The sequence below is a fragment of the Enterococcus sp. UD-01 genome, assembly GCF_044909655.1.
In the GTDB taxonomy this organism is placed as follows: Bacteria; Bacillota; Bacilli; order Lactobacillales; family Enterococcaceae; genus Enterococcus_L.
In genome coordinates, this window is sequence record NZ_JBIYEU010000012.1 from 57,672 (window position 1) to 106,009 (window position 48,338).

At 38.6% G+C, this 48,338-nt stretch carries 39 protein-coding genes, 1 pseudogene and 1 other annotated feature (1 of these 41 only partly in view); of the genes and pseudogenes, 12 read left to right on the forward strand and 28 right to left on the reverse strand.

The window, feature by feature from the left end; genetic code table 11:
- On the forward strand, window positions 1-610 hold the 3' end of the coding sequence (locus ABH902_RS10860) for a YfhO family protein (protein ID WP_404590739.1). 1,991 nt of this gene lie to the left of the window's left edge; the window shows 610 of its 2,601 coding nt (coding positions 1,992-2,601); its start codon lies beyond the left edge, outside the window; its stop codon occupies window positions 608-610.
- A complete protein-coding gene (locus ABH902_RS10865; protein ID WP_404590740.1) occupies window positions 592-1,185 on the forward strand; it encodes a TVP38/TMEM64 family protein in 594 nt (197 codons plus the stop codon). The genes ABH902_RS10860 and ABH902_RS10865 overlap by 19 nt, the downstream gene beginning before the upstream one ends.
- A gap of 403 nt (window positions 1,186-1,588) precedes the next feature.
- On the opposite strand, the gene ABH902_RS10870 is transcribed toward ABH902_RS10865, so the two are convergent.
- On the reverse strand, window positions 1,589-2,134 hold the full coding sequence (locus tag ABH902_RS10870) for a hypothetical protein (RefSeq protein ID WP_404590741.1): 546 nt from the start codon (window positions 2,132-2,134) through the stop codon (window positions 1,589-1,591).
- Between the two features lie 119 nt (window positions 2,135-2,253).
- Here ABH902_RS10870 and ABH902_RS10875 point away from each other — a divergent pair, with 119 nt between their 5' ends.
- Window positions 2,254-3,390: an alpha/beta fold hydrolase gene (locus tag ABH902_RS10875; RefSeq protein ID WP_404590742.1), complete on the forward strand. Its 1,137-nt coding sequence runs from the start codon at window positions 2,254-2,256 to the stop codon at window positions 3,388-3,390.
- Between the two features lie 201 nt (window positions 3,391-3,591).
- Here ABH902_RS10875 and ABH902_RS10880 read toward each other — a convergent pair whose 3' ends face one another.
- The 8 genes from ABH902_RS10880 to ABH902_RS10915 all read right to left on the reverse strand — a co-directional run bounded on the left by ABH902_RS10880 (window position 3,592) and on the right by ABH902_RS10915 (window position 17,312).
- Window positions 3,592-6,237: a valine--tRNA ligase gene (locus ABH902_RS10880; protein ID WP_404590743.1), complete on the reverse strand. Its 2,646-nt coding sequence runs from the start codon at window positions 6,235-6,237 to the stop codon at window positions 3,592-3,594.
- 92 nt (window positions 6,238-6,329) lie between these two features.
- Window positions 6,330-6,546 (reverse strand) — a binding site (T-box leader).
- A 70-nt stretch (window positions 6,547-6,616) separates the two neighbouring features.
- Window positions 6,617-7,108 (reverse strand): thiol peroxidase, encoded by a 492-nt coding sequence (gene tpx, locus ABH902_RS10885; RefSeq protein WP_404590744.1) that lies wholly within the window; start codon window positions 7,106-7,108, stop codon window positions 6,617-6,619.
- Between the two features lie 83 nt (window positions 7,109-7,191).
- On the reverse strand, window positions 7,192-7,845 hold the full coding sequence (locus tag ABH902_RS10890) for a redox-sensing transcriptional repressor Rex (protein ID WP_404590745.1): 654 nt from the start codon (window positions 7,843-7,845) through the stop codon (window positions 7,192-7,194).
- A 288-nt stretch (window positions 7,846-8,133) separates the two neighbouring features.
- Window positions 8,134-11,958, reverse strand: coding sequence for a bacterial Ig-like domain-containing protein (locus ABH902_RS10895; protein WP_404590746.1), 3,825 nt, complete (start codon window positions 11,956-11,958; stop codon window positions 8,134-8,136).
- Between the two features lie 250 nt (window positions 11,959-12,208).
- Window positions 12,209-13,414 (reverse strand): tRNA uracil 4-sulfurtransferase ThiI, encoded by a 1,206-nt coding sequence (thiI, locus tag ABH902_RS10900; RefSeq protein WP_404590747.1) that lies wholly within the window; start codon window positions 13,412-13,414, stop codon window positions 12,209-12,211.
- Window positions 13,415-13,418: 4 nt separating this feature from the next.
- Window positions 13,419-14,567, reverse strand: coding sequence for a cysteine desulfurase family protein (locus ABH902_RS10905; protein ID WP_404590748.1), 1,149 nt, complete (start codon window positions 14,565-14,567; stop codon window positions 13,419-13,421).
- A gap of 136 nt (window positions 14,568-14,703) precedes the next feature.
- On the reverse strand, window positions 14,704-16,425 hold the full coding sequence (gene ezrA, locus ABH902_RS10910; RefSeq protein WP_404590749.1) for a septation ring formation regulator EzrA: 1,722 nt from the start codon (window positions 16,423-16,425) through the stop codon (window positions 14,704-14,706).
- Between the two features lie 221 nt (window positions 16,426-16,646).
- Window positions 16,647-17,312, reverse strand: a complete 666-nt coding sequence (locus ABH902_RS10915; protein ID WP_404590750.1) for an HAD family hydrolase — start codon at window positions 17,310-17,312, stop codon at window positions 16,647-16,649.
- A gap of 195 nt (window positions 17,313-17,507) precedes the next feature.
- Here ABH902_RS10915 and ABH902_RS10920 point away from each other — a divergent pair, with 195 nt between their 5' ends.
- Window positions 17,508-18,860, forward strand: coding sequence for an aspartate kinase (locus ABH902_RS10920; RefSeq protein WP_404590751.1), 1,353 nt, complete (start codon window positions 17,508-17,510; stop codon window positions 18,858-18,860).
- 69 nt (window positions 18,861-18,929) lie between these two features.
- Here the strand turns inward: ABH902_RS10920 and ABH902_RS10925 are convergent, their stop codons facing one another.
- The 4 genes from ABH902_RS10925 to ABH902_RS10940 all read right to left on the reverse strand — a co-directional run bounded on the left by ABH902_RS10925 (window position 18,930) and on the right by ABH902_RS10940 (window position 22,024).
- On the reverse strand, window positions 18,930-19,445 hold the full coding sequence (locus tag ABH902_RS10925; RefSeq protein ID WP_404590752.1) for an HAD family hydrolase: 516 nt from the start codon (window positions 19,443-19,445) through the stop codon (window positions 18,930-18,932).
- Window positions 19,432-20,292: a Cof-type HAD-IIB family hydrolase gene (locus ABH902_RS10930; protein ID WP_404590753.1), complete on the reverse strand. Its 861-nt coding sequence runs from the start codon at window positions 20,290-20,292 to the stop codon at window positions 19,432-19,434. Before ABH902_RS10930 ends, ABH902_RS10925 begins: the two co-directional genes overlap by 14 nt.
- Before the next feature lie 31 nt (window positions 20,293-20,323).
- Entirely contained in the window at window positions 20,324-21,157 is an 834-nt protein-coding gene (locus tag ABH902_RS10935; protein WP_404590754.1) for a DUF72 domain-containing protein, read from the reverse strand.
- 126 nt (window positions 21,158-21,283) lie between these two features.
- Window positions 21,284-22,024, reverse strand: coding sequence for an acyl-ACP thioesterase domain-containing protein (locus ABH902_RS10940; RefSeq protein ID WP_404590755.1), 741 nt, complete (start codon window positions 22,022-22,024; stop codon window positions 21,284-21,286).
- A gap of 618 nt (window positions 22,025-22,642) precedes the next feature.
- Between ABH902_RS10940 and ABH902_RS10945 the strand changes: the two genes are divergently transcribed.
- From ABH902_RS10945 to ABH902_RS10960, 4 genes and pseudogenes are all read left to right on the forward strand, one after another.
- The gene (locus ABH902_RS10945) at window positions 22,643-23,488 is read left to right on the forward strand and encodes a helix-turn-helix domain-containing protein (RefSeq protein WP_404590756.1); all 846 of its coding nucleotides are present in this window, start codon (window positions 22,643-22,645) and stop codon (window positions 23,486-23,488) included.
- Between the two features lie 211 nt (window positions 23,489-23,699).
- Entirely contained in the window at window positions 23,700-24,284 is a 585-nt protein-coding gene (locus ABH902_RS10950; protein ID WP_404590757.1) for a lytic polysaccharide monooxygenase, read from the forward strand.
- 27 nt (window positions 24,285-24,311) lie between these two features.
- Window positions 24,312-25,358, forward strand: coding sequence for a glycosyl hydrolase family 18 protein (locus ABH902_RS10955; protein ID WP_404590758.1), 1,047 nt, complete (start codon window positions 24,312-24,314; stop codon window positions 25,356-25,358).
- Window positions 25,339-25,518 (forward strand): annotated as a pseudogene (locus tag ABH902_RS10960) (hypothetical protein); the annotation flags it as partial. The gene ABH902_RS10955 and the pseudogene ABH902_RS10960, both read left to right, overlap by 20 nt.
- A 206-nt stretch (window positions 25,519-25,724) precedes the next feature.
- Here the strand turns inward: ABH902_RS10960 and ABH902_RS10965 are convergent.
- The 5 genes from ABH902_RS10965 to ABH902_RS10985 all read right to left on the reverse strand — a co-directional run bounded on the left by ABH902_RS10965 (window position 25,725) and on the right by ABH902_RS10985 (window position 34,543).
- Window positions 25,725-26,348 (reverse strand): recombinase family protein, encoded by a 624-nt coding sequence (locus tag ABH902_RS10965; protein WP_404590759.1) that lies wholly within the window; start codon window positions 26,346-26,348, stop codon window positions 25,725-25,727.
- Window positions 26,349-26,385: 37 nt separating this feature from the next.
- Entirely contained in the window at window positions 26,386-28,515 is a 2,130-nt protein-coding gene (locus ABH902_RS10970; protein ID WP_404590760.1) for a peptidase domain-containing ABC transporter, read from the reverse strand.
- A 12-nt stretch (window positions 28,516-28,527) separates the two neighbouring features.
- Window positions 28,528-31,641, reverse strand: coding sequence for a type 2 lanthipeptide synthetase LanM (lanM, locus tag ABH902_RS10975; RefSeq protein WP_404590761.1), 3,114 nt, complete (start codon window positions 31,639-31,641; stop codon window positions 28,528-28,530).
- Between the two features lie 122 nt (window positions 31,642-31,763).
- Window positions 31,764-31,952: a serine-rich class II lanthipeptide gene (locus ABH902_RS10980; RefSeq protein ID WP_404590762.1), complete on the reverse strand. Its 189-nt coding sequence runs from the start codon at window positions 31,950-31,952 to the stop codon at window positions 31,764-31,766.
- 110 nt (window positions 31,953-32,062) lie between these two features.
- Window positions 32,063-34,543, reverse strand: a complete 2,481-nt coding sequence (locus tag ABH902_RS10985; protein WP_404590763.1) for a SpaA isopeptide-forming pilin-related protein — start codon at window positions 34,541-34,543, stop codon at window positions 32,063-32,065.
- Between the two features lie 235 nt (window positions 34,544-34,778).
- On the opposite strand from ABH902_RS10985, the gene ABH902_RS10990 reads away from it, so the two are divergent.
- Complete coding sequence (locus ABH902_RS10990) at window positions 34,779-35,651, forward strand: helix-turn-helix domain-containing protein (protein WP_404590764.1); 873 nt, start codon at window positions 34,779-34,781, stop codon at window positions 35,649-35,651.
- A gap of 29 nt (window positions 35,652-35,680) precedes the next feature.
- Here ABH902_RS10990 and ABH902_RS10995 read toward each other — a convergent pair whose 3' ends face one another.
- The 6 genes from ABH902_RS10995 to ABH902_RS11020 all read right to left on the reverse strand — a co-directional run bounded on the left by ABH902_RS10995 (window position 35,681) and on the right by ABH902_RS11020 (window position 42,164).
- On the reverse strand, window positions 35,681-37,957 hold the full coding sequence (locus ABH902_RS10995; RefSeq protein ID WP_404590765.1) for a vWA domain-containing protein: 2,277 nt from the start codon (window positions 37,955-37,957) through the stop codon (window positions 35,681-35,683).
- On the reverse strand, window positions 37,958-38,608 hold the full coding sequence (locus ABH902_RS11000; RefSeq protein WP_404590777.1) for a hypothetical protein: 651 nt from the start codon (window positions 38,606-38,608) through the stop codon (window positions 37,958-37,960).
- A gap of 23 nt (window positions 38,609-38,631) precedes the next feature.
- A complete protein-coding gene (locus tag ABH902_RS11005) occupies window positions 38,632-39,483 on the reverse strand; it encodes a BsaA family SipW-dependent biofilm matrix protein (RefSeq protein WP_404590766.1) in 852 nt (283 codons plus the stop codon).
- 38 nt (window positions 39,484-39,521) lie between these two features.
- Window positions 39,522-40,277 carry a hypothetical protein gene (locus ABH902_RS11010; RefSeq protein WP_404590767.1) on the reverse strand — a complete coding sequence of 252 codons (756 nt, stop codon included), beginning with the start codon at window positions 40,275-40,277 and terminating at the stop codon, window positions 39,522-39,524.
- 31 nt (window positions 40,278-40,308) lie between these two features.
- Window positions 40,309-41,361 (reverse strand): BsaA family SipW-dependent biofilm matrix protein, encoded by a 1,053-nt coding sequence (locus tag ABH902_RS11015; RefSeq protein ID WP_404590768.1) that lies wholly within the window; start codon window positions 41,359-41,361, stop codon window positions 40,309-40,311.
- A gap of 65 nt (window positions 41,362-41,426) precedes the next feature.
- Window positions 41,427-42,164, reverse strand: coding sequence for a signal peptidase I (locus tag ABH902_RS11020; protein WP_404590769.1), 738 nt, complete (start codon window positions 42,162-42,164; stop codon window positions 41,427-41,429).
- 446 nt (window positions 42,165-42,610) lie between these two features.
- Between ABH902_RS11020 and ABH902_RS11025 the strand changes: the two genes are divergently transcribed.
- Complete coding sequence (locus tag ABH902_RS11025) at window positions 42,611-43,174, forward strand: recombinase family protein (protein WP_404590770.1); 564 nt, start codon at window positions 42,611-42,613, stop codon at window positions 43,172-43,174.
- 116 nt (window positions 43,175-43,290) lie between these two features.
- On the opposite strand, the gene ABH902_RS11030 is transcribed toward ABH902_RS11025, so the two are convergent.
- The 3 genes from ABH902_RS11030 to ABH902_RS11040 all read right to left on the reverse strand — a co-directional run bounded on the left by ABH902_RS11030 (window position 43,291) and on the right by ABH902_RS11040 (window position 46,004).
- Window positions 43,291-43,605, reverse strand: a complete 315-nt coding sequence (locus tag ABH902_RS11030) for a DMT family transporter (RefSeq protein ID WP_404590771.1) — start codon at window positions 43,603-43,605, stop codon at window positions 43,291-43,293.
- Complete coding sequence (locus tag ABH902_RS11035; protein WP_404590772.1) at window positions 43,602-43,931, reverse strand: DMT family transporter; 330 nt, start codon at window positions 43,929-43,931, stop codon at window positions 43,602-43,604. Before ABH902_RS11035 ends, ABH902_RS11030 begins: the two co-directional genes overlap by 4 nt.
- 744 nt (window positions 43,932-44,675) lie before the next feature.
- Window positions 44,676-46,004 (reverse strand): aminopeptidase C, encoded by a 1,329-nt coding sequence (locus ABH902_RS11040; protein WP_404590773.1) that lies wholly within the window; start codon window positions 46,002-46,004, stop codon window positions 44,676-44,678.
- 140 nt (window positions 46,005-46,144) lie between these two features.
- On the opposite strand from ABH902_RS11040, the gene ABH902_RS11045 reads away from it, so the two are divergent.
- Complete coding sequence (locus tag ABH902_RS11045) at window positions 46,145-46,519, forward strand: GntR family transcriptional regulator (protein ID WP_404590778.1); 375 nt, start codon at window positions 46,145-46,147, stop codon at window positions 46,517-46,519.
- 14 nt (window positions 46,520-46,533) lie between these two features.
- The gene (locus ABH902_RS11050) at window positions 46,534-47,916 is read left to right on the forward strand and encodes a hypothetical protein (RefSeq protein WP_404590774.1); all 1,383 of its coding nucleotides are present in this window, start codon (window positions 46,534-46,536) and stop codon (window positions 47,914-47,916) included.
- Between the two features lie 122 nt (window positions 47,917-48,038).
- Here the strand turns inward: ABH902_RS11050 and ABH902_RS11055 are convergent.
- Window positions 48,039-48,338: KDGP aldolase (locus ABH902_RS11055; protein WP_404590775.1), on the reverse strand; the 300-nt coding region annotated here is incomplete at its 5' end.

A 48,338-nucleotide genomic window follows, 5' to 3' on the forward strand; every position in this document is an offset into this window, starting at 1 on the left:
TGATGGTGAGCTGTATCTTTATGCTCCCAACATTAATTGGAAAAAAGTTCTTTCTTTTAAAGTGAACGGTAAAACAATCAATCCTTCTGTTTATATTGCCACGAATCAAGTATTTAATTTAGGTTATTTTAAAAAGGAGACTGTCGTTTCTTTAGAATTCAAGTCTAAAAAACAATTAACTGAAAAGAAAATTGCTTTAAAAACGTTGCAGAATGACCGCTTTGATTCTTTGATTTCCGATCAGCGAAAGCAGGCTTTACAGCTGAACAAGCAGGCTTCTGGACAGTTATCCGGCACTATTACAGTAAATGATCCGCAGCAGTCGTTTCTTTATCTGGCAATTCCTTATGATAAAAACTGGCAAATAACAGTAGACGGGCAAAAAGTACAGACTAAGTCTGTTGTGGGCAACTTTACCGGCCTAAAATTACCAGTAGGAACGCATCATATTACATTGACCTACTATCAAAAAGACTTCTTCATTGGAGCTTTGATTAGTATTGTTACTCTTTTCGGGTTATTCTTTTATCAAATTTATAAAAAAGTAAAACGTGTGCGCAGCCGTTCACACGAACGAGAGGGTTTTAAAACGTGGGGAAAAAGCTCCTGAAAAAATTTATTTATTTATTACCTATTTTAGGATTGATCAGTTTTACAGGTTTGATTATTTATGGCTATTCTAAAGGCATTTTTCATTCAGTTGCTACTTTGCAAACATTCATCAAACAATTTGGCGAATATGCCATTTTTATCTTTATCTTTTTGCAGTTTGTTCAAGTCATTATTCCGATCCTACCCGGCGGTATTTCCACTGTTGTCGGCATGCTGATGTTTGGCAGCTTTCTAGGGCTACTGTATAGCTACATTGGATTGATTTTAGGGGAGATTGTGGTTTATTGGCTGGCAAGATATTATGGACGTCCTTTTGTACGTCTGATTTTAACAAAGAAACGTTATTTACAATTTGAAAAAATGGTGGATCGACCCAAAGCTGGAATCAAAAAGCTGTTGTTATTTACTTTGCTGATTCCTTTTGCACCAGATGATCTTGTTTGTCTGGTAGCTGGATTGACCGATTTTCCCTTTAAAGAATATATGAACATTCTTTTGATTTTTAAATTTTGGTCAGTCGCTACATATGGCTACGCTATGTTATTTTTATTTAATCATTTGCTGATTCACTGATAAAAATGAAGACCCTGACTTTTATCAATAATTTATTTGAAAACAATGAGTGTGAGACAAAAGTAAAGAACACTTTTGCCACACACTCAAAATATGAATAAACGGCGGGAACAGAAAAACGAAAAAGTTCCATGTATTTTGCCTCGAGTAATCGCAGAGGCAGCAGCCCCTTCGGAAATAAGCCGAAATTGCTGACAACCACGAAGAACGTAGTGATTCGATGCTTGACAGTACCTAATTGGTGCTGACAACCACGAAGAGCAAAGCGATTCGATGCTTGACAGTACCTACTTGGTGCGGTTGCCTACGAAGAACGTAGTGATTCGATGATGAACGTACCTTCTCTTGGTTCCCGGGGCTTAGCACTTCTGTCCCGACCTTGTTTTTTTATTATCAACTATTTCTATATCGTTTCCCCTCTAAAAAGCATTTTTTGTGCTTTGTTTAGAAAAACTGTATTTTTTTCTACTTCTCCTTTTTTTAATGAATATTCAATAAATGTTAAAGCAATCCCCGCAAATAATTCCTTCGCAAATTCAAACGAAATATCCAGACTTTCACCAAGAGCCTCTTTGCTAAAAAAAGCAGCAAAATTTTGTTGAATGACTTTTTTTAAGTCTTGCCTTAGATTGATCTGGTCTTCTTGAATCTCAATTAAAATTGAAAAAGCTTCGTGATCAAATTCAACAATTAATGCTGTTAAAATCGTTTCAATATCCTCCAGTAAAAATCGCTCTTGTAAAAATCCATCTAATTTTTCTGTGAAGTTCTTATTTATTTCTTCCAATACTTCATACTTATCCTGATAATGATTATAAAAAGTCGAACGACCAATCATTGCCTGTTCACAAATATTGTTTACTGTAATTTGCTTTAAAGACTTAACTTTCAGCAAATCAATGATTCCTTTTTTTATTAAATATACAGTTCTTTCTGTTCCCGTTATCATAAATATAACCTCCTTTGGACAAAAAACATGTAAATGTCCAGTTCTGAACAAACCCTTTCTGATTCATTCTATACGATTCCTTTCAATAAAGGTATCTTATTATGTAAGAGGTGAGGAAAATGTTTAAACAATATTTAGAAAATGAACAACTAAACTTTCAAGTGAATCGCTTTTTAGAACCTTATGACACAAAAGTAGAGGTTCAAAATGAAGTTCAGGAGATTTGCAAAAATATCCATGATCTATCTTCTTGGTATAACCAATGGCTACACGCTGGAACCAAGCAAAAACAATTACAAAATTATGCGTTAGCTTCCGCTTATTTTCAGCTGGCCGATTTTTTCTTATCTGAGAATGATCCTAAGAAGCAAACTACTTATTTATTATTTAAAGAAACCTTCTATTTGAGTATCGCAGAGCAAAATATACAGCTGACTCAGGTTCCTTATGAAAACAGCAAGCTACCGATTGCTATTATTCAAAAACCACATGCGCGCAAATGGCTGCTTTTCCATGGCGGTTTCGATTCTTATCTTGAAGAATTAATTCGGCTTTCTCTGGAATATTTAAATGATTTATCAGAGTATAATCTACTTTTATTTGAAGGACCGGGACAAGGCTTACCTTTGAAAGAAGGAATTTTTATGACAGAATGCTGGGAAAAGCCTGTTAAAGCTATTTTAGATCATTTTCGTTTAAATGAAGCAGCTCTTTTAGGAATGTCTTTAGGCGGTCTGCTTTCATTGCGAGCTGCTGCTAAAGAAAAAAGAATTACAAAAGTCATTGCCTTTGATACCTTTTACAGTATGATGGATGCTTTTTCTCTACGTGCCCCCAGTGCGTTACAAACATTACCAGATTTAACACAGCCTTGTCATCAACTGCTATTCAATCAGACAATTGAAAATTATGCAAAAACAACAATTGATTTACATTTCAAATTGACCAAAGCAAAAGCCATGTTTGGTAAAGATACTGCTTCGGAAGTGTTTCAGGAACTGGCTAACTATACTCTGGAAGGCATAGAAAAGCAGATACGGCAGCCAGTTTTATTACTGGCTGGCAATGAAGACATGTATGTCCCCACTTTTCGAACTGGTTATTTGCAAAGTCGTTTAGTAAATAGTGCTTATGTGGAAGCTTGTATCTTCACTCAAAAAACTGGTGGGCAGTATCATTGTCAGGTCGGTAAAAAAATAACTGCGTTCACTAAGATTAATGATTTTTTAAAAATCGAACAACTGATTAAACCTTAGCAAGTATGCGCTGATAATAAACCAATAAAGAGGCTGAGCCAAAAGTCGTTTAGATTCTTCGGCCACCGTTTATTCGTAAGTAGTGGGCTGGACAAAACTGTTTTTTAGTTTTGTCCAGCCCACTCTAAATTGTATACACTTGTGGATAGAATGGTTTCAGCTTCTTCTGTTAACTCCTTCTATCTCGCTTCATTTATTAAACTATTGCACTGTTTTAAGTTGAGCAATTCGCTCTTTGACAACAACTTGTTTTTCCAAATAGTCTTTTTCTTTTTCTTTTTCTGCTTCTACGACTTCCGCCGGTGCATTGGCGACAAAGCGCTCATTGGCTAACTTACCCTGAACCCGTTTGACTTCCTGATTCCATTTTTCCAACTCTTTTTCCAAACGAGCAATTTCTTCATCAATATTAATCAATCCGGCTAACGGCAAGTATAGCTCTGCTCCTGTTAAGACTGCTGACATTGCTAATTCCGGTGCAATCAGATCACTGGAAATAGTCAATTCTTCCGGATTACAGAAGCGTTCGATATAATTAGTATTTTCAATCAGAAATTTGTCAATCGCTTCTTCATTGGTTTTAATCAATAAGGTGATTGGTTTTGACAACGGCGTATTTACTTCTGCTCGAATATTACGCACCGCACGAATTACTTCTTTTAGCACTTCCATGCCGCGAGCAGCTGTTTCATCAGAAAGTTCAGGCTGTACCACAGGATAATCAGCCACCACTAATGACTGCCCTTGGTGTGGAATGTTTTCCCAAATTTCCTCTGTGACAAATGGCATAATTGGATGCAACAAACGTAAAATTTGATCTAATGTATACACTAAAATGCTACGTGTTGTTTGCTTAGCTATTTCATTTTCGCCATAAAGAACTTCTTTACTCATTTCAATATACCAGTCACAGAAATCATCCCAAATGAAATTGTACAGCTGACGTCCGGCTTCACCGAATTCAAAACGGTCAAACAGATCTGTCACGCGTTCAATCGTTTCATTTAAACGAGTTAAAATCCAACGATCGGCTACGGTTTTGTCACCGCTGAAATCAATCTCGTCATAAGACATCTCCGCTACGTTCATAATCACAAAACGGCTGGCATTCCAAATTTTGTTAATAAAGTTCCACGAAGCGTCCATCTTTTCATAGCTGAAACGAACATCCTGTCCCGGCGCAGAGCCATTAGATAAGAACCAGCGCAAGGCATCTGCTCCATATTTTTCAATGACGTCCATTGGATCGATGCCATTCCCTAGTGATTTACTCATCTTGCGACCTTGTTCGTCACGAATTAAACCGTGAATTAAAACGTTTTGGAATGGACGTTCACCGGTAAATTCCAAGCTTTGGAAAATCATACGGCTAACCCAGAAAAAGATAATATCATAACCGGTTACTAATGTATTCGTCGGGAAATAACGTTGATAATCTTCACTAGCTTCATCCGGCCAGCCCATAGTTGAAAACGGCCATAAAGCGGAACTGAACCAAGTATCTAAAACATCTGCATCCTGTACCCAGTTTTCCGGATCGCTTGGTGCTTCCATGCCGACATACATTTCACCTGTTTCTTTATGATACCAAGCAGGAATCTGGTGTCCCCACCATAATTGACGGGAAATAACCCAATCATGGACATTTTCCATCCAGCGTAAGAAGGTTTGATCAAATCGCGGTGGGAAAAATTCTACTGCATTGTCTGTTGCCTGATTTTTAATCGCCTGTTCGGCCAAAGGCGCCATTTTTACAAACCATTGTGTGGATAAACGCGGCTCGACAACCACACCAGTTCGTTCAGAGTGTCCTACGTTATGGTTCATTGTTTCAATTTTAATTAAACGACCGATTTCTTTTAAGTCAGCCACAATTGCTTTACGTGCTTCAAAGCGATCCATACCAGCATATTTGCCAGCCAGTTCATTCATGGTTCCGTCATCATTCATTACATTAACACGCGGCAAGTCATGACGATTACCAACCTCAAAGTCATTAGGATCATGCGCCGGGGTAATTTTAACAACGCCGGTCCCAAATTCCATATCCACATATTCATCAGCAACTATCGGAATTTCTTTATCCAGCAGTGGCAGAATGACCATTTTTCCGATCAGCTCTTTGTAACGCTCGTCTTCCGGATGAACCGCGATCGCCGTATCTCCAAGCATTGTTTCCGGACGTGTTGTGGCGATTTCCACAACCCCAGAACCGTCTGCCAGCGGATAACTCATGTGGTAAAACGCGCCTTCGATATCTTTGTGAATAACTTCAATATCAGAAAGAGCCGTTCTGGCTTTTGGATCCCAGTTGATAATGTATTCTCCGCGATAAATTAAGCCTTTTTCATAAAGCGTCACAAAGACCTTACGAACCGCTTGAGACAAACCCTCATCCAAGGTAAAGCGTTCACGGCTATAATCCAATGACAGCCCCATTTTAGCCCACTGCTCACGAATGTGAGAAGCGTATTCTTCTTTCCAGTCCCAGACCTGTTCAACAAATTTTTCCCGGCCTAAATCGTAACGAGAAATACCCTGCTCGGCTAATTTTTCTTCTACCTTTGCTTGTGTAGCAATACCGGCGTGATCCATGCCCGGCAGCCATAAAGTATCAAAGCCCTGCATTCTTTTTTGACGGATGATCATATCTTGTAACGTAGTATCCCACGCATGACCTAAATGCAGCTTTCCGGTCACATTCGGCGGTGGAATAACGATGGAATAGGGCTTGGCTGATTTGTCTCCGTTTGGTTTAAACAAGTCCTGCTCGAGCCATTTTTGATAGCGACCTTTTTCGACTTCGGTCGGCTGATATTTGGTTGGCAGATTTTTTTCTTCTGACATTCAAATTCCTTCTTTCTATAGTTGATTTACGTCGTCCCTTGCCTGTTGCTTAAATGGAAGGAAACATAAAAAAGTCCTAAAATACTTTCGTATTTTAGGACGTAAATTTACGCGGTACCACCTAAATTGTGCTTAGCTGAACTAAACACCGCTTCTTGCGTGAGTTAACGATCACGACTCGAATCATTCTACTACCTTCAAATCATCGACTCCCAAGCTACCTTCCTGTCAGTTATGTAAAGATCTTCCAGCAAATGATCCTCTCTCTATAACGATGCTGACAGTACTCCTCTTGTTCACAGTCTTTGCTTTATTTTACATGGAAGCAGTAGAGAAGTCAATTTGAAATAGTGATCGTAAATAAAACCCAATGATTCATTTAACTAATCGCTTTTACTTCATTCAAAGCTGCTTCATAATCCGGTTCTTCAGCAATTTCCGGTGAAATCGCTTGATACACCAAAGTGCCTGCTTGATCTACAATCAAAATCGCACGTGCTAATTGTTCCAGCTCAGGAATAAAAAGTCCGTAAGCTTCTCCAAAGGTCCCCTTTGTATCATGCAGAATTTCCATATCAACGCCTTCAGCAGCACACCAATTCGCTTGTTCTTCTTTTGTATTATTAGAAATAGTTATAAACTTCACTCCAGTGACTGATGCTGCTTCTTGATTGAAACGCTTCGTCTGCAAAGAACAAACGCGTGTATCAATATCCGGCACAACACTGATTAAAACTGGCTGTCCTGCAAAATCTGCCAGCTTCACTACTTCATCGGCTAAATTTTCAAGTGAAAACGCAGGTGCTGCTTGCCCTACCTGCGGCTGAGTGCCGATAATTTCATAAACTTGACCTTTTTTTGTAACTTTCATGCTTGTACGCTCCTTCCAATTCTTCGCTTCTCTTTTAGTATAAAGGAGTAAAATTTAGAAGACAACGTTCCTGCTTTAGATACCTATACTTTAGGACTTGAAAAGGTTTCATCAAAATAAATAAGCGTCTGTAGCTCAGTCGTCAAATCAATATACTGCACATTGACATTATGAGGTACAGTGACACGGTCCGGCGCAAAGTTTAAAATCGCTGTAATTCCCGCCTCTACAATCTGATCGATTGCTTCTTGGGCATATTGACTAGGTACAGTAGAAATCGCTACAGTTACACCAGTACGCTGAATTTCGTCTTTTAATTTCGTCATCGGTTGAATTTCAATATCATCGACTAAAACCCCTGTTAATTCCTCCGAAGTGTCAAAGGCACAGACAATATTCAAGTTCTCATTACGGCGAAAATTATTTTTAATCAAAGCTTTGCCTAAATTACCGCAGCCGATCAAGGCAATTCTTTTTTCCTGCTGTGTGTTTAAGATATGACTAAATACTTCAATTAAATACGCGACATCATACCCATAACCGCTGCGACCTAGCTCTCCTAAATGGGAAAAATCACGTCGGATCGTTGCAGGGGGTACTTGGATGACTTCACTAAATTCTTTTGACTTAATTCTAGTGACACCCGAATCGCCCAGCATTTTTAAATAACGTAAATATAGCGGCAGTCGTTTTGCTGTGGCCTTGGGCATTTTTTTTTCTGTATGTAATTCTTTCATTTTAACTTCTCCTTGTTAAATATTTCACATATTCAGTTTATCATGCTTTAGATACTAGAGCAACATCTTTGTGAAAAAAAGAGAATCTATGAGAAAAATTTAACAAATATTGCAAAACCAAGTGCTGATACTTCCTCTAGTCATGACTTTTTCCAGGTAAAAAATAATCGTTTGCCTATATAAAAAATTTATAGTTTTTTCACTAGTTTACGAAAAAAGCGCATTTTTTAGTTATTGAATCCATAAAAAAAGAGACCTCAAAATGGTCTCTTTCTTAGTTAGCACTAATTAATCTTTTGCTTTCTTTTTTAATAATAGAAATCCGCCTAAACCTAGGATAATAATAACCACACCAACGAATATGAGTCCTCTTCCAGCTTTTTCTCCAGTTTGTGGAAAGACTAATTTCGCTGTCGAATTCGCTTTAACAGGCGTAGCTGGTTCATTTGAATGCGGATCGCTCGGCTTGGTTGGAGCTGGTTGATCTGGTTGAGTCGGTGTTATTGTACCTGGTTTATTGGGTGCCGGTTTGTTATTTGTTCTATCTAAAACCGTGATTGTCGCCACCGCTGAAACGGTTTTGGCAGAAGACTGCACCTCAGCAAAAGCCGCTCGTGCCGTTACAGGAGTTACAGAATCCGCCTTGATTGTATAGGTGATCTGGTACTTGCCGACTTTTTGATTATCTACCTTACCAGTAACTTCAAGCGCATCAAGAGCTAGAGCCTGTCCGTCTCGATCCGTTGCTTCTAAAAAGTTATCAGCAGGTTTCCATTCATCTCCGATATAAATGGTTGAATCCTTCACGGATACAGACGTTTGATCTTCTTTGACAGTAATAGTGGCTGTATCTTGAGAAGTTCCATTATAATAAACAACTTTATAGATTCCTGCTTTTGTCGTATCAACTGTTCCTGTAACGGTAATTTCTGAAAAATCGACGGGATCTCCTGCTTGATTTGTTGCACTTACAAAATTATCCTGCGGCTGCCACTTACTTCCTACGTAAATCGTAGAATCTTGAGCTTTAACAGACGTTTGATCTTTAACTAAGGGAATATCAAACTGATTATCGCCTTTATTAATGGTTATTTCTTTACCGGCAAGATATTCGTCATCAATCATATAATTTTCTGGAATACTTGTTACTAACAACTGATACTTCCCTGACATAATGCCATCCAGCGAATAAACACCTGCAGCATCAGTGACAAATTCAGAACTAAGACCTGTCAATTCATCCGTCAAAGTAAAATGAACCTCGCCTACCGCAACTGTTTTTGTTCCGTTTGTAGCATCATACGTATAAAAATCAACCTTCGCTAAATAGACGATTCCTTCTGCATCGCCTGCAGCAAATTTCAATACTAGCGGTTGTGATGTAACTTTTTTACGATTTTCCGAGGTTTCATTTAAGTTTTCTGACTGAATTGTTGTTTCAGTAGAGATTTCTCCAGCATTTTGTGAAATAGTATTGAAGTGAATTGAAATATTTTCAGTTAAGGTATAATCATCAAAAATAATTTTCACTCCAGCTGCAGTTGCTTCTAAGCGATAAGAATCCTTCGGTACATTATCAATCGTAACCGAATTTAAATCAATACCGGCCTTCGTCGTTCCTTTGGTTGTAATTTCAAATATAGGATTCTTGATTTTACGTGTTTGGTTATCTACATTTTTTGTTTCCACTTGATTCACTGTTACGTTTTTCAAAGTATCGTGGCTAGTTTGAGAAGCTGCTAAAATAGCTACTGCTTCATTTTCAAGAGTCACAGTTCTAGCTGTTTCTTGATTGTTATACAACGGTTCAGCTGTCTTCCCAGTGATATAAACTTTATTGGAATCAATCCAGCCGTTCGCATACTTGTATTCGATAATATAGCGTTTAGAGGTTTTGCCAAAATCAAATTGATAGCTATTACTACTGTCGTCAAAAGTAATCTTTGGATAATCAGCACTACCCGGCAAAATGGGATGGTCAAAATACGTTTCCCGATCCCATAGCTGTGGATAAATGCTCTCAACCTGATCGTTAGACACATCATAAATATTAAAAATAGCTTCCACACCCGCAGGTACATTCGTGGTTACTTTTAAGGAATCAAATGAATCGTTTCGAGCATTCACTAAAAATTGATTTTTGCTGCTTTGTAACGTTGTTTCTGAATAAAGCTTGCGACTGGTTCTCACGGAAGTGTCTATTGATTCATACCCGTCAGCTTTTAACGTTACCGGAATCGTGTCAACAGGAATATATTTCGTTTTCGCTAATCCATCCGGTACATAATTAAAGCCTAACGGAAAATTAATGGACTGTGTAATGGGTGTTGTAAATTTGACAAGTGAGCCTTCTGGCGTAGCTGTAACAGTATAATCTTGATTCAACTTATAATAAGTGAGATCCTTCGTCGCCCGTAAAGTTAAATAATCCGGATGCTTGACTAGAATTTCCAAATTCTTTATTGGATTTTCAGTACTTCCTTCAACATTCACTGATGTTCCGCCCGTATAAAAACCATTTCGATCAAAATTTCCCCAGGCTGTTTCAGCATTATCCCCGTTGATAATGGTAATTGGCTGAATATATTCATCAGAGATCATCAAAATACTTTTACCGGAATCAATAACCGGCGTACTTAATGAAATGTTGATATCTTTTTCCTCAAAATCCATCTTTTTTAACTTCAATGAAATTCGTAAAATATTGTCTTCTTTGGCTGTCAATACTAGTTTGTTGTCCTCTTCTTTAATATCAAAAGCATCTGCTAATTGAATCGCTTGATAATCAGGCGTATAGACATAGCTTCTGTCGATGGCTATTTTTTGACCGTTTTGACTTTCAATGGTAATTGATTCACCAGCCTTGGTTACGGTAGGCATACTATAAACTGTTAAGTAGTAATCTCCTTTTGCTTGAAAACTGCTATTTGATACGGAATTCGCACTCAATTCCTTAAGCCTTTTTTCTGCTTGACTGGTTTTAGCAGTAAACTCCAAACTACCATGTTCCGTTGCCGGCTTTTTCAATGTAGTGCTGCCTAATTTAGTGGTTGGGTATTGTGCATAAAAAGAATACGAATAATCTGAACTGTCCTCAAATCCTATTACCCGATCAAAAACCAGCCCATACGCTTTTTGCTGATTCATCGCTGTAATCGCCACTGCTGTATCTGTCACAGTATCTTTCGTTATTGTATAATCTGTACCTTTAACAAGCGGTTGTTTCGTTTCCGGCAAAATAGTTCCATTGACATCTACATCATAGGAGTAGACGCTTAATTCCTGCATATCTTTTTTTAAGAAGCTCGCGCTATTGCCTTCGGTCAAGGATAATTCCAAGGTTTGGGCGCCAGATAAGGTACGATCCAGATTATAGAAAATAGTGCCATTCAAGCCAAAGGTATTCTTCGCTTCTTCATATTTAATTGGCTCTACGTCTTCATATAAATCAAAAGCATAGGTATTTTTTGTTTGACCTGGTGTTTCGATTGTAAGCAACGGGTTGCTTTCTGAATAAAGATAGCTACTTAAATCTAATTGAAAATAAGCTTCCGATACACGCTGATTGAACGTAATTGAAAGCGTTTGGTTATCCGTATCAACTACCCAATCTGCATCTATTCCCTTTACTTTACCGTCAATTGCAGAATAGCCTAATTGATCAGGTAAACGAAACGTATAAACAGAACCAGCATCGTAGCCCGGATTTCCTACGTAAAAGGATAATGAAGCCAGCACTGGCGTAGCATTTTTCACGCGATTGACTTCAGTCTGACTATATTCGTCTCCATCTATTGTTGCTACGGTAAAGTTGGTCAATAGTTCTTCTGTAATAACGGTAGGGGCTTTCGCTGCTGCTTTACTCGTTCCAATCATCGGCTGGTTTTCAATCGCCTGAGCTTCCGAATTTACAGTCGCTTCTTTTGACTGAGCTGTTTCTACCGATGACGATTGGCCCGTTACTGTAGCTTCGCTTGTATGAGTGGTGCTGGTTTCACTACTTATTGTTTTATCAGAACCACTTTGATCTTCAGCAAACACATAGCTTACAGGTAATAGACTTTGAGTAACTAATAATCCTAACATCAATAATCTACTTATCCTCTTTTTCACTTCTATAAGCCTCTTTTCTTTTTTATAAATATTTCTTCTCATAAAAACCAATAATTATAATTATTATAGTATAAAAAGCAAATAACATTATGATTATATCAAAATATTTATAATTTAAAAAGATATATTTTACAACAAAGCATTAAAATAAGAATATAATATAAAATCCCTTTATTTAAAACATAAAAAGCGAGTAAGAATTATTTTGATTATAATTCTTACTCGCTTTTTATATCTATAATATGTTTTTTTAAAGCAAATCTGAAAATTCTTCTTCTTGTACAGTTGAATCAGCGATTTCGCTAACTTTTAATCCAGCCATAGAACGGGCAATTAACCCTTCTACATCTAAACGAGCTTCATAAGCTTGTGCTTTCTCTAATTTAGGTCTTGTTTTAGGCTGTGGCGGTGCAAAAATGGTACAGCAGTCTTCAAATGGCTGAATCGCCAGTTCAAAGGTGTCAATCTTTTCCGCAATCTCAATAATTTCTCCTTTATCCATCGAAACCACCGGACGAATAATTGGCGTGCTGGTAACTTCGTTAATAGCCACCATGCTTTGTAAGGTTTGAGAAGCAACTTGACCTAATGATTCTCCATTAATAATAACCAGGCCTTTTCTTAAAGCACGAATTTCATCGGTTAAGCGCAGCATCATTCGTCGTGTGACTGTCATTAAATAACCTTCCGGAACTACTCGCTTGATTTCTTCTTGGATTTCTGTAAACGGCACTTCGATAAACTGAATGCTACCGGCATACGGGGCTATTTTTGCTGCTAAATCCTTGGCCTTTTGCAAGGCTTGCTCACTTGTGTAGGGTGGACTGGCAAAATGTACCGCTTCGATTTCAACACCGCGCTTCATTGCCAAGTAACCTGCAACGGGAGAATCAATTCCGCCTGAAAGCATCAACATGCCGCGCCCACCCGTACCTACAGGCAAGCCGCCTGCGCCACGAATCGTTTCATACGATAAATACGCCCCTTCATTACGAATTTCAACACGAATATTGATATCGGGATTTCTCATTTGTACGTTTATTTCAGGACAAACCTCAAAAACCGCGCCGCCTAATTCTTGATTTAATTCATTCGAATCTAATTCGAAGCTATGATCTGAACGCTTCGTAGTAATCTTAAAGGTTTTGCCGGACTGATAAACGGTCTTGATGATTTGTTGAACCATGCTGCGGATGGCAGGCATATTTTTGTCAACACGAATACTTGGAGAAAAGTTTTGGATACCAAATACTTTTTCCAATTTAGGAATAATCTCTTCGCCATTTTCGCCGTTCAACAATAAATGCATGCGATCTCTGTCCGCATGAATTTTTACCGCTGGATAATCCTGCAACGCTCGTTTCACGTTTTGTGCTAATTGGGTAATAAATGACCTTCTGTTTTTCCCTTTAGTTGAAAGCTCGCCGTAACGAACCATGATTTCTGTATAATTCAAACTTTTAACTCCTTACTACTGAGAATTTTTTGTATAATTGGTTAAAAATAATCATAAATTGTTCTGCTTCAGCCATCGTATTGCTCTCATCCAAGCTAATACGTACCGCAGAAGTCGCCAGTTGATCCGATACTTTCATTGCATGAAGGGTACTGCTAGCCAAGCGTTTTTTGCTGGAGCAAGCACTGGTCGTAGAAGTATAAATTTGTTTTTCTTCCAACGCATGAACAAAGACCTCTCCACGGATTCCTTTTAGAGCAAAGCATAAAATATGAGGAGCAAATTCGTCCGTATCCTTAGAAAAAACAGTAATATTTTTGTATTCTTGCAAAGCTTCGATTAAATAACGGCGAATAATGGCTGTATGTTCCGGCTTTTCAGCCTTTTTATCCAGATACAAGCGTAAGGCCTTAGCCATCGCTACAATCCCTGCCACATTTTCCGTACTGCTGCGCTGATTTTTTTCTTGCCCGCCGCCATTCAGTAATGGTGCTAGTTTTCGACCGTGTTTCCAATAAATAAAGCCGACTCCTCTTGGGCCATGAAATTTGTGTGCCGAAAACGTTGCAAAGTCCACACGCTTAGTTAACCAGCGTTCTATCGCTACTTTACCAATCGCTTGTACAGCATCCACAAGAAAATGAATCGTTGGATAATTTTCCAAAACAGCACTAATCTCTTGAATCGGCTGGATAGAACCGACTTCGTTATTCACTGCCATGATTGAAACCAAAATAGTATCTTTGCGAATCAGTTTCTTCAATTCTTCCACTTCAACAATGCCTTCCTTATTAACTGGTGCAATGGAAACTTCGAAGCCATTGTCCGCCAGCTGACTAGCTGTTTCAGCAACAGCCGGATGTTCTACAGACGAAATAATGATGTGGCGACCAAAGGCCTTTTTCTCGAGAGCCGTTCCTTTTAAGACCCAGTTGTCTCCTTCTGTACCGCCGCTGGTAAAATAAATCTCATTTGTGCCTACTTGAATTAATTCAGCTACTTGTTTGCGTGCTTGTTCCAATAGACGATTAGCCTGACTGCCCAAATCATGTAGACTGGAAGGATTACCGATAATCCGTTGACTGGTTTTCAAGTAAGCATCTAATGCTTGAGGATAGATAGGTGTTGTTGCACTATTATCAAAATAAATCATAAAAAAACCTTCTTCTTTTAAAATTCTTTCCTATTATATACCTTCTGTTTTCTTCATTCAACCAATGAAAAAACTGAGACCTACAACATAGAAAGAGTCATCTCTCGCTAGTTAAGCCTCAGTCATCATTTACAGTTTAAATGGCATCTAGATTATTGAAGTAGAAATCTTCGATTCTTCTGAATGCTCCTGGTTCTACACGTTCAAGCGCAGTACCAATTTCGTCCAATGCATCTTGATATTTATATTCTTTTGAAAATAGCTGCAGGCTATTTTCCATAGCAGTCCGAATTGATTCATGTGTGTGACGATAACGATTCGCATATTGCATCATTTGCTCAGTTAAAGCAGCAGAATTAACTAAATCATTGGTCTTTTTATCTAGTAAATCTAAATCCTCGTTACAAAGATCAGATAATTTTTTGATTTCTTCCATGTTAATGCGGATACGGTTCAATGCTTTACTTAGCTCTTCAATCCGATCCGTTGCAACAAAGAAAAATTCCAGATAATCTGCCGGCAAACCAGGCAAGCGTTGTTTTTCAACATAACGTTTAATGTTGCGTAAACGAAATTCGTATTGATCTACTTTTTCTTGCGCTTCTTTTTCGCCTTTGCGTAATTCTTTTAATGAGTCATCAATTTCAACCTGTTGGTTCTCAATGTCGTCTAAAATCTTATAACAGTCTTTAAAGAATGCTTGAACTTCTGAATAAGGAACAACATGTTCTTTCATTTTTGGTTCGAAATCTTCATAACGACGGATTAATTCTTCGATTTCTGTTTGGAAACCTCTAGAACGGCCTAGTTCATTATGATTTAATGTGTAGCTTTGTGAAATATGGTCAAGTTCAATCATTAACTGACGATTGTTTTTCAGTGTGTGAGCGATATAATCACCGACCACTTTTTGATTGCTACGGACATATTTCTTAGCATTGATCTCACGTTCCATGATTTCATATAATGCATCAATTGCATTCGCAGTGTCACGGTTCGCCACTTCAACAGCATCAACTTCTGTTTTTTCTAAATCAACAGTTGAGTTTTTCACACGTTTTTGCACTCGTTTTAATTCATCTTCGAAATTCTTTTCTGGGAACACATAGTGATCAGCAAGCAGACGCTTGTAGCCTTCTTCGATTTCTTTTAATTGATCCGGGAAGGTTCTGGTTAACTCGTCATATAACGGCGGGATGCGCTTCATCACATCGTCCAGCTCATAGGTATGACGCTCAGCATTTTCAAGTACTTCGCGCGCTTCAATTGGATCACCAGAAGTGTTTAAGGTGACAAACTGTGTGAATTCAATCTCAATATTTTTGATTTGTTTTTGCAATTCAGGATAAGCTGAGCCAAATTCTGATTTTTCATCGTGAAGAAGTTTGCTTAGTTCTTCATAGACATCCAATGCTTTTTGAACTTCCAGTGAATTGCGTTCTTCACTTTCGCGGAGTTCTTTTAGACCGTTACGGATAACCTGAACTTCTGATTCCATCTCAGACATTGTTTCGTCAGCTTCTTCAACTGCTTTTTTAGCTTTCATAAAACGGAAGGTTTCATTTAAATTTTCGACTTCAAAAATCTGACTTTCCAGCTCTGCAAAAGAACGTGTGGATATTTCTGTCCAGCGTTGATTCCATTCTCTAAAGGTATTCTGACTTTGTCCGACCATATGCATCTTCTTAATATCATCGACTTCTTCAATGACTGGCAAATCGAACAAGGCTTCTTTCCTCTTTTCCAGATCATCGAGTTTCATTTGGTTTTTCTTTCTCATAAAAAAACCAACTAAGTATAAAATAGCTGCGATGATTATTATAGCTAAAACTACGATAATGATCAGATTATTCTTCATTCATGGTTCCTCCGTTTGCTTATCCATATATGATTATGCAACCGCTGATAACGAATGAATCAGTCCCTATCAACAATCACAATAGTCTCTTATCTACATAAAAATCTCTAAAAACACCTACAGAAAATTATATCACAATCTGCGTCAGCAAGCACTAACTAATTGAAATTTCTTCATAATTGTTTTGAGTTTGTAACATTGGCCTAATATTCTTTACTCATTTACGCAGATTCTTCTTGTTTGAGCAGTTTTTTGCAAATCTCGCTTAACGTTGTCAATTGATGATCGGCTAAACTTTGATCCATACCGAAGCGATCATCCTGCAACGCCCAAACGGTTATACCTGCATCGTGCGCCGAACGGATCCCTTTTTCAGAATCTTCAACAGCCAAACACTGGTGTGGTTTCAGTCCTAATTCCTGCACCGTGTATTGATAAATTTCAGGATCCGGTTTGCTTTTGGCAAATTGTGTGCCGCTGACGATCACATCAAAATAACTATTTAACTGCCCCGCTTTTAGTATATCCTGAATGGCCGGCATCGTCGACGAAGAAGCCAACCCAATTTTGTATCCGTTTCTCTTTAAGAATTGCAGAACACGTTTTGCATCCGGATGAATGAGGTCTTTGAAGTCAGCTGGATGAGCTTCTTTATACTTTAAATATTCCTGATTTAAAAAAGCCTCATCGTATGGACTGTCATTTGCTTCAAAAATCAGCTGCCATAAACTACGCATATCCGCCCCTATAAATAATGAAATTGGAATCGTTTCGATGCTTAGGCCATATTCTTCAAGAAATGCTTTACGTCGCTGATAGTAAAATGCCTCACTATCGACTAAAATACCATCCATATCGAAAATAATTCCTGCATAATTCTGCGTCATTTTTGGCGCTCCTTTTTTCAGTGTTCTGATTCAGCTCTACTAGTCTAACAAAAGATTGAAAGAAAATGAAGAAATTTGTCGGAAAATCATCAAAAAGATCGCATATTTGTCTATTTTGCAGTTGCTTTTCCCTGGATATTTCGGTATCCTTTTACTATTATAATGAAAAAACTATTAGAATTAGGAGTGAAAAAAGTGAAAGTCATAAAATTCGGAGGCAGCTCTCTTGCTTCTGCCGTACAATTAGAAAAAGTTTTACAAATCGTAAAAGAAGACAGTTCACGAAAGTTTGTGGTTGTTTCCGCTCCTGGAAAGCGTTCCTCCGAGGATATTAAAGTAACGGACCTCCTAATTTCGTATTATCAGGCCTATATAAATAATCAAGCCACCACTGCAATTATTGAAAAAATTATTCAGCGTTACGAAGATATTTTAGATGAATTAGCACTTGATAAAGCTGTTCTAACGGATATCGCTCAAGCAATTCAGCATTTGAGCACCTTGTCCAATAAGAATAATCCGCATCTTTTAGATGCTTTTCTGGCTAGCGGTGAAGATAATAATGCCAAGCTTGTCGCTGCCTTTTTTAAACAGCGCGGGTTACAGGCTCGCTATATCAATCCGTTGGAACTGGGGCTAATTGTATCAGATGAACCCGGCAATGCGCGTATCCTTCCGTCAGCAGCTGCTAAGATCGGTCAATTCAAAGAGACCGAAGAGATTTTGGTGATTCCGGGCTTTTTCGGTTATACAGAGGCCGGCGATATTTGTACATTCTCACGCGGCGGCTCTGATATTACCGGCTCTATTGTGGCAGCTGGTGTCCATGCGGAGATGTACGAAAACTTTACCGATGTCAACGGCATTTTCGTGGCTCATCCTGGGATTATTCACAATCCAAAAACCATTAAAGAAATTACCTATCGTGAAATGCGCGAGCTGGCCTATGCCGGTTTTGCCGTCTTACATGATGAAGCGTTGATGCCGGCTTATCGAGCGAACATTCCTGTTGTGATTAAGAATACCAACAATCCGAAGCATCCCGGCACGATTATCACGACGTCACGGATGGTCAAGCATGATCCAGTCGTTGGAATTGCCAGCGACCAAGGGTTTGCCAGCATTTATATCAGCAAGTATCTAATGAACAGAGAGCTGGGCTTCGGTCGTCGTCTCTTGCAAATTCTCGAAGAGCTTGGTTTGAGTTATGAACATATGCCTTCCGGAATTGATGATATTTCGATTATTTTACGTGAACAGCAACTATCTGCCGAGATCGAAGAAAAACTGATGCATCATTTAGAAGCAGAGCTTGAGCCGGATGAATTACGCATCACACACGGCTTATCGATGCTGATGGTCGTCGGTGAAGGTATGCGCCAGCGGATCGGGGTCATGGCAGACAGTGCAGTTGCTTTAGCTGAAAATAAGATCAACTTGGAAATGATCAACCAAGGATCTTCTGAGGTCAGTATCATGTTCGGCATAAAAGAAAATCAAGAGGAAAAAGCGATTCAAGCGTTATATGAGACATTTTTTGATGCCTAATCATACGAATAAAAGACGGAAAAGCACTTAGCTTCATTAGCTGGTTGGCTCTTCCGTCTTTTATTTATCTTATTCAGCAGCCTTTTGCTGACGTTCAAGTTCGGCTTTAATCTTTGGTTCGGGCGCAAAATCAGCTTCCCAATTGTCTGGCTTTAAAACTTTATGTGTGATTGGATCATAGTGGGGCTGGCCGTCAGGAAATAGTTTGCCCATATTGGCTTCATGTACGATTGCAAAAATCTTTGTTGGGTCTACACCTAATAATGAAAACGAGCCATACGTAAAATACAATAAATCGGTCAAAGCATCGACCTCTTCAACTAAAGGATCCGTTACCGTTTTATGTTTTCCTAAGACCTTTTTTTCCGCCTTGTCAATCGCTTCTTTCAGCTTGATAATCGCTTCTTTAAACCGCTGCGGATCATTATTAGCTGCTCCATATAAAAACTCGACTAATTCTTCTATTTTAAACTCTGCACGATCAGATGCTTTTTCAACAGAAAAGGGGGTAGGAATTTTGGGTCTTCTATTATCAAATTTTTGATGAAATGCTTCGGTCATTTCAAATGGATTATCGACTTTCATTTAGTTCCTCCTTAATTACATTATAGTGCTGTAACGCGTGATAAATGCCATCCGTTTCATTCGTTCTGGTGACAAAATCAGCTTGACTTTTTACCGCTGCTTCCGCGTTTCCCATCGCTACGCCTATGCCGACACCTTCTAGCATCTCCAAATCATTCCAGCTATCGCCAAACGCCATTACCTCGTCTAATGAAAAATTAAAATGCGCCGCACACTTTTTAATGCCGGCCAGCTTTGATCCTCCTAAAGGAATAATATCGACCGCATAAGGATTAGAACGAGTGAATTGGCAATCCGGCAAATGCTCGCGTAAAAAAGCGGCCTCTGATTCCGGACTTAACAGCACGCATTGATAAATCGGCTCTTTCAAAATATCCAGCTCGTGATAGCGCTGCTCTTTGCGATGAATGGAAAAACGACTGATTAAATTTTTAGCCAGTTTTGTAGGAAAACGTTTCGGTAAAAAACGACTAAATTTTTTCGCCCATTTATTTTGACCAAACCGCATCAGAGAGCTACCTTCCAAACTGCGTCGGCTGCCAAACAGCATTTGTCGATGGTAACGGTCAGCAAATGCGACCAGCCGCGATAAAATATCTTCAGAAAACGGCTCCGCATGAATGGTTTCATCCTTAGTATAAACCAGCTGGCCATTGTAGGTGACAAAGATATCGAAATTCAATTCGTCAATTTGACGATTCAAATGAACCGGACTGCGTCCAGTTGCCACACCGCACAGGATTCCTTGCGCTTGAGCTAAAGCAATGCTGCGCTTGGTTGACTCTAGTGCTTTGGCGTGTTTATTTACTAAGGTACCATCAATATCAAAGAAAATGGCTTTAATCATAGGACTCCCTTCTTTAATACTCGTTTCATTCTTAAAATAAATCCATTTGTTTGGGATTTAAGTCATTATACTCCAAATGAAGCTTCTGTTTCATCGTCAATAAATTCTCAGCGGCATCACCGCCGGAATTATTATTGAAAATAACTCCTACTTCACATGATTTTGCGGCCATCTTTTCAACAACCTCGCCTAATTCAGCAAGCTCATCATCACTATAACGGTACAAGGTCCGTTTTTTGCGCCAATCTTTGTCATTTGCCAGCCAGCCGGCAGCATTTCGCCCATGTAAACGAAACAACGTAAACTGGTCATTCGTCACAAATGGATAAAACGGCACAGGATTAGTAGGAATTTGAGGTTCATCAACAATCACTAATGAAAATTGGTGCTTTTTCATAAAGGTCAGGGTTTGGATAATATATTTTTCGGTATACCACGATCCATTTCTCAATTCAATTGCAATAGGCAGATTGGGAAACCAATGGCGGATTTTTTCTAAATACTGTACATTTTCTTTTGTACAGCTAAAAGTACCGGAAAACTGCACCAAAAAAGCGAACAATTTTCCACTGTCAATCAGCGGCGCCATACTTGTCAAAAAGGCCTGAATCATTTCCTCTTCATTTTGATAATACTGCTGCCACTCGCCCTGACAGCTGATTCCGCTGTAGACCTTCATAACAAAACGAAAATTTTCAGGAACAGACTTCACCCATTCTTTGACAGATTCTTGTTTGGGAATACCATAATAAGCGGTATCCATTTCTACTAAAAGTAAGTAGCCGGCATATTCATATAAACTAGAGCGTTTCTTGCCCGTTAATTTATCATGTTCATTAAAAGAGGTTAAACCTAAGCGAATCATTCTACTCTCTCCTTTGCAGTTGCTGGATTATTCTTTACATAATGTTTAAGCTATTATTATTTTATACTAAAAAAGACCAAGACAAAACCAAAAGTTGTCCTGATCTCAAAAAAATCCCGCTATAGATTAGTTGCTTTTGCGCCAGTTCATGTTTGCTTCGCAATAGGTTTGACCAGCAATTTTTATTTCATGGCGGGTGGTTTTGCCTGCTTCATGGTCCAAAATCTCATAATGACTTTCGATTTCCTGACCGTACTCTACTTCTTTATCAAATTTCACATTAATGAAAGTTGGTTCGTATTCCGTTAGAAAATCATAGCCTAAGACATCCAACAGCCAATTGAAATAAATGGCATTATTGACATGCTGATTGCCGTCAATATCGAAATAACGCACTCGGTAAGGCAAAGCAGTCCCGTTTTCTACCTTTTCAATTTTTTCTCCACGATAGATTTTAGTGATTTTTTCACTTTCGTACGGTTGAATGATTTCCGGCAGCACGCTGCTCATTTTGCGGTTTTCTTTATCCATTAGCACAAAGGTTGATTTGATCAAGACACATTCATTTCCTTGCTCGTCATGAATCCAAAAATTGCGGTAACAGAAATATTTATTATAAGCCATTGCCTGAGTCGTCACAGCTAGTTTTTCACCCACCATCGGTAAACGGCTAATCTGAATTTCGTAATTGGTAATCACCCAGCCTAAGCCAAAGGAAGCGACAAAATCAGATCCTCGATCCAGCGCATCACTTTGTTCTTCAGATGCTTTAATCACAACAGCCAGCATCGATGGAATCGTCATCTTTCTAGTAATGTCTCCGTCATAATAAGCTACTTCATAGGGTATTGTATATTTTTTTGCCATTCTTCTACGCTCCTTTTTGCTTTTGCCTTTTAAGTATAGCACATTGACTGACAATAAAAAACGATAGACCAATGCACTTCCAGCACTTCATTGGAGGTTGGTTTTACTTCGAGTAATTGGGTAAAAGACGAGCGCTATGCTTTTTATAGTGATCATTTTTTATGAAATAATCGAAGAGCCTGAGCATTGTCCACCATTTATTCGCATTTAGAGTACGAGGCAAAATGTTATTTACTTTTGTCTTACCAACTTTATTTCTTCTATTATATGATAAAGCACCAATTTATAGATAAAATAGAAAATATCTGTAAAAACAAGTGAAATTAGCTGCAAACTTTATCAAATTTTAATAATACAAAAAAAACTTTTCAAACATGCCAGAATAAAATCCAAGCATGCGAAAAGTTTCTTTTTGTCTTTTAGTAATAAAAAGACGTCTAATGCATGTTTTTTTCGAACTACACGTGGCCTACGTTTCCGTAAGGTACCACTTCACTAAGTTGATCTAGAAGCGTTTCCATTCTTATCCCTCCAAAAAAATTAGTTGATTCTATTTGAATAATACCATACTATTATATAAAAATAGAACTATAACGCACAAGCATAGAGAGGAAACATATGAGAATAAAGGGAGATATCATACGTTCAGCAAGAAAACAAAAAAAATTATCACAAGTCAATCTAGCCGCTGGGATTTGTACCCAAGGAACCATCAGCAATATTGAAAATAAAAATATCTGTGACAGTCTTGAAATTCTTGATGCAATTTGTAAGCGATTGAATCTTAGTCTGGAAAGTGTTTTAGACGACAATGATGAAAAGAAAGTTATGAACCTGTTAACTCAGGTAGAAAAACTATGCAACAAATTAAAGCATAAAGAAGCTTATGCACTTTTAGAAGAAATTAAAATCAATATTTCTGATTTTAAAAATAAGGAATTAGAGGTTCGCTGGCTATATTTTATGGGTATTACGAACCTGCTTGGTTTTAATAATACAACAGACAGTCTATTTTACCTTTACCGGGCAGATGAACTAGGCGATGCCAATTCAATTTACGCTATTCTTTCAGTAAACAGCTTAGGTATCGCTTATGAGATGGTAGATGAATTCGATAAGGCACAGGTTTATTATGAGAAATCTATTGATATGCTTAAAAAAATGACGATCGAGATTCCTATTGAAGCAACCAAAATATTTTTCAACACGGCAAAGTTTTATTCCTTAATAAAAAAATACGAAACAGCTTATAAGCTGGCCTGCGAGGGAATGGCTCTCAATCGGAAATACCAGTCACTCTATATGCTGGATATTTTAGCTTATGAAGCAGCTTTTAATGAGTTCATGCAATCGTCTGACTTAAGTGCTCCTGATTACACTAGCGCAAAAGTATTCGCCGCTTTTAATGATAATCAGCAGCTTTTATCCGTGATTGCCAATGATGAAAAAAAATTGACACGTTAAAAGCTATTCTGTTAAACATGATTACCTCAAAAGAAGTTCGGGTTCTTCGCAAGTAGTGGCTAGGTAAAGCTGACTAAAGTTTTGCCTCGGCCATGTTTTTTCACCACTAAATATTATTCGAAAGTATAATATCATATTAATTGTATAATAAAACTAATTGTGTTATATTCATAATTGTAAGCGCTTTAAAAAACATTTAGGAGGAATTGCAATGAAAAAAGTAGTCTTGAAAGCAGCACTTGTTTTTGGATTGTTCGTAGGAGGATTATCATTATCAACCACCGTTTCTTATGCACATGGATATGTTTCCTCTCCTGGAAGTCGGGCGTACTTCGGCAGCAGCAAAGGGAATAATCTTAATCAAAACGTTGGTCGGGCAGAATGGGAACCACAAAGTATTGAAGCAGCGAAAAATACCTTTATCCCCGGAAAATTAGCGAGTGCAGGCGTCACTGGCTTTGACCCTTTAGATGAGCAAACAGCGGATCGTTGGCATAAAACAGATATTACAACAGGCCCCTTGGCTTTAACTTGGACCCTAACAGCTCGCCATAAAACCTTATCTTGGAATTACTACATGACGAAACAAGGCTGGAATCCAAACCAACCCTTAGATATTCAAAACTTTGATTTAATTTCAACTGTAAATGATAATGGCACGATGCCGGGCGACTTCGTCAATCATAGCATTACTATTCCTTCTGATCGCAAAGGCTATCATGTGATTTACGCAGTATGGAATATCTACGATACAACGAATGCCTTCTATCAAGCAATTGATGTTAACGTCAAATAATTTAATCGAAATAAAGGAGCGAAAAGGATGAAATTCAAACAATTACTACCAACGGTTCTATTGATTGCTGGTATAGCTGCTGTCGGTTTTAGCAGCATCCCTGTCCATGCGGCTGATGCGGCAAGCGAAATGGTTAATGTGTCCGACAAAAAAGTTCTTGTCGGTTATTGGCACAACTGGGCTTCTAAAGGTAGAGACGGGTATAAACAAGGAACCTCCGCCAATATTTCTCTGGCAGAGGTCAATAAGGCCTATAATGTGGTGCCTGTTTCCTTTATGAAGAGCGACGGCACCAGCCGCATCCCGACATTTTCTCCGTATAATAAAACAGACGCCGCTTTTCGTCAGGACGTTGCCTTGTTAAATAGTCAGGGACGTGCTGTTCTACTTGCTTTAGGCGGCGCGGATGCTCATATTCAACTACAAAAAGGAGACGAGCAGGCTTTTGCTGATGAAATTATCCGCCAAGTTGAAACTTATGGCTTTGATGGCTTGGATATTGATTTAGAGCAATCCGCGATTACTGCTGGCGACAATCAAACAGTCATTCCGGCCGCTTTAAAAATTGTTAAAAATCATTACAAAGCGCAAGGTCAAAACTTTATCATTACTATGGCGCCAGAGTTTCCTTATTTAAAACCCGGCGGTGCTTATGAAAAATACATCACCTCGCTGGACGGCTATTACGACTACATTGCTCCACAATTATACAATCAGGGCGGTGACGGCGTTTGGGTCGATGAAATCAATACTTGGGTTCCGCAAAGCAACGATCAGTTAAAATATGAATTTCTTTATTACATGTCTGATTCCTTGATTCACGGCAGCCGCAGCTTTTTGAAAATTCCTAACGATAAGCTAGTTTTAGGCTTACCGGCTAATGTAGACGGAGCCGGCAGCGGTTATGTCATTGATCCGACAGCAGTTTATCAAGCATTGGATCAATTGAAAAAAGACGGTAATCCTATTAAAGGTCTGATGACTTGGTCAGCGAACTGGGATGTCGGCACAAATGCCGCAGGTAAAGCTTATAACAATGAATTTGCGACAAGATATGTCCAAATCCTACAATAACCTTTTTGAATATTTTCTATATAAAGTACTGAGAGGTCGGGACAGAAGTGCTAAGCCCTTCGGAAATAAGCCGGAATTCACGAAAATTGTTTTTCAAATTTTTGTGAATTCCGGCTTATTTCCGAAGGGGCTGCTTCTGTTCCCGCCGTTTATTCGTGTTTTGAGTGTGTGGCAAAAGTGTCCTTTACTTTTGTCTCACACTCTCTATTTACGAATAAACGATGGCCAAAAGTCAGGTTCTTCGGCAATTTCACAAAAGACGATCACTATCAAAAGCATACTGTTCGCCTCTTATTCCAATTGCTCGAATCTAAACAACTTTGGGTTCAACCGCTTTTATTTGCGTTATTTTTGAGTAAAAATGCATTATTCTTTCTTCCCACTAGTTACTAAAAGCTCAGCCATTTCATGAGAGTCAGTGTTTTTCTTCGTCCGGTAAATTCCTTCTTTTCGCAAGTGATGGTAAAGAGTAGAAATCGAAATATCGCAGCGTCTGGCAATTTCCTCCGCTGAAATCGACGTACTATGATACAGTCTGAGCGCTTCATTAACCTGAGAGACCAGCGGCGGGCGTCCCAAAACAACGCCTTTTTTTCTAGCTGCATTTAAACCGGCTAAGACACGCTCTCGAATCAGCTCTGCTTCCATTTCAGCAAAAGCACCCATAATGGTAAAAAAGAAGCGCCCCATCGGTGTTGAAGTATCAATGTTGTTTTGAATGCTGACGAAATTGATATTTTGCTCATTAAAATGCTCTAAAAGGACAAGCAATTGCTTGGTTCCTCTCGCTAATCGATCTAACTTGAAAATAACAAAGGTGTCACCTGACTTTAACCTGTTCAGTGCTTTGTTTAATTCATTACGCGAGCTTTTCCGGCCGCTTTCATGCTCTTTAAAGATGAGATCCACACCATAATCTTTTAGAGCTTGTTCCTGTGAATCAAATTTTTGATAATGCGTACTGACACGCATATAGCCAATAACCGCCATATTTTCCCCTCCTTTAATCTTTTTCGATAACTATAGTTTAAGCATCAAAGTAAATGGAATGGTATTGTCCGTTTAAAGCCAACAGCTCCTCATGCGTTCCTTCTTCCACGATTCGACCTTGATCCATGACCAAAATACGGTCAAAATGCTTAATCGTATTCAAACGATGAGCCACAACAATACAAGTAAAGTCATAGGTTTTCAGCCGATTCATAATGAAGTTCTCCGAGATATTGTCCAAGGAACTGGTCGGTTCGTCCATTAATAATAAGCTGGTTTTTTTCACCAATGAACGAGCAATGGAAATCCGCTGCATTTGACCGCCGGATAAATTCATGCCGCCTTCAGAAATCTGGGTTTCCAAGCCCAACGGTAAATTCATAATAATTTCATCCACTTTAGAATCAAAGATTGCTTGCTCCACTCGTTCCGGCAATACATCGGACTGGTTTAACACAATATTGTCATAAAGCGTAGCATTAAAAATCGTAGGCTTTTGATTGACGATACTCACACATTGCTTCAAAGAGCTTTCGTCAATATCTTTTAAATCAATGCCATTGAATTCAATTGTTCCGGATGTGGTATCATATAAGCCGGCAAGCAACTTTAAAAGCGTACTCTTACCCGAACCACTTTTCCCGACAATTGCTACTTTTTCCCCAGCCTTTACCGAAAAAGAAACAGATTGGAGAATTTCTTCTTCAAAATAGCTGTACCTAAATGAAACATTTTTCGCTGCTAAGCCAGTAATCCGTTCGATTTTTTCACCCGCATTGGTCAGCCGCGGATTTTCCTTCGCCTCTAAAATTTCGTTGAGCTTGCCAAAATAAGAACGCAGCAGCAACAGCTCGGTATACGAGTCAAAAACTGTTACGATTGGCGTGATGAACGCCCCTGCCAATGCATTAAAGCTCACCAGCTGACCTAATGTCACTTGTCCGTTAACCACTTGAAAAAGTCCCACATAGATCAGAATAATCGGTAAAATAAATTGAAGAGAGGTCTGAATCGTTCTCACCCAAGTGGAGAAGCGATTTTTTTGGGCCCGCAGTTGAACCTGAGTTTTAAATTCTTCACGCCATTTATCGTAGAATTCCTTTTCCGAGCCGGAGGATTTGACTGTTTCCATCCCTTCGAACAGCTCTACCAGAATGCGTTGGACCTTTGATTGAGCAATCAATTCCTTGTTAGTAATCGCTTGGACACGTTTGGAATTTACTACTGAAATCAAGCCCATTATCAGTGCGCCTAAGATAGAAATCAACGTCAAGTTTACAGACATGTTAATCATTAAAACTAGATAGATAAAAACAAAGAGAAAATCAACGAAAATAGTCAGCATGCGCTGGCTCATAATTTGCTGAATAATTACGCTTAAGTTTGCTCTAAAAATCAGATCTCCGGTCGATCGATTCACAAAAAAGCGCAGCGGCAGATAGATAATTTTCTGCATAAATTTCTTCATTAACGTTAAGTCAAACAAGTTTTCCAGCACGATCAGAACTAACCCTCGTGTTACCTGCAGCAAATAATAGGCGGCAAATAAAACTAGAATCGTAACGATGACTTGAAATGCATCAGCCACAGCAAACTCCGCTCGATCAATAATGGTTTGTGTTAAACGCGGAATAATAATGGTTACCAGCTGGACTAAAAGTGTTAATCCAACAAAGAAACCTACTTTTAGCTTTTGATCCGCCAAGATAGCTTTTAAAATAGTCCAGGTGGCATTTTTCACTTTTTTCTTTTGAGTGATGGTCACATCTATGTCTGTTAGAATCAAAGCAATATTCGAAAAACTAGCTTCAAATTCCTTTCGCGACAGCTTTTTGCGGCCACTGGCCGGGTCAAGAATCGTGGCTTCCCTGGCTGTTAGTTTTTCTAAAACGATATAATGCCGCTCTTCCCAAAAGCAGATAACAGGCGCTTGCTGTTCTTCTAAAATACCAAGCTCCAACACGCGAATCGCTTTTGTTTCAATGCCTCGATCGCTTAGAATCTGATGGAGATTCGTCAGTGTATTCCCACCTTTAGGTACACCGTACACATCACGCAAGTGGCTTAACGTCACATGATCCTTGTAATAATTTAAAACCATAGCCGTACACGCTAAGCCGCATTCACTATGCTCGCTTTGCTCAATAAACGGTACTTTTTTTACCAAGCCAACTCCCCCTTACTTCTCCGGCAGCGTTAAGGTTAAGACATCTGCTGTTTTTTCTGGAATGGCCATTCGTAAGATTTGATGACCAATTCCTGCCAAGCCTGTAAACAAGCCATATTTTGGCATTGTCGGCAAGCCTTCAAACGTGTATTTACCTGCTCTAATTTTAGCTGCTACGTTTTCGATTTTTTGGTGAATTTGTTCTTTTTGCTCATCTGTCGCTAAGCCGGATAGTTGATAATCCATCAAAAAGGCTAAATCGCCGAAATTCCCGTGGCACAAGCAATCGTCCCGTTTTTCCTGATGCAGTAATCGTTCTGCTGCAATTTGGATTTCCGTTGCCAAACGCTCATCATCAAAGCCGCTCGTATACAAGTCTAAATAGGCTAAGCCGATTCCGGTGGCTCCGTAACACCACAAATCATTCAGCTGGGGCGGAATTGGGCGTAAATCTAGCCAGCCATTTTGAAGCGGATCAAAGGTCGTACGCTCTTTCACCAAACATGCTTTAATCAGTTGTTCTATTTCCCCATCGGGTTGCAGCTTTAAAAGACTGTTGGCTGCGTAAATGATACCTGCATAGCCGTGAGCAAAACCACCTTGTTTAATTTCAGCTAAATCAATCGTTAAAAGAACCTGTCTAGCAAAAGCCAAATAACGCTCTTGCTTGGTTTCTTCATATAAATGGACAAAGCCCTTCACAATCGAAGCAATGCCGCCCGTCCAGTCATAGCCAGTAATTGTGGCCGAATCAAAGCTGGCCATGTATTTTTCTGCGATCGATTCAGCAGCGGCCAGTAATTTTAAATTATGGTTGTTGCGGTAACTGTACAATAGCGGATAAACAGCGGCAAAGGAACCATAAAAGGCAGAAATACTGTCCACATAATCCTCCTCCAGCTTCAAGACCAACGCTTCAGCCAATTCATAGGCTTCTTTAAAGCGCGGCTGATCTAAGACATGATACAATTCACTAAAATATAAATACATTCCGGCAATCCCGTCATAAAAATTCTCGTTCATAACATTTACGACGTAATTATCCGGAGAACTTTCTTCAATATCCTTCCAAGCGATCGACTCTTCTCCTAAAAAGGCAGCATCAAGAACTGCTGCTCCAATCGCATAAGCGCCTTGTTCAAAAACTGTTCTTCCTACCGCCTGCTGCAAAGGTATACTTTTTTCTTGCAGATCCATTGAATGATAGACCCCGAATGAGGTCTTTAAATAATCAAGCTGCTCCTGTTCTTCATGTGGAGAATAATTCCGCAAGCGGTCAATTTCTAAATCAATCGCTCTATCTGGATACATCCCCGTAATCACTTCTCCCTGACTGGCAACCAAATCACGACTGCTGGTTGGGTTAAAGAAGATCGGTACATCATGCTGCAGCATGTCTCTGACCTCATAAGGAACTGGACGTGAATCAGAATAGCCGTGCATCCATAAATTTTCAAATAGTTTCTCACGTTCAATGTAATCCACCATACAGCTTGGATGAGTGGAATAATCCAGCAAATCGCCATAGCTTTGGGTGGTTTTAATCACATTTCTAACAAAACAATCTGAAAAAATTTCCTCAGCCAGATCAGCCAATTGCTGCTGATGAGCCAAAGCAAACGCAGAGAATTCTTTAAAACCTTGAATAATCGTGTCAATATAAGGCACAAAATCGACTTTTTCGCCATTCAACAAAGGAATATTTTCAGCAGCATCCGTGATGTGTTCTTGATACATAAACTGCATGTTGACTGAGTCAAAATTGACCAGCTTTAAGATTTTGTACGGCAGCTTTTGTTCGCCACCACTTAAAGCGCTCAGTTGAATGCCCTTAGAAGCGCCCTCCACATCATCTTCGGCCCGCTCTTCAAATAAGTAAATCGGCACCAGCCCACTCATCACGACTGATTCTCCGTTTGACTGCATAACCTTCACCAGTGCATTTTGGCTATCTGGCATAGGAAAATGATTTTGAATAATCGTTTCTAAATCAATTAATACAGGATACTTGCCGTATGCCAACACATTTTCCAAATGAAAATCATTGCCGTTAAGCAAATAAACTAAAGCAATTGTTTGACCAAACTGACGATAAAAAGCTGCAACCTCTGCTTCTGTTTCACAGGCTGAATAATGCAGACGCTCTTCGAATGCATAAGCTTTTTTCACAATTTTTGTCGTTAGATAAAAGTCAAAGGCTGAATCCAGCTTTTTGACTTCTTTTACAAAGCGATCGAAGCGTTCGCTGATGGCCAAATCCTTTGGTTTATAGACTAATTCCTGCTGTTTGTTCATTGTTAGAATCGCGACCGATTTACCGCGATCGTGAGAATCTCCTGCACCCATTTTCAAACTGGTTAAAGTTAGCGGCTGTTCAATGCCGAAAACTTCTGTCAGCTCTTCTTTACTTTCACATAAAGCACGAAGCAGCTCTGTAAAATTCGTTAGCTGAAAAGCGATCGTTTCTGCAAACAGACGAGTCAGCACGGGATATTGATAGAAAAAGGCACTGACCTTTTCTTTTGTGTCAAAGCGTGCTTGCAGATATTTCGTAAACGCGACCTTTTCATCCAAGTCAACCGACAAATCCAGCGCTTCTTTTTCCACATGCAAATCATAGACAAATGTCCGCAGTCCAATATCCATAAAGCGGTTAATAACCTCGCCCACATAATCCTGCAGTGCCTGCTCCGTCACGATTATTTCCGGAAAATCTTTTATTATTTGTTTTAATTCATTTTCAAAATAATCAATATGCAGGCGCAGAGCATACGTAAAATTGGCTTTATTTGGCTCGAAAACATCGGTAACTAAACGGTCCTCCTGAGCAAAAATTTCTTGGGTCATCTGGAACCAGTCTTCTTGTTCAAGGACAGTTAAAATATAGGCTTGTTCTTGCTCATCCAGCTCTTTAATCGCAAAATCAAACGCAGCTTCACTTAAGCCAAGCGCGTGCAGAATTTCTGCAAACCGTTCGTCTGTTACCGTTGTTGGTCGCTGCCGCCACTTTTGATAATTTTTCAGCTCCGCAGCAGAATAGTTCAGCTGATTTTGTTGATAATATTTCGTTAAAATGTCATAGCGTTGACGTATTGAGGTAGCTTTTGCTAAATTCTTAAGACTCATAAGCAGTCTCCTTAAACTCATTTATTTATGTAAACTCTTTTTGCTTTACTTTATCTAAAAACAATTGCTAGACAAGCTGCTTTTTAAGAAGCAGCTCATCTAGCAATTTAGGTTATTTTAAATTACCATCCGCAGCATCTTGAAGAGCAGCAGCTGTAGCTACATCTTGAAGAATAGCAACTTCTTGATGATGATGAAGAAGAGGATGATGAAGACCAGCTCCAACCAAAACTTCCTTGTACTTTGTTCATTTCTTCTGGTGTTAGTTCTTCAAAAGATTTTCCCACTTTTTTCTCAGCTTGTTTGTTCATTTGTGTTTTCCCCCATTCTAATTTTTTCAAATAACAACCTGTGCACAGTTATTATTAATCTATTTAAACTGACATAAATCAGTTTAAAACAACGTCATTTTTTAGTTACATTAGATAGATAAGCGTACAATTGTGAATTTATTCGCTTCAATCTTGAATGTGCATGAACTTTCCGGCAGGCTTCTTGGTGTAAGGCCTCTTTCTTCTGCAACAACTGGTGTAATTTCATATTCACCCGGTGCTAAGTAAACACTAATCTGACCAAATGAATTCGTTGCTACTGTCGTTTCGTAGCTTGAACCTTTTTTACATTTAATCTTGTACTCAAGACCGTTGAGTTGTTGTGTTCTGCCACTTGGTGATGATACGTAGACAAGCGCACGTCCTTGCTGCTGTTTCGGTTCATTGTAAAAGACAGCTTCTGCAATTGTTCCGACCGCTATCGTCGTTGTTTGTGTCGCACCATCAAGTTTATAACCATCGGGCGCTTTGATTTCAGTAATTTCAACTTCGCCTACTGGCAGATTTGATAAGAAAATTTCACCGTTAATATCGGTTGTGCCTTTGTGAAGATTCCCGGCAGCATCCCTGATCTCAAATTCCGCACCAGGCAAGACAGTATCTGTTTCAAAGCCGTCTATATCTTTTGCATATTTCGTAATTTTTAAGCTGCCAAGATTTTCTTTTTTCTGATTGGCATGTCTGATTTCCGCTACTTTTCCGGCTTCCACCGTCACTTCATAAAACGTAGTGTCTTCTTCATATCCAGGCGGAGCTTCAACTTCTACTACGTAATAATTCCCTGGCTCTAAATCCTCCAGTAAAATTTCGCCGTTGGCATCGGTAGTGTAGGTTCCCACCAATTGCGTATCTTTGTCATAAACTTCAAAAATAGCTCCCGGAAGATAAACCGTTGGATTTGAATCTTTAACATATTTAACAATTTTCAATGTACCAGTTTCTGGTACTACTATTTTTTTATTAACAATTTCAATCGTTGCTTTGCCGTTTGGTGAATCCTTTGCAATCGTTACATATTGCGGGGTAGCATCCAGCTCATAGCCTGCCGGTGCTTTTGTTTCAATTAATTTATACGTACCAAATGGTAAGTTGCTTAATGAAGCAACTCCGTTGGCATCCGTTGTTATTTTGTCAATTAACTGATCGTTGTTGTCATAAACCTCAAACTCTGCTCCTGCTAAGCGAGTACCAGCTTCATCTTTTTTAATTACTTCAAGATCGCCAGTAGTCACTTCCGGTTTATTCTTTACCGTAATACTGACTTTACCGTTTGGATCTGTTTTTGAAACAGTAACGGCATGTGGTGTTGCATCTAATTCATAGCCTGCTGGTGCTTTCGTTTCGACTAATTTATACGTACCGAATGGTAAGTTACTTAACGAAGCAACTCCGTTAGCATCCGTTGTCACTTTGCCCACCAGCTGATTATTTGCATCAAAGACATCAAACTCTGCGCCTGCCAAACGCTTGCCGCTTTCATCAGTTTTAATTACTTCAAGATCACCGGTCGTTACTTCTTTTTTGTTCGTTACCGTAATGCTCGCTACACCGTTTGGATTATCTTTGGAAACCGTCACGTATTGTGGTGTTTGATCCAGTACGTAGCCATTTGGTGCTTTGGTTTCAACTAATTTGTACGTGCCATATGGTAAATTATTTAGCGTAGCAATTCCTTGTGCATTTGTCGTAATAGTACCAACAAGTTTGTTATTGGCGTCAAACACTTGGAAGGTTGCTCCAGCAAGCACTTTTCCTGCTTCATCTTTTTTCACGACTTGAAGATTACCGACTAATTTTTTATTTTGAATCGTAATAACTGCGGTTTTCGTAGTTGAAAGAATTGTTACATATTTTGGCGTTGTATCCAGCTTGTAACCATCCGGTGCTTTTTCTTCAACCAGCTTATATGTACCTAAAGGTAAATTGCTCAATGTCGCGGTTCCATCAGCGCCTGTCGTAATTTTCCCGACTAGTTCATTATTTGAATTGTACACATTAAAAACTGCGCCTGCTAATACTTCATTATTTTCATTTTTCTTAATTACTTGTAATGAGCCTTTTTCAGTTGATTCCTTATCATTACACTTGGTTAAACAAATTTTTTGTCCGCATCTTAAAAGACTAAAGAACATAGAGCTTGATTCTAAACGATAGCCTTGTGGTGCTTTGGTCTCTTTGATAGTATAAAAACCTAATTTCAATGAATTCGTTTGGGCAATTCCAGAAGAATTGGATTCTATAACCTGCACTTGCTGTCCCCAAATATTGTAAATAGTAAACTGCGCGCCAGCTAACCGAGCCTTTGTTTTGGAATCATATTTGATTACCTGAACAGTTCCTGTATTAGAATAGCCGAAAAAACTAGGTGTAGCTTTTCTGGGCGCCAGAGCTTGCTCTGGCACTTTTGCTAGATCTTGATTAATTTGCGCAGTGTCCTGCTCTGATCCTATCGCCCAACTATTAGTCGATACTGCTTGTGCTTCGATTGCTTTTCCATTAAACGCACCTAACGTCAAAATGAAAAAAACAAAACCCATTAATAAATAACTTACTTTTTGCTTCATTTTCATCGTATGTTTTCTCCCCCAGCAAACAATTTTTTCAAGTCTGATTTTTCAGCCTAAATTAGAAAATAATAAACCAAATAAATAAAGTGGTCATGTTCATCAACTCCTTTAAATCTAAAAAAATTAGAAATTTTTGTAGTTTTTAAATAGTTATTTAATAATTTTGTCTATAATAACATGTAGGTTGTATATTTCCTCAATAGGTAAAGTATTTTATACCAAGAAAAGGAGAATTATTTTGAATAACTACGGAACTTTATTAAAAAAAATTAGATTGGAAAAAGGCTTAAGCCAAAAGGACGTTTATTCGGGAATAATGACACGGCAAACCTACTATCTGATTGAAACCAACGTCAGTATGCCTTCCTTCGATAAGTTCTTATTGATCCTAGAAAAACTCTTTCTATCAGTAAAAGAATTTTTGTATTTGCTTGATCCTGAAGCCTTTCCGGAAGAAAGCCATCTCTATTATCAAATGAGTCAAGCTGTATTCAAAAAAGATGAACAGTGTCTGAAATTTCTCGTACAATCGGCTGAACAGTTCTATAAAACCACCAACAACCAAAAATATTTTCATTTGTATTTGATTGCTCAAGCTATGCTTTTGATCAATTTCAAAACAGAAGGAATAAAAACAAACCACTCCTTAAAACGCTTAATGCGCCCTATAAAAAACTACTTAATTGGCGTCGATACATGGTATTTGTATGAACTGAAATTATTGAATAATGCTTTGTACTGCTTCAATTTGGCTGAGGCCATTTCTTTAAGCAACCTCGTTACTCAAAAAGTCGGTGCACTCAGTCAAACAGAAGCTTTTCAAGATGCTAAATTAAGAATTTATTTAAATCTTTCTTCACTTTGTCTAAGCTATAAGGATTACACTCACACAATGCATTTTTCAAAATTGGCGAAACAAAATGCACTAATGGACTACCGTCTTTTCGAAACGCTTATTGCTGATCTTAATTATGCAATTGCTCATTCAGCCGTGACCTCCAAGCAGCAAACAGCCAAAATCAAAAAGTACTTAGAAATCTTAGACTATTTGGATTACGACAAAATCGTTGAAGAGTACCAGAATATATTGAAAACTAACGGAATTAATTAATTATTATTTGTTTTTTTATTCGAAAATCACTATTGTCCGAACTGATTAATCTTATAGGACCAGCTATATGGTCTAGGTGATTTTTCTTGCTCATTATTTGTATCGGTTCCTAATTCAGGCGTTATAAACATGGTCAGCCAATACTCATTATTTAGTTGATAATCGAGTACCGCCTCATTTGTTTTTATCAGTTGACTAGAATTGCTGGATAAATGAGTGGTGTTTAGCTCTTTATCTGTTGAGGTCAATATATAACCTAAAAATGTATAATATTCAGGAATCAAATCTGTAATTTTCAGCTGTGCCTGATCTCTTTTAATCGTCAGTTCATATTTAGTAAACAGGTCTTGAGAAACTTCCGGCGCAGTATCTTTGATGGTACTGCCGGAAATAAAAGGTCTCGTTTGTGCCTGTCCCGAGATAAACGATGTATAATAACCTTTTGACGGAATAACTAGGTCTTCATTTGGACGAATAACGCTTTGACGTATATTTAAATATACTTTTTTCACTTCTGGTATTTTTGTATTCGTAACTAAAATTTGTTGGTGCTGATAGGCCTTCTTTGAATCAAAAGTGAATATTGCTTTTGATTCTGCCGTTATCTGTCCATTGATTTCGATTTTGGTTTCATATTTTTCTGGATCAGCCAATAACTCTTCTACGGTATATTCCTGATCTGCCTTGAACGGATGAACCACTTTCCTTTCTTCAGTTGCATAAAGTGTAAATGAATCATTAGCTGTATAAGCATCGTTTCCATATTTGAAGCGGAATTGTTCTGATTTATCCGTAATTTCTGTGCCATTCTCTGCAAGCAGCTTTTTCTTAAGCGTTACAATAATCGGCTCAACCTTCGGCACATCGAATTCTGCCCGTTTGACTGCATCATTAAAATCTTTATAAACAATCGTTGTTCTCCCATTGGTTGCGGCTAGCCCATCTTTGTCAATAACATTAGCCGCCAAGACTTCATTCGTAGCATTAACCCGATAAGTCATTTCAGCATACATCACATCTTCATCAGGATCATTGGAAACAGGCGTTTGTAGTGCTCCTACCACCCAATTAATCGTATCTGTTCCGGCAGTATTTTTGATAGTTGTACTCCCTTGACTAGGAGTTACTTCACCTTCCAAAGAAAATCCGGTACCCATTGGATCAACAACAGTGGCCGATTTAATCGCTCCGATAATCTCTCCGGCAATCCCACTCAAAATATCCTCCAAATTATCTGCAGTCGCTGCGAAACATTTATCTTCTGAAGAGGCAATTTCTTTCAAGGTTTGATTTCCAGTCACTATTTCATCATCTTGTGAAACTGAATCGAGGTCTACTCCTATTGTATACAGATCTGTTACCAGCTTATCTCCGGAAGCCAGCTTCTCATCTTTCGTTATGTTAGCTTCTGCAATTGCACTGTTTGCATGATTCATCATTAAACGATTCGTTGAACCGGTTGGCATTTGTTCATAATCAGGAGGAAAAGCACCAAGTCGATATCGTGCCCCGTTTCCGACTGATTTACTATAGTTAAAATAGCCTTTCGGAATTGTTTTCACGGTTTCATAATAGTTATAATTTGCATTACCGCTAGGATAATCAAAACGCTGCATTTCCCTTAACTGGTTATAAGGCTCTGTCGGCGGATAGCTGTAGGTTGGAACGCCATCAGAAATTAAGACAATATTTCTTTTTTCAGCCGTTGCTTTTGTCATGACTTCTGTAGCGGTCTTAATCGCCCCTTGCGTAAAAGTCCCGCTATTATCGATATAATTCAGTTCTTTGATTTTATTGGTTAAGAGATCTTTGTGCGTATAGTCAACAAATTGACCACTCCAGCCACTTTCATTGAACGTATATTTGGTTACATTTGTACTAAACGTTACTAAGGCGATCCGATTCACGTAATCCTTTTTTAATACCATATTCACAAATTTTTCAGCCGCTAGTTTTGCTTTTACCATCCGATCGTTATCTTTCATACTTCCTGAAATATCAACGATTAAAACAATATCCGTCGGTGGCGGTGGAAATTGATTGCGTCCTTCAACGCGTAATGTAATATCCCATTGATTCACCATACCAGCAACTGGTTCTGCCGTTTTGCTCAATTTGATTTGTCCCGGCTGCAAATTTGTCGCCTTAGCTGCTTTTACAGGCGCATTGGTATAAAAAAAGGAGGAGCGCACGAAAAATACTGATCCGATTAGACAAACTGCCAGTATTATAAGGCGTAATAATTTCAATTGTTTCGTTTGAATGTGCACATCATTACCTTCTTTCATTTCATCAAAATTTTGCATTTATTCACCAAGCGTCTGATCTTTCAATAAATCATCAATTGTCGCTAACGGTGCGTTCGCCGGGCGCTGACCATTCCACCAAGCATCCCGATACGCAAACGGTGAGATGCCGATTCCTTCTGCTTTTAACTCGAATGTTAAATTCGCTCCTGCATATTCTGGTGTGATATTGGCAGCATTCATTCGTACCTTCGTAAATAGATTATTGGTTGTTTCATTTTTATTCAGTTTTCTTTTATAGTAGAAATAACCGTCTGCTCCATCCAGCCAATCCGTTAGATTGTAATCAATCGTCAACACTGGAGCGGCACCGGTAGTCGTTGCCGGCAGTAAAAGAGCCGAGCCGCTGCTTTGCTTTTTAGTAAGCATAGGCAGTGCCAAAACACGGACAAAGATCGCTTGTTCACCTGTATTTTTTACGGCTGCTTTTTTCACATAATCCGTGTCCGGCTCAAAGACTGCCGGCGGGTTAAATTCCTCTACAATTTCCGCTTCTACGTTGCCGACTCTAAAGTCATTTTGTTTTTGATCCTTGTCCATCAAGGCAGCATGCGTGTGATACAACCCAAAGGACAGCATTACCAGCGTAACTATTGAGCTGAGGTACAGACATAGCTGTTTTGTTGATAGAACCTTATTTTTTCGTTTCATTTTTTTCAAACTAGCTACCTCCTTTAATCAATCAGCCGTCCAGAATATAACTCATAGGCCGGACTTGGTGATTGAATATTCCAGCTGCTTAATAAGACATTTGTAGCATCATGCGCATCCATTACCGGCTCTAATTTATACAATGCCCCTTTAAATTTATTTGGTGCATCTAAACGTAAATGCACACTTTGAAGCAGTGGTTCCGTCATTTCATTCGGCTGAAGCAGCTCTGAATAATAAAAATAACCGTCCTGATACAACCAGTAGTTCTTTGTGCTACTTGCTGGTTTTGTCGTGTAAATATTGGCTGGAAAGTTTAGCGACAGCCAGTGTAAGGCGGTTTTCTCCCGCTGACTGTCCTGCCATTTATAGCTGTCCGCTGTATCTTTGGGCATGACTGCTTGTTTTGCGATATAATAGTTATTTTTATAGTGATAAGTTCCGCCAGCTTTGGCCGCTGCTGTCCATGTTTGTACATTGGCTTGATTGACGGTCGGCTGAACTGCATTGGTTGATACAGCTAAATTGCCGTTGCCGGTCTGATCGGTAACATCCACTTGAAACAACAGTAAATATTCATAAAGCTTCAAACGAATAAAAGCAGGAACATCTCCTGTATTTTTTACTTGAACGACTTTTTTTACTTTCGTCCCGAACGACCATTCGAAATTCGGTTCAAAATCTTCCACAATTTCAGCGGATAATCGAGTACCGACAAAATGATTTGTTCGATCATCTTCTGAAACAAACCATGCATATGTACTTCCTAGAACCATCAAACCAGAAAAAAGAAATGCCGAAGCAGCGATCATCAGCTTACCGTTTACTTTGCGTTTTTTTCTGTGAAATTTGGTTTTTTGCTTGCTTTTTTTCACCTAACATTTCCCCCTATTATTTGATCGTTCTAAGAAATTCAATGTGAACTATTTGTTTTTTTGCCAACTTTATATTTTAAAATCAGCAAAACAATTAAAATTAAAAACATTCCTATACAGCTAAACAACAACGCTTCCCGCCATTGCTCACCTGTTTTTGGTAAACTGAGACGATCCATTATTTTTGATAGAAGAGGCATATCATCCGAGTCATCCGGCTGTTTCGTATTGGGCAAGGTCGTTTTTACAGCCTTAAACTGCCAAACATTCTCAACTATATTTTTGGTAAAGAAATCTCGATTGGTATACGTTTTTCCGTCCAATTCAAAAGCAGCTTCCAGCATTCGGCTGTCTCCACTTTTAAAGATTCCCAAATCTAAAGGAGCCGCTGTGTTTTGCAAATTTCTTGTGCCACTGACTCCTGATAAGGGACCTTTGTATATCTCCCGGCCTTCATAAATTAAGGTCATCTGGATTGCTTCAGATAAATCTAAACTGCCTTTAATTAAGGTAGGTTTACTGACAGTCATAGTTAACTGATAAGGAATATCTTTTTCGATATTAATGATGGTAATTTTTGTTGACCATTTTTTCCCGGGAGCGACATCTCTGACATCAATCAGATAGCTGCCGTCACTTTTTACCTTGATACCTTGATCATCGCCCACTATCATACCGGGAGGAAGAAGCACTTCTGCCTTAGCTTCAAGAGGTTTAGAAACAAGGCTTAGACCACCAAGGATCAATAGTCCTATCCATATTCCTTTTACTAACTTCCTGTAGCGACTCTTCATTCTTCTTCCTCCTCAATTGATAGTTCAGCTATTATTTAGCAGGTACTAATGCTTTTAGCGCTGTTGCTAATGCATCATTATTGCCTGCTGGCAACCATTCGTCTACAGCATCTTTGTATGCTGAAATTCCTTGGCCTTTTACTTTCAAGTCATAAATTAATTTACTGTATTCATTTCCTGCAGAACCTAATAGTTTTACCGCATCCATTAATTGTGCTGTATTTACACCCGGTGCTACCACACTTGTGTAGTAGAAGTAGCCGTCTTTTGCGTTAAAGTACCATTTGCCTGCAACTGTTGGATCAGTTGTAATATTGTTAAATGAAATTTGAATATTTCCAGAGCCTGTCGCTGCTGGTGCATTCCAGATCGTTGTTCCGTCTGCTACAAACGTAGGTGCATGCACTGGAGCTGCTGTCCAGTCTTTTTCGAGTGGTGCATTGTACTCTAAATCAACATAGCTTAGTTTCGGTGCGCCAGATTTGATGGTGATCTTACCAGAAGCATCGCGGTTAAAGCCATCGATTCCGCTAGCATGGTAAAGTACGCCGCCTTTTTCTAACACATAACGATACGTATAGCTTGTTACTCCAGCTACTGTTTCAGCTTTTTCTTTGACTTTTAATGTATAAGTTCCTTTAAAGTCTCCAGTTGTTCCACCTACAACGACTGTCGGTACAGTTCCATCAAATTGCGAAGCTGTATACCCAGCCGGTGCATCCGTTCCTGGCAATACATAAACTTGCTGCGCAGTTTTGCCTTCAAGTTCCGTACCAGCTGTTTGTTTTGCTTGATGATCCTTCAATAATTGTAAGGATTCTGACAATGATACCCGAATTAATGTGTCGTATTGTCCGATATTGGCAATCGCCACATCTTTGTTTACTTCTGAACCTGGTTCCCAATCGGTTGGCGGTTCAAAGGTTTCCACTACTTCAATGTCTTTTCCAGTAGCAATTTCACCTTCAAAGTGGTTGGTTTTTTCATCTTCGCTGGTGAACCAGGCGAAGGTTCCAGCTAACAGTGCGACAAGAGCAAAGCTGCCTGCTAGTGCCAATACCTTTTTCTTTTTGTTTTTCTTCATTTCTTAAATTCCTCCCCAATTTTTTTATTATTAACTTTTCAACGAAGTCGCTAAAAAGATAATAGTTATCCTTTGTTTAAAATGTAATATCTGACAACGGTAATAAAGCCAAAGACTGATAATAGGAAAATAATTGCTGTTATGGGATGATCATGAACAAACGTCAAAACCGCTCCTATTTTCGGAATTACAAAAATTTTCTTGCCGACGACTTGTTTGGCATTTACCGGAACATCCTCCGCCAAGTTGGCATCCCCTTGCGTAATGTAATAAGTGCCTTTGGTTTCGCCTAAATGATCCAGCTTCTTTTTGACTCTGTGTGTTAAAAAAGCCTTACTTTCCAAGCTAGGACGAAAGGTGATGATGTCGCCGACCTGTGCTTCGCTGCCTTTTATATTTTTTACGATAATTATGTCTCCTGAATGAAACCCTCCTTTTTGTGTTTTTGGATCTCTGGGTACCATTGAATCAGTCAATACGCCGAAAAAGCGGTAACCTAAAACACTTCGATCGGTGCTTTTACTGGTTGCAAAGAGTACCGAACCGATTACCATGAATAAAATAAAGCTGTAAAAAATTAAATTGAATAAAAAAGTGTATACAGGATTCTTTTTTACTGGCTTCCTGACCTTTTTCTTAGGTGCTTGCGGTGCTGCATCCTTCTGTGCTTTTTTCGCGGGTCGCTTTTTTTTCGCATTAGGAAGTTTTTTAGGTTGATTCGGCTGCCTAATAGTCGCTTGTTTCGATGATGTTGTGCGTTTCTTTTGCTTAGTAGATGTTGGCTTTCTCTTTCTTTCTTCCATGCTATAAATCCTCGCTTTACCCTAAAACACTGAATGCTCCATGCCTTATGATTCATGTATAATCGTTGTTCCAAAAACAGAAGAGAAATCAACTAATCACTGATACAGCCTACATTTCAAGCTTCCAAAAAACTAATGATATTGAGAAAATCAACTAAAACGCAAAAAAGAAATACAGCCTAATGGACAAAGCCCATTAAACCGTATTTCTGGATTGTTTCCTCTTAGAATAAATACTGCCAGTTCGTTTCTATAAAAAACATTAGTTTATTATAGAGGAAATCGAATGTCAATAACATTTCCGATTTTTTCTGTTTTATTTTTTACATTTTGATTTTATTTCTATTTAAATTGAGAAAGGCGTGAACTACTATGAAGTCCTTTACATGAGTTTCTTGTTAGAGCAACAGATCAATCTATCTAAATTAAATTAGGAGTGTTTAGCTATGACAGTCATTGGCTATATGCGCGTAAGCACACAGCAGCAAAAATTTGATTCTCAACAACAAGCATTGGAACGCTACGGTGTTGATTGTATTTACAAAGAACGGGAAAGCGGCCGAAAAACCTCTAGAAGTGAATTGAACAAAGCTCTTAAACGCTTAAAGCCCGGTGATACATTAGTTATTTTCAAATTAGACCGGCTTTCAAGAGGGACGAAGCAACTACTAAGTTTGTTAGAAGAATTTGACCGAAAAAATATTCACTTTGTCAGTATTCAAAATAATATTGACACCTCCACAGCGATGGGTCGCTTCTTTTTTACAATTATGGGTGCCTTTGCGGAAATGGAAGCAGAATTGATTAGAGAACGAGTCATGGCGGGCTTGGAAGCTGCCAGAGAAAACGGCAAACAATTAGGTCGACCGCCGCTTACTAAGGAGGTTCAGGAAGCGTTACAATTGTATACAACCTCAGAATTATCTGTACCGGAAATTGCAAGACGCTGTAACATCTCCGTACCAACAGTCTATAACCATATTAGAAAACAAAAATTACTAAAAAAATAACCCAACACACACACTTGTATAAAAACGAGGGAAACACATATGAACCAAGAACAGCTTATAAAATACATAATAAAAGAGGCAAAAATAGACCTAAGTCGCTATCTTGCCTCGTTGTTTTAACTAATTAATTTTAACCCGATTACTGACAATAAAATAAGCCCTATGCATGCTATTCTACGCCAGTCCTTTGATTCACCATAAATAATCATTCCTAAAATAGCGCCGCCAGCCGCTCCGATTCCGGTCCAAATCGCATAAGCAACACCCATCGGCAAATCTCTCATAGCTAAGGATAAGAAGAGAAAGCTACTGCCGAACGTAACGACTAGCAAACCTAGTGATTGAAAATCTTGTTTTTGATTGTAGCGATTAATAGTCCCTACACCCAGCATTTCAAAAATACCAGCAATAATCAAAAAGAGCCAGCTCATGATTGTTGCGCCTCCTTATCACTAGTTACTAGTTTTAAGCCCATGACACCAATCAGCAAGACAACTATCAGTACAAGTTTACTTATCTTTAATTCTTCTCCAAAAAATAAAATTCCGGTAATTATCGTTCCGGCAGTTCCCAGCCCGACAAATACCGCATATGCTGTTCCTACAGGCAATGTTTTCCCAGCGTGAATCAAGGCATAAAAGCTAATAAAAATAACTATCCCAGTCAACAAATATTCCCACCATGAAGAACTATGTTTGATCCCAATCACCCATAAAACCTCAAAGAACGCGCCAATAATTAATTGAATCCAATTCATATTTTATCTCTCCAATCCTAAAACGGTCTAACCTTTTCTTCAATAAACTGCTGTAATTCAGCTAAATTAGCTGTCAGGTAACTTTTATGAAAACTTCCTTTATTCCTTCTTTGAAACTAAACACCTCCTTAAATCAAAAAAAGTGCTAACCAACAATTCTATCAAAGGCCTAAGAATTGTTAATTAACACTTTCCATCGCTTAATATCCGGCGACATTAAACGAAAAGTTTTGCTATTCGACTATGTAAATTTCCATTTTCGCTGCTGCTACTCCTAAAAAAGAAATAATCTTTTTTTAAGTAATTAAACAAATTTTAATATATATAAGAGGAAAAAGTTTATACAAAATTTCTCAAAAAGCTGTATGTTCATACAAGTGATTTGCACTTATTTTTTAAAAATCCAACAATATAATAAATTTATTATAAAAAGTAATTTATTTCTATTTTCATTAGAAAAATTTAATGGAGCATGATTTTGTAAAACGGTGCAACATATGATACACTGTTCTTATCAAAAAAAGATTCCTAGTGAATCGGTTAACGTTGATGTTACTTACTTTAGGCGGTAGTAATGTCAACGTCTTTCTTTTGTCTTTACAAATTATAACACAGAAAAATCTTTTTGAAAATATACACGTACTTAGAGTATAAAAAAATAACAATTATAAATAAAACGTACATTTTTTATGCTCATTTATTTAGTAATTTTTAAAAATTTCGGTTCTGGTTTACGAAAAATGATTACGCCAAAGCGCCCATTGGGTCCCAAGGTGCTAAAGTCGTTGGTTCTTCTTCCCACACGGCTTGTAATTCAGGAGATAACAGATCTTTGCGAATAACGATTTGATACGTATATTCGTCCATCCAAGCATCACTCATTACAAAGAAGCCTTTGGTACCGACCTTTTCGCCCCAGCTGTTTTCTACCTTCCATTTTGTTGTCTTACCCTCTACAACATCCACACCGGTTAAAACCATCGCATGGGTCATTAAGCTTTCCCCATAATCCAGACGTTCTGCCTTAGTCATCGTAAAATCGATATCAAATAAATCATTCATATCATACGCATCCAGCGCCATAATTCCGCTGTCTCTTGTAGAAGATTGACCTACATCACAGCCGAACCAGACAGATTCACCTTGCTCTAATTGAGCTTGTGCTAATTTTTTAAAGGTCGTCATATCGACATTAATGTATTTAACCTCTTTCCCTCCGACTACATTCCCCAGCATCTCTACTGTATAGGTTTTGTTGTAAGGTTTGTCTTGCGTTGGTGCATTAATGATGCTTACATATTCATCCAAATCAACACCAACATATTTGTCGTAAAAGGTTTGAGGTGTGAGCTGTTGATCAATATGATAGTTTTGCTGTTCATCGCGATATTCAAAATCAAAAGTTGCCGGCGGTGTTCCTAAGGAAATCGCTAAAAAGTTATACACTTCCTCCAGCATTTTGGCTTTTGCCTCTTGCACTTGTTCTCCTGTTTTACCTGCTTCAATTAAGTTACGCAAAATAGTTGCATCTTTTCTTAATTTCTTATTCAAGTAGTTATTTAAATCACGAGAATTTGAACTGTTGCTACTTTCAGGCATGGCGCTTTTCGGAACGATGCCGTATTTTTGGAAAATAGAAACGATCATGTCCCACTGGCCGCCGTCTTGCTGCGGTGTCGCTAATAAAAAGGCAACTTTGCGGCTATCTAGCGGCTGATCTGCTGTATTAATGATATTCTCATAAAAATAATTGGCTTTTTCATATTTATCCCAAAAAAACGTATAATTTTGAGAAAGCTCAAACTCTTTTAATTGAAAATTTTGGATCATTTTGTGTCTAAACGTATTCAAGGCTGCAAACATCCAGCAGCGTCCGCTTTGTTTTTGATTCGCTACTTTTCCTGTAGCCAAGTCCACTGAAAAAACAGGTACATTATTTCCTTCAGCGCTCGGATTTTGTGCAGAAGCACTTATACCGTTTTTGACTACACCACGCTGTAGTGCTTGCTGCTTATTATTTTCTATAAACTTGTCATGAAACTGTTGGGTCATTTTTGGTTCAATTATTGACATCTTTCTTCATCCTTTCAATGCTACCAATGGTTTTTATTATATGCCTGTCTTTGCAAACCTACAACCCCCTGAATAAATTATTGCTTTTTTGTATCCTTTGTATTAATATATATAATACAAAAGAGAATAGAGGTGAAATGATGCTATTAACCATTGATATGGAAAGCGAAACTCCTATTTATCAGCAAATTAGCGAGCAACTAATTATTGGGATAGCCAAACAAGAGGTGCGCTCCGGAGAGCTGTTGCCTTCTGTCAGACAATTAGCAGATGAAATTGGGGTCAACATGATGACCGTTTCCAAAGCCTATACCTTTTTAAAAAATGCTGGATATATTGTCACAGATCGTAGAAATGGCACAAAGGTTGCCGAAAAACAAGCGTTGGATCATTCGTTTTCTCAACGTTTTTCAACCTCCTTGGAACTGCTTCTGGCAGAAGCCGCTATTCATCAGCTGTCTAAAGAGGCTATTCATCAAGAAGTTGAGGCTATTTATCAAAAATTTGAACAATAAAGGATGCGAAAAAAATGAATGTGATGTTTTATTTGATATTGGTTATCGTCATCGTTATTCTAGCACTTTCTGGTCGAGTGCCAGCGAATCCCCATAAAAACATTATTTTAGAAACAACGCTGCCGCAGGATAAATTGACTGATCCGCAGGTTCTTGCTGTCAGTAGGAAATATAAAAAACGATTATGGCAGGGTGCCGTTATTTTTGCCTTTGTCTCTTTGCCGATACTTATTATTCCTTATGATTCTTTAGTATTGATTTATTTTTTAATTGATTTACTTTTGTTTATCGGTTCATTTTTCTATTTGGAGGTCGTTTATATTCGCAAAATGACGGCAGTCAAGGTCAACAATCATTGGCTGGTACCAACTAGTCCGGTGGTGGTCGATACAAAATTAATCGCCGCTAAAAATCAAAAAATGCTGTCTGTTTGGTGGTTTTTGCCTAGTGTTGTGATTGGGACAGCTGGGTTTATTTTCTCACTGCAGTCTGATTTAGGACAAGGTCGTTGGCTTTTAGGTCTTATTTCTTTGGTTATTATTGCTATGTTTTTATCCTTTTATTATTTTATCGCTCGCCAGCCGGTTAAGCCTTTGACAAGCGATGAAAAAATCAATCGATCCGTCAACGATATTATGCGCCATCACTGGTCAGTATTAACGATCGTTTCAGCACTGGTTTTAAGTCCTTTAGCATTTATTCCCGGAATTTCACCGGCGATGCCATATGAACAAACCCTTGCTGTTGCTGCTGGCTATGGCCTTGTGATTCTTGTTTATGTTATCTTTATTTTCTATTATTTGTTTGCCTCACGTAAAAAACAAGATCAGCTGATCGCACAAGCAGCAGAATATTGCTATCATGATGAAGATCAATACTGGAAATACAGCGTGTATATCAATCCTAATGATCTGCGAATTATGATTCCCGATCGAATTGGTATGAATTTATCTGTCAATCTCGGTCGTCCAGCAGGCAAATGGATCATGAGCTTAATAGGAGTCATTACGGCGCTTATTTTAGTAGCATCGAGCGTGCCTTTATTGATCAGTGATTTTTCAGCAAATCCGTTCGAGCTGACGACAAGTCAAACAGGCGTTTCCCTTTCTGCTCCTTTAGCCCGTACAAGAAAAATTGACTGGCAGCAGATTGAAGCGATTGATTTAGTGGACACTCTGCCTAAAAAACAAATCCGGGTCTATGGAACAGCGACGGAGCGTTACCTGACAGGAGAATTTCAACTCGATAACCAACCGGCTTATTTGCTTGTTTATAAGAATCATCAACCTATTTTAAAAATAACTACCAAAGATAAAATTTATTATTATACAAATAAAGATAGTCAACTAACGCGACACTATTTTACTAAGCTACAAAAGAAACTGAAAGCTGAATGACAAAGGTTAAGTCACCAGTCTTTTACTCCAATTGCCGAAAAATCTGACTTTTGACTATCATAAAAAGGCTGGAGCAGAAGGGAAAAACTCTTCTGCTCCAGCCTTTATCGTTGCTTAGCTGTTTATTTTTTCAACGTATTTTTCATCATTTCAAGCAAAGCTTTCACTGCTTCTGGTTTGGTATCACCAGTTTCTTTGTCGATGATTGAACTGTAAACATGGGGAATAATTTTCTTCACGCCGGCATCTACTGCGATCCGCACGATTTCTTCAAAATTGTCTAAATCAATCCCGCCCGTTGGTTCTAAATAGAAATCATACTTGGCACAGGCTTCGGCTACTGCCTTGTATTCTTCAATGTGAGCTAAGCCCTTCATTGGGAAATACTTGATGGAGCTGCCGCCCATGTCTTGTAATAATTT

Excerpts from the sequence above, each read along its gene's own strand:
- ABH902_RS10870 (WP_404590741.1), bottom strand. The coding sequence starts at position 2,134 with ATGATAACGGGAACAGAAAGAACTGTATATTTAATAAAAAAAGGAATC.
- ABH902_RS10875 (WP_404590742.1), top strand. The coding sequence starts at position 2,254 with ATGTTTAAACAATATTTAGAAAATGAACAACTAAACTTTCAAGTGAAT.
- ABH902_RS10880 (WP_404590743.1), bottom strand. The coding sequence starts at position 6,237 with ATGTCAGAAGAAAAAAATCTGCCAACCAAATATCAGCCGACCGAAGTC.
- tpx (WP_404590744.1), bottom strand. The coding sequence starts at position 7,108 with ATGAAAGTTACAAAAAAAGGTCAAGTTTATGAAATTATCGGCACTCAG.
- ABH902_RS10890 (WP_404590745.1), bottom strand. The coding sequence starts at position 7,845 with ATGAAAGAATTACATACAGAAAAAAAAATGCCCAAGGCCACAGCAAAA.
- ABH902_RS10905 (WP_404590748.1), bottom strand. The coding sequence starts at position 14,567 with ATGATTTATTTTGATAATAGTGCAACAACACCTATCTATCCTCAAGCA.
- ezrA (WP_404590749.1), bottom strand. The coding sequence starts at position 16,425 with ATGAAGAATAATCTGATCATTATCGTAGTTTTAGCTATAATAATCATC.
- ABH902_RS10915 (WP_404590750.1), bottom strand. The coding sequence starts at position 17,312 with ATGACGCAGAATTATGCAGGAATTATTTTCGATATGGATGGTATTTTA.
- ABH902_RS10925 (WP_404590752.1), bottom strand. The coding sequence starts at position 19,445 with ATGAAAGTCGATAATCCATTTGAAATGACCGAAGCATTTCATCAAAAA.
- ABH902_RS10930 (WP_404590753.1), bottom strand. The coding sequence starts at position 20,292 with ATGATTAAAGCCATTTTCTTTGATATTGATGGTACCTTAGTAAATAAA.
- ABH902_RS10935 (WP_404590754.1), bottom strand. The coding sequence starts at position 21,157 with ATGATTCGCTTAGGTTTAACCTCTTTTAATGAACATGATAAATTAACG.
- ABH902_RS10940 (WP_404590755.1), bottom strand. The coding sequence starts at position 22,024 with ATGGCAAAAAAATATACAATACCCTATGAAGTAGCTTATTATGACGGA.
- ABH902_RS10945 (WP_404590756.1), top strand. The coding sequence starts at position 22,643 with ATGAGAATAAAGGGAGATATCATACGTTCAGCAAGAAAACAAAAAAAA.
- ABH902_RS10950 (WP_404590757.1), top strand. The coding sequence starts at position 23,700 with ATGAAAAAAGTAGTCTTGAAAGCAGCACTTGTTTTTGGATTGTTCGTA.
- ABH902_RS10955 (WP_404590758.1), top strand. The coding sequence starts at position 24,312 with ATGAAATTCAAACAATTACTACCAACGGTTCTATTGATTGCTGGTATA.
- ABH902_RS10965 (WP_404590759.1), bottom strand. The coding sequence starts at position 26,348 with ATGGCGGTTATTGGCTATATGCGTGTCAGTACGCATTATCAAAAATTT.
- lanM (WP_404590761.1), bottom strand. The coding sequence starts at position 31,641 with ATGAGTCTTAAGAATTTAGCAAAAGCTACCTCAATACGTCAACGCTAT.
- ABH902_RS10980 (WP_404590762.1), bottom strand. The coding sequence starts at position 31,952 with ATGAACAAACAAGCTGAGAAAAAAGTGGGAAAATCTTTTGAAGAACTA.
- ABH902_RS10985 (WP_404590763.1), bottom strand. The coding sequence starts at position 34,543 with ATGAAAATGAAGCAAAAAGTAAGTTATTTATTAATGGGTTTTGTTTTT.
- ABH902_RS10995 (WP_404590765.1), bottom strand. The coding sequence starts at position 37,957 with ATGCAAAATTTTGATGAAATGAAAGAAGGTAATGATGTGCACATTCAA.
- ABH902_RS11000 (WP_404590777.1), bottom strand. The coding sequence starts at position 38,608 with ATGAAACGAAAAAATAAGGTTCTATCAACAAAACAGCTATGTCTGTAC.
- ABH902_RS11010 (WP_404590767.1), bottom strand. The coding sequence starts at position 40,277 with ATGAAGAGTCGCTACAGGAAGTTAGTAAAAGGAATATGGATAGGACTA.
- ABH902_RS11015 (WP_404590768.1), bottom strand. The coding sequence starts at position 41,361 with ATGAAGAAAAACAAAAAGAAAAAGGTATTGGCACTAGCAGGCAGCTTT.
- ABH902_RS11020 (WP_404590769.1), bottom strand. The coding sequence starts at position 42,164 with ATGGAAGAAAGAAAGAGAAAGCCAACATCTACTAAGCAAAAGAAACGC.
- ABH902_RS11025 (WP_404590770.1), top strand. The coding sequence starts at position 42,611 with ATGACAGTCATTGGCTATATGCGCGTAAGCACACAGCAGCAAAAATTT.
- ABH902_RS11030 (WP_404590771.1), bottom strand. The coding sequence starts at position 43,605 with ATGAGCTGGCTCTTTTTGATTATTGCTGGTATTTTTGAAATGCTGGGT.
- ABH902_RS11035 (WP_404590772.1), bottom strand. The coding sequence starts at position 43,931 with ATGAATTGGATTCAATTAATTATTGGCGCGTTCTTTGAGGTTTTATGG.
- ABH902_RS11040 (WP_404590773.1), bottom strand. The coding sequence starts at position 46,004 with ATGTCAATAATTGAACCAAAAATGACCCAACAGTTTCATGACAAGTTT.
- ABH902_RS11045 (WP_404590778.1), top strand. The coding sequence starts at position 46,145 with ATGCTATTAACCATTGATATGGAAAGCGAAACTCCTATTTATCAGCAA.
- ABH902_RS11050 (WP_404590774.1), top strand. The coding sequence starts at position 46,534 with ATGAATGTGATGTTTTATTTGATATTGGTTATCGTCATCGTTATTCTA.